46 protein-coding genes and 3 tRNA genes (1 of these 49 running past the window's edge) are annotated in these 57,671 nt (G+C 73.3%); 10 read left to right on the top strand and 39 right to left on the bottom strand.

Annotation, left to right across the window (positions count from 1 at the left end; all coding sequences use genetic code 11):
• Nucleotides 1–141 precede the first annotated feature (141 nt).
• Complete coding sequence (gene lepA / locus ABZ495_RS23560; protein WP_352289110.1) at nt 142–2,010, bottom strand: translation elongation factor 4; 1,869 nt, start codon at nt 2,008–2,010, stop codon at nt 142–144.
• Nucleotides 2,011–2,331: 321 nt separating this feature from the next.
• Here lepA and ABZ495_RS23565 point away from each other — a divergent pair, with 321 nt between their 5' ends.
• The 3 genes from ABZ495_RS23565 (at nt 2,332) to ABZ495_RS23575 (ending at nt 4,480) form a co-directional block, all read left to right on the top strand.
• Complete coding sequence (locus ABZ495_RS23565; protein ID WP_359837880.1) at nt 2,332–2,637, top strand: antibiotic biosynthesis monooxygenase; 306 nt, start codon at nt 2,332–2,334, stop codon at nt 2,635–2,637.
• A 169-nt stretch (nt 2,638–2,806) separates the two neighbouring features.
• Nucleotides 2,807–3,073, top strand: a complete 267-nt coding sequence (rpsT, locus tag ABZ495_RS23570) for a 30S ribosomal protein S20 (protein ID WP_329487599.1) — start codon at nt 2,807–2,809, stop codon at nt 3,071–3,073.
• A gap of 504 nt (nt 3,074–3,577) precedes the next feature.
• Nucleotides 3,578–4,480, top strand: coding sequence for a hypothetical protein (locus tag ABZ495_RS23575; RefSeq protein ID WP_359837882.1), 903 nt, complete (start codon nt 3,578–3,580; stop codon nt 4,478–4,480).
• Between the two features lie 145 nt (nt 4,481–4,625).
• Here the strand turns inward: ABZ495_RS23575 and holA are convergent, their stop codons facing one another.
• Nucleotides 4,626–5,627 (bottom strand): DNA polymerase III subunit delta, encoded by a 1,002-nt coding sequence (gene holA / locus ABZ495_RS23580; RefSeq protein ID WP_359837884.1) that lies wholly within the window; start codon nt 5,625–5,627, stop codon nt 4,626–4,628.
• 197 nt (nt 5,628–5,824) lie between these two features.
• Here holA and ABZ495_RS23585 point away from each other — a divergent pair, with 197 nt between their 5' ends.
• A complete protein-coding gene (locus ABZ495_RS23585; RefSeq protein WP_329487602.1) occupies nt 5,825–6,118 on the top strand; it encodes a hypothetical protein in 294 nt (97 codons plus the stop codon).
• 125 nt (nt 6,119–6,243) lie between these two features.
• Here the strand turns inward: ABZ495_RS23585 and ABZ495_RS23590 are convergent, their stop codons facing one another.
• From ABZ495_RS23590 to ABZ495_RS23625, 8 genes are all read right to left on the bottom strand, one after another.
• Entirely contained in the window at nt 6,244–8,811 is a 2,568-nt protein-coding gene (locus tag ABZ495_RS23590) for a ComEC/Rec2 family competence protein (RefSeq protein WP_359837886.1), read from the bottom strand.
• A 269-nt stretch (nt 8,812–9,080) separates the two neighbouring features.
• Nucleotides 9,081–10,088 (bottom strand): ComEA family DNA-binding protein, encoded by a 1,008-nt coding sequence (locus tag ABZ495_RS23595; protein ID WP_359837888.1) that lies wholly within the window; start codon nt 10,086–10,088, stop codon nt 9,081–9,083.
• A gap of 246 nt (nt 10,089–10,334) precedes the next feature.
• Nucleotides 10,335–11,180, bottom strand: a complete 846-nt coding sequence (locus tag ABZ495_RS23600; RefSeq protein WP_359808038.1) for a DegV family protein — start codon at nt 11,178–11,180, stop codon at nt 10,335–10,337.
• Between the two features lie 250 nt (nt 11,181–11,430).
• Nucleotides 11,431–12,222 carry a hypothetical protein gene (locus tag ABZ495_RS23605; RefSeq protein ID WP_359837890.1) on the bottom strand — a complete coding sequence of 264 codons (792 nt, stop codon included), beginning with the start codon at nt 12,220–12,222 and terminating at the stop codon, nt 11,431–11,433.
• 297 nt (nt 12,223–12,519) lie between these two features.
• Nucleotides 12,520–15,417: a leucine--tRNA ligase gene (gene leuS / locus ABZ495_RS23610; RefSeq protein ID WP_359837892.1), complete on the bottom strand. Its 2,898-nt coding sequence runs from the start codon at nt 15,415–15,417 to the stop codon at nt 12,520–12,522.
• A 208-nt stretch (nt 15,418–15,625) separates the two neighbouring features.
• Complete coding sequence (locus tag ABZ495_RS23615) at nt 15,626–17,068, bottom strand: hypothetical protein (protein ID WP_359837894.1); 1,443 nt, start codon at nt 17,066–17,068, stop codon at nt 15,626–15,628.
• Nucleotides 17,069–17,291: 223 nt separating this feature from the next.
• Nucleotides 17,292–17,364, bottom strand: a tRNA-Ala gene (locus ABZ495_RS23620).
• 101 nt (nt 17,365–17,465) lie between these two features.
• Complete coding sequence (locus ABZ495_RS23625) at nt 17,466–18,908, bottom strand: MFS transporter (RefSeq protein ID WP_352289137.1); 1,443 nt, start codon at nt 18,906–18,908, stop codon at nt 17,466–17,468.
• A 102-nt stretch (nt 18,909–19,010) separates the two neighbouring features.
• Between ABZ495_RS23625 and ABZ495_RS23630 the strand changes: the two genes are divergently transcribed.
• The gene (locus ABZ495_RS23630) at nt 19,011–19,916 is read left to right on the top strand and encodes a helix-turn-helix transcriptional regulator (protein ID WP_359808029.1); all 906 of its coding nucleotides are present in this window, start codon (nt 19,011–19,013) and stop codon (nt 19,914–19,916) included.
• A gap of 86 nt (nt 19,917–20,002) precedes the next feature.
• Here ABZ495_RS23630 and ABZ495_RS23635 read toward each other — a convergent pair.
• The 8 genes from ABZ495_RS23635 to ABZ495_RS23670 all read right to left on the bottom strand — a co-directional run bounded on the left by ABZ495_RS23635 (nt 20,003) and on the right by ABZ495_RS23670 (nt 24,768).
• Nucleotides 20,003–20,075: transfer RNA gene (locus ABZ495_RS23635), tRNA-Ala, on the bottom strand.
• A 37-nt stretch (nt 20,076–20,112) separates the two neighbouring features.
• Nucleotides 20,113–20,185: transfer RNA gene (locus tag ABZ495_RS23640), tRNA-Ala, on the bottom strand.
• Between the two features lie 179 nt (nt 20,186–20,364).
• Nucleotides 20,365–21,012 carry a histidine phosphatase family protein gene (locus ABZ495_RS23645; RefSeq protein ID WP_359808067.1) on the bottom strand — a complete coding sequence of 216 codons (648 nt, stop codon included), beginning with the start codon at nt 21,010–21,012 and terminating at the stop codon, nt 20,365–20,367.
• The gene (gene rsfS, locus ABZ495_RS23650) at nt 21,009–21,479 is read right to left on the bottom strand and encodes a ribosome silencing factor (protein WP_329492097.1); all 471 of its coding nucleotides are present in this window, start codon (nt 21,477–21,479) and stop codon (nt 21,009–21,011) included. Before rsfS ends, ABZ495_RS23645 begins: the two co-directional genes overlap by 4 nt.
• A gap of 173 nt (nt 21,480–21,652) precedes the next feature.
• The gene (locus tag ABZ495_RS23655) at nt 21,653–23,515 is read right to left on the bottom strand and encodes an LCP family protein (RefSeq protein ID WP_359837896.1); all 1,863 of its coding nucleotides are present in this window, start codon (nt 23,513–23,515) and stop codon (nt 21,653–21,655) included.
• Between the two features lie 19 nt (nt 23,516–23,534).
• Nucleotides 23,535–24,167, bottom strand: coding sequence for a nicotinate-nucleotide adenylyltransferase (gene nadD / locus ABZ495_RS23660; RefSeq protein ID WP_329487612.1), 633 nt, complete (start codon nt 24,165–24,167; stop codon nt 23,535–23,537).
• 136 nt (nt 24,168–24,303) lie between these two features.
• Nucleotides 24,304–24,462: a hypothetical protein gene (locus ABZ495_RS23665; protein ID WP_329487613.1), complete on the bottom strand. Its 159-nt coding sequence runs from the start codon at nt 24,460–24,462 to the stop codon at nt 24,304–24,306.
• Nucleotides 24,463–24,621: 159 nt separating this feature from the next.
• Nucleotides 24,622–24,768, bottom strand: coding sequence for a hypothetical protein (locus ABZ495_RS23670; RefSeq protein ID WP_329487614.1), 147 nt, complete (start codon nt 24,766–24,768; stop codon nt 24,622–24,624).
• Nucleotides 24,769–25,013: 245 nt separating this feature from the next.
• On the opposite strand from ABZ495_RS23670, the gene ABZ495_RS23675 reads away from it, so the two are divergent.
• The gene (locus ABZ495_RS23675; protein ID WP_359837898.1) at nt 25,014–26,072 is read left to right on the top strand and encodes a M48 family metallopeptidase; all 1,059 of its coding nucleotides are present in this window, start codon (nt 25,014–25,016) and stop codon (nt 26,070–26,072) included.
• Nucleotides 26,073–26,208: 136 nt separating this feature from the next.
• Here the strand turns inward: ABZ495_RS23675 and ABZ495_RS23680 are convergent, their stop codons facing one another.
• The 11 genes from ABZ495_RS23680 to ABZ495_RS23730 all read right to left on the bottom strand — a co-directional run bounded on the left by ABZ495_RS23680 (nt 26,209) and on the right by ABZ495_RS23730 (nt 41,033).
• Nucleotides 26,209–27,303 carry a hypothetical protein gene (locus ABZ495_RS23680; protein ID WP_359837900.1) on the bottom strand — a complete coding sequence of 365 codons (1,095 nt, stop codon included), beginning with the start codon at nt 27,301–27,303 and terminating at the stop codon, nt 26,209–26,211.
• A gap of 134 nt (nt 27,304–27,437) precedes the next feature.
• A complete protein-coding gene (locus ABZ495_RS23685; protein ID WP_329487617.1) occupies nt 27,438–28,031 on the bottom strand; it encodes a hypothetical protein in 594 nt (197 codons plus the stop codon).
• Nucleotides 28,032–28,131: 100 nt separating this feature from the next.
• The gene (locus ABZ495_RS23690; protein ID WP_359808022.1) at nt 28,132–29,454 is read right to left on the bottom strand and encodes a glutamate-5-semialdehyde dehydrogenase; all 1,323 of its coding nucleotides are present in this window, start codon (nt 29,452–29,454) and stop codon (nt 28,132–28,134) included.
• 109 nt (nt 29,455–29,563) lie between these two features.
• Nucleotides 29,564–30,091, bottom strand: a complete 528-nt coding sequence (locus tag ABZ495_RS23695; protein ID WP_329487619.1) for a hypothetical protein — start codon at nt 30,089–30,091, stop codon at nt 29,564–29,566.
• 118 nt (nt 30,092–30,209) lie between these two features.
• Complete coding sequence (proB, locus tag ABZ495_RS23700) at nt 30,210–31,346, bottom strand: glutamate 5-kinase (protein WP_329487620.1); 1,137 nt, start codon at nt 31,344–31,346, stop codon at nt 30,210–30,212.
• A 326-nt stretch (nt 31,347–31,672) separates the two neighbouring features.
• Nucleotides 31,673–33,151 carry a GTPase ObgE gene (gene obgE, locus ABZ495_RS23705; protein WP_359808020.1) on the bottom strand — a complete coding sequence of 493 codons (1,479 nt, stop codon included), beginning with the start codon at nt 33,149–33,151 and terminating at the stop codon, nt 31,673–31,675.
• A gap of 99 nt (nt 33,152–33,250) precedes the next feature.
• Nucleotides 33,251–33,508 (bottom strand): 50S ribosomal protein L27, encoded by a 258-nt coding sequence (rpmA, locus tag ABZ495_RS23710; RefSeq protein WP_329487622.1) that lies wholly within the window; start codon nt 33,506–33,508, stop codon nt 33,251–33,253.
• Nucleotides 33,509–33,520: 12 nt separating this feature from the next.
• A complete protein-coding gene (gene rplU / locus ABZ495_RS23715; protein ID WP_030397424.1) occupies nt 33,521–33,838 on the bottom strand; it encodes a 50S ribosomal protein L21 in 318 nt (105 codons plus the stop codon).
• Between the two features lie 223 nt (nt 33,839–34,061).
• Nucleotides 34,062–37,688, bottom strand: a complete 3,627-nt coding sequence (locus ABZ495_RS23720; protein ID WP_359837902.1) for an Rne/Rng family ribonuclease — start codon at nt 37,686–37,688, stop codon at nt 34,062–34,064.
• 396 nt (nt 37,689–38,084) lie between these two features.
• The gene (locus tag ABZ495_RS23725; RefSeq protein ID WP_359837904.1) at nt 38,085–38,885 is read right to left on the bottom strand and encodes a TIGR03936 family radical SAM-associated protein; all 801 of its coding nucleotides are present in this window, start codon (nt 38,883–38,885) and stop codon (nt 38,085–38,087) included.
• 222 nt (nt 38,886–39,107) lie between these two features.
• Complete coding sequence (locus ABZ495_RS23730; RefSeq protein WP_329487625.1) at nt 39,108–41,033, bottom strand: TIGR03960 family B12-binding radical SAM protein; 1,926 nt, start codon at nt 41,031–41,033, stop codon at nt 39,108–39,110.
• Between the two features lie 275 nt (nt 41,034–41,308).
• Here ABZ495_RS23730 and ABZ495_RS23735 point away from each other — a divergent pair, with 275 nt between their 5' ends.
• Nucleotides 41,309–42,613: a M14 family zinc carboxypeptidase gene (locus ABZ495_RS23735; RefSeq protein ID WP_329487626.1), complete on the top strand. Its 1,305-nt coding sequence runs from the start codon at nt 41,309–41,311 to the stop codon at nt 42,611–42,613.
• Nucleotides 42,614–42,689: 76 nt separating this feature from the next.
• Here ABZ495_RS23735 and rodA read toward each other — a convergent pair whose 3' ends face one another.
• From rodA to ABZ495_RS23775, 8 genes are all read right to left on the bottom strand, one after another.
• Nucleotides 42,690–43,889, bottom strand: a complete 1,200-nt coding sequence (rodA, locus tag ABZ495_RS23740; RefSeq protein WP_352289164.1) for a rod shape-determining protein RodA — start codon at nt 43,887–43,889, stop codon at nt 42,690–42,692.
• Nucleotides 43,886–46,147, bottom strand: coding sequence for a penicillin-binding protein 2 (gene mrdA / locus ABZ495_RS23745; protein WP_329487628.1), 2,262 nt, complete (start codon nt 46,145–46,147; stop codon nt 43,886–43,888). Before mrdA ends, rodA begins: the two co-directional genes overlap by 4 nt.
• 53 nt (nt 46,148–46,200) lie before the next feature.
• Nucleotides 46,201–46,842 (bottom strand): rod shape-determining protein MreD, encoded by a 642-nt coding sequence (mreD, locus tag ABZ495_RS23750; RefSeq protein ID WP_329487629.1) that lies wholly within the window; start codon nt 46,840–46,842, stop codon nt 46,201–46,203.
• A gap of 3 nt (nt 46,843–46,845) precedes the next feature.
• The gene (gene mreC, locus ABZ495_RS23755; RefSeq protein ID WP_359837906.1) at nt 46,846–47,799 is read right to left on the bottom strand and encodes a rod shape-determining protein MreC; all 954 of its coding nucleotides are present in this window, start codon (nt 47,797–47,799) and stop codon (nt 46,846–46,848) included.
• A gap of 93 nt (nt 47,800–47,892) precedes the next feature.
• A complete protein-coding gene (locus ABZ495_RS23760; RefSeq protein ID WP_305067939.1) occupies nt 47,893–48,918 on the bottom strand; it encodes a rod shape-determining protein in 1,026 nt (341 codons plus the stop codon).
• 309 nt (nt 48,919–49,227) lie between these two features.
• On the bottom strand, nt 49,228–49,641 hold the full coding sequence (ndk, locus tag ABZ495_RS23765; RefSeq protein WP_329487631.1) for a nucleoside-diphosphate kinase: 414 nt from the start codon (nt 49,639–49,641) through the stop codon (nt 49,228–49,230).
• A gap of 109 nt (nt 49,642–49,750) precedes the next feature.
• Nucleotides 49,751–50,095, bottom strand: a complete 345-nt coding sequence (locus ABZ495_RS23770) for a DUF4233 domain-containing protein (protein ID WP_329487632.1) — start codon at nt 50,093–50,095, stop codon at nt 49,751–49,753.
• A gap of 2 nt (nt 50,096–50,097) precedes the next feature.
• Nucleotides 50,098–51,489 carry a folylpolyglutamate synthase/dihydrofolate synthase family protein gene (locus ABZ495_RS23775; RefSeq protein WP_359837908.1) on the bottom strand — a complete coding sequence of 464 codons (1,392 nt, stop codon included), beginning with the start codon at nt 51,487–51,489 and terminating at the stop codon, nt 50,098–50,100.
• 174 nt (nt 51,490–51,663) lie between these two features.
• Here ABZ495_RS23775 and ABZ495_RS23780 point away from each other — a divergent pair, with 174 nt between their 5' ends.
• The 3 genes from ABZ495_RS23780 to ABZ495_RS23790 all read left to right on the top strand — a co-directional run bounded on the left by ABZ495_RS23780 (nt 51,664) and on the right by ABZ495_RS23790 (nt 56,047).
• On the top strand, nt 51,664–53,097 hold the full coding sequence (locus ABZ495_RS23780) for a glycosyltransferase family 2 protein (RefSeq protein ID WP_359837910.1): 1,434 nt from the start codon (nt 51,664–51,666) through the stop codon (nt 53,095–53,097).
• A 106-nt stretch (nt 53,098–53,203) separates the two neighbouring features.
• Nucleotides 53,204–54,346: a UDP-N-acetylglucosamine 2-epimerase (non-hydrolyzing) gene (gene wecB / locus ABZ495_RS23785; RefSeq protein ID WP_359808010.1), complete on the top strand. Its 1,143-nt coding sequence runs from the start codon at nt 53,204–53,206 to the stop codon at nt 54,344–54,346.
• 165 nt (nt 54,347–54,511) lie between these two features.
• A complete protein-coding gene (locus ABZ495_RS23790; protein ID WP_359837912.1) occupies nt 54,512–56,047 on the top strand; it encodes a glycosyl hydrolase family 18 protein in 1,536 nt (511 codons plus the stop codon).
• Nucleotides 56,048–56,075: 28 nt separating this feature from the next.
• Here ABZ495_RS23790 and ABZ495_RS23795 read toward each other — a convergent pair whose 3' ends face one another.
• A complete protein-coding gene (locus ABZ495_RS23795) occupies nt 56,076–56,603 on the bottom strand; it encodes a hypothetical protein (RefSeq protein WP_329487637.1) in 528 nt (175 codons plus the stop codon).
• A 315-nt stretch (nt 56,604–56,918) separates the two neighbouring features.
• On the bottom strand, nt 56,919–57,671 hold the final stretch of the coding sequence (locus ABZ495_RS23800; RefSeq protein WP_359811638.1) for a valine--tRNA ligase. 1,860 nt of this gene lie beyond the right edge of the window; only the last 753 of its 2,613 coding nucleotides appear in the window; its start codon lies beyond the right edge, outside the window; it ends in the stop codon at nt 56,919–56,921.

A 57,671-nucleotide genomic window follows, 5' to 3' on the forward strand; every position in this document is an offset into this window, starting at 1 on the left:
CGACCGTGCGGACAGGCCGACCGTGCGGACAGGCCGACCGTGCGGACAGGCCGACGGGCCCGGGGCGAGACGCCCCGGGCCCGTCGGGCACCGCTGCGGCCGGCCCCGTCGGGCCGGCCGGAAACACCCGGCTCGCGCCGGCTACTTCTTCTCCTTCGGCGCCTCGGCGTCGGTGGACAGCGCGGCGATGAAGGCCTCCTGCGGGACCTCCACGCGGCCGACCATCTTCATCCGCTTCTTGCCTTCCTTCTGCTTCTCCAGCAGCTTGCGCTTGCGCGAGATGTCACCGCCGTAGCACTTGGCGAGAACGTCCTTGCGGATCGCGCGGACCGTCTCACGGGCGATCACCCGGGAGCCGATGGCGGCCTGGATCGGCACCTCGAACTGCTGGCGCGGGATCAGCTTCTGCAGCTTGCCGGCCATCATCACGCCGTAGTTGTAGGCCTTGTCCTTGTGCACGATCGCGGAGAACGCGTCCACCGCGTCGCCGTGCAGCAGGATGTCGACCTTGACCAGCTGGGCGCTCTGCTCGCCGATGGGCTCGTAGTCGAAGGAGCCGTAGCCGCGGGTCTTGGACTTCAACTGGTCGAAGAAGTCGAAGACGATCTCGGCGAGCGGCAGGGTGTAGCGCAGCTCGACGCGGTCCTCGGAGAGGTAGTCCATGCCCTGGAGGTTGCCGCGACGGGCCTGGCAGAGCTCCATGATGGCGCCGACGAACTCGTTCGGCGCCAGGATGGTGCCGCGCACGACCGGCTCGTAGACCTCGGCGAGCTTCCCGGTCGGGAACTCGCTGGGGTTGGTGACGGTGTGCTCGGTGCCGTCCTCCATCACGACGCGGTAGACCACGTTCGGGGCGGTGGAGATCAGGTCGAGGTTGAACTCGCGCTCCAGGCGCTCCCGGATGATCTCCAGGTGCAGCAGGCCGAGGAAGCCGCAGCGGTAGCCGAAGCCGAGGGCGACCGAGGTCTCCGGCTCGTAGACCAGCGCGGCGTCGTTCAGGCGCAGCTTGTCGAGGGCGTCGCGCAGCAGCGGGTAGTCCGAGCCGTCCAGCGGGTACAGGCCGGAGAAGACCATCGGACGCGGGTCCTTGTAGCCGCCCAGCGCCTCGGTCGCACCCTTGTGCATCGAGGTGATGGTGTCACCGACCTTGGACTGCCGGACGTCCTTCACCCCGGTGATGATGTAGCCGACCTCGCCGACGCCCAGGCCGTCGGCGACCTTCGGCTCCGGCGAGATGACGCCGATCTCCAGCAGCTCGTGGGTCGCGCCGGTGGACATCATGGCGATGCGCTCGCGCTTGGTGAGCTGGCCGTCGACGACCCGGACGTAGGTGACCACGCCGCGGTAGGAGTCGTAGACCGAGTCGAAGATCATCGCGCGGGCCGGGGCGTCCTTGACGCCGACCGGGGCCGGGATCTTGTCGACCAGGTGGTCGAGCAGCTCCTCGACGCCGAGACCGGTCTTGGCGCTGACCTTGAGCACGTCGTCCGGGTCGCAGCCGATGATGTGCGCGATCTCGGCGGCGTACTTCTCCGGCTGGGCGGCGGGCAGGTCGATCTTGTTGAGCACCGGGACGATCGTGAGGTCGTTCTCCAGCGCCAGGTACAGGTTGGCGAGGGTCTGCGCCTCGATGCCCTGGGCGGCGTCCACCACGAGGACGGTGCCCTCGCAGGCGGCGAGGGAGCGGGACACCTCGTACGTGAAGTCCACGTGGCCCGGGGTGTCGATCATGTTGAGGATGTGCGTCGAGCCGGCGTTCGGCCCCGTCTTCGGCGCCCATGGGAGGCGGACGGCCTGCGACTTGATGGTGATGCCGCGCTCACGCTCGATGTCCATGCGGTCGAGGTACTGGGCACGCATCTGCCGCGGGTCGACCACACCGGTGATCTGGAGCATCCGGTCTGCGAGCGTCGACTTGCCGTGGTCGATGTGGGCGATGATGCAGAAGTTGCGGATCAGCGCCGGGTCGGTACGGCTGGGCTCTGGCACATTGCTGGGGGTCGCGGGCACCTTGGTCCGATTCTCCGTTGGTCCGGGGGCCGGGGGCGTCCGGGTCATCGCTGACCGGTTTCCCGGGGACCGGACAGTCGTCCGATCGAAATAGTTCTTCCCATCCTCCCACGACCGCGACGTCCGCCGCCGTTCGGTTCCACCGGGGCCGCGCCGGGGGTGCTCCGGGAGTCGGTGCGCGGGTCCGTCCGGGGTCGGTGCGCGGGTCCGTCCGGGAAGTCCGTCCGGGGCTGGTCCGCGGGCCCGTTCAAGTGCCGCCGCGGGGCCCTTGAACGGCCGTCCCTTCCCGCGGCCCGACCGGTCGGGGCAGGATGGTCGTCCATGATCCTGGAAAGCGCCCTCCTCGACGTCGTTCCCGGCCAGGAGGACGCGTTCCTCGCCGCCTTCGCGGAGGCGAAGCCGCTGATCGCGGTCCAGTCCGGCTTCCGCTCCCTCGCGCTGCGCCGCTGCCTCGACGAGGGCCGCGGCGCCAGGTTCCTGCTCCAGGTGGAATGGGAGGCGCTGGAGGACCACACGGAGGGGTTCCGCCGTTCCGCCGAGTACCAGCGGTGGCGCGAGCTGCTGCACCGCTTCTACCGGCCGTTTCCCGAGGTCGAGCACTACGGCGAGCCGGTGCTCCGGGCCTGATCCGGATCCGGCCGGTTTGGGTCGGGCGGTGCCCCCCTGGTAGCGTGGGGCGCTGCACCTGGCCCAGGCATGCCCTCTCAGCAGTCCGGCGGCCGCGCGGTGCAACTCTCCCCCAGCCTTCGGCCGGGGGGACCCCAGAACCGTTTACTGACAAGACTGAGGCTCCTTCGTGGCGAACATCAAGTCCCAGATCAAGCGCAACAAGACCAACGAGAAGGCGCGCCTGCGCAACAAGGCCGTCAAGTCCTCGCTGAAGACCGCCCTGCGCAAGGCCCGTGAGGCCGCTGCCGCCGGCGAGACCGAGAAGGCCACCGTGCTGGCCCGCGCCGCCTCCAAGGCGCTGGACAAGGCCGTCAGCAAGGGCGTCATCCACGCCAACCAGGCCGCCAACAAGAAGTCGGCCATCACCAAGCGCGTCAACGCCGTCCAGGCCTGACTCCGCCGGGGCCCACGGCCCCGACCGCCCCAGGACGGACCGGCCCTCTACCCGGTCCCCTGAGGCACGAGCTCAAGACTCGCACCGCACGCGGCCTGCGTTCGCCACGCGGGTGCGGTGCACGAAGATCCACCGGAAGTGCCCGTTGGTAGGCGCTTCCCCCGACTGCCCGCCCGGTCCCCACCGGGCGGGCAGTCGTCGTTTCGGGCCGGGGCTTCCGCTGCGGACGTTCTCGCGCGGATCCCCGTCGCCCGGCGGACCGGCTGCGGGTCCTGCGGCTGCGGCTTCTGTCGCGTTCTGTGGTCCTGCCGCTATGGTCGGTGACGGCAGCTCGGGGGGCCGCGCTCACGGAGACCGGGCCGGCGGCGGTCGCGTCCCCCTCCCGGGGGGCCACCGCGTTCCGGGTCACCGTTTCGGGGCACCGTTTCGGGCCATCGTTGCGAGTCACGGTTCCGGGGCGGCACCTTCGTGGCAGGCATCTTCGTCGACGCTCAGGGGGCACCTATGACGACGCCACCACCGCCACCACCACCACCGGCCCAGGGCGGACCGGGGTTCGGCGGCTTCCCGCAGCAGCCACCGAAGCCCGGGACGGCCCCGGGCTTCGGACCTCCGCCCGGACTGCCCGCCTCCCCCGGACTGCCCGCGTCGCCCGGACTTCCCGCCTCCCCTGGACTTCCCGCCGCTCCGGGGCCGGCCCCCTCACCCGGTACGGCTCCCGCCGGGGAGCCCGGGCCGCGCGAGGGGACGGTCAGGAGGGGCGGAAACCTGCGCCGCAACGCCGTCTGGGCGTTCGTCGGCGCCGTCCTGGCCTCGGCCGCCTGGTCCGGCGCCGTGGCCCTGGTACCGCGGATCGTCGACAGCGGCTCCCCGGCGCAGAGCCTCCACGGCTACCACGCGGTCGACAGGCTCTGCGAGTCGGGCACGCTCACCGCGTTCAAGAAGCAGTACCGCATGGTCGACGACTACCCGCTGCAGCACACCGGCCGGTCCGACTCCATGGACATCATGCGGTGCTACGCGCTGGTCAAACGGGCGGTCAGCGGGAGCGACGTCGCCGACTACGCCACCCTCGACATCCGCGCCGAACTGCACCGGGCGGTCGACTCCGCGCCCGAATTCGCCGCCACCCGAAGCTACTTCGAGCAGCAGAAGTACGAGATCACCGATGTGCCGAACCTCGGCCAGGAGGCCTACTTCGCCTACGGCGACGAGCCGACCAGCTCGGACCAGACCTTCCACGACATCAACCACTACCTACAGGTCCGGGACGGCGGGATGACGTACTCCCTGTACTGGACGGACAACTACCAGGTCGGGAAGAACACCACGCTGGACCGCGAGACCGTCCGCCGGGCGATGCTCGACGACACCCGGGACATCCTGAAGGCGATCGGCGGCTCGTAAGGGCCGGTCGTGGCGGCCCGGTCGGGAGGGTTTCCCGTGGGGCCGGTCGGGCCGGTCGGGCCGGTCGGGTCGGTCGCAGGGGCTGCTCGTGGCGGCCGGCCGTCCCGGCGGGCGGGCCCGGGTTGCCGGGGCGCCCGTGCCGGGATCAGTAGGAACGGCCCCCGGAGCCGGCGCGCGCGGCCCAGGCGACGGCCACCACGGCCCGCTCCAGCGCGAAGGCGGGGTCGTCGGAGCCGCCCTTGACGGCCGCGTCCGCCTGGGCGATCGCCGTCAGGGCCGTCGCCACGCCGTCGCCCGTCCAGCCGCGCATCTGCTGGCGGACCCGCTCGACCTTCCACGGGGGCATCCCCAGCTCGCGGGCCAGATCGGCCGGGCGCATGTTCCGCCCGGTGGTCGCCAGCCGACCGATGCTGCGGACCCCGGACGCCAGCGCGTAGGTGATACCGGTCGGCGGCTGCCCGACGGCCAGCGCCCAGCGCAACCGCTCCAGCGCCTCGGCGGCCCGGCCGGTGACCGCGAAGTCCGCCACCTCGAAGCCGGTGGCCTCGGCCCGGCCGCTGTAGTAGCGGGCCACCACCGTCTCGTCGATGGTGCCCTCGACGTCCGAGGTGAGCTGGCTGCACGCGGCCGCCAGCTCGCGGAGGTCACTGCCGAGCGCGTCCAGCAGGGCCTGGCACGCCTCCGGGGTGGCCGACCTGCCGAGCGTGCGGAACTCTCCCCGGACGAAGGCCAGCCGGTCCGACGCCTTCGCCAGCTTCGCGCAGGCGACCTCACGGCCGCCCGCCTTCCGCCCGGCGTCCAGCAGGCCCTTGCCCTTGGCGCCGCCCGCGTGCACCAGCACCACGATCACCTCGTCGGCCGGGGCCTCGATGTACGCCTTGAGCTCCTTGACGGAGTCGGCGGAAAGGTCCTGGGCGGCCCGGACGACGATCACCTTGCGCTCGGCGAACAGCGAGGGCGTGGTCAGCTCGGCGAGGCTGCCGGGCTGCAGGGTGCCGGGTGGGAGGTCCCGCACATCGGTGTCCGGGTCCGCAGCCCTCGCCGCCGCCACCACCTGGGCGACCGCGCGGTCGAGCAGCAGCTCCTCCTGGCCGACCGCGAGGGTCAGCGGGGCGAGCAGGTCGTCGGGTGCACTCTTCCTGGCCATCGCCTACCAGCATCCCATGGGGTGGGGACACTCCCACCCGGAGGAACGACCGGTGGGCGAGGGTGGGCGGGGGTGGGCGGGGGTGGGCGGGCCGGGTCCGACGGCCGGAGGGGCGGGGCCGCCGGGGGTGGGCGGGGTGGGCTTGACCAGTGGGGGGTGTACTCCGACGCGGGAGGCGCTCCCGGGAGAATGGGCCGGTGACCGAACACCTCACCACCGACCAGCCGGACGACTTCGACCCGAGCGCCCGGCAGCTCCTCGTCCTGCCCGACCGCGACGCCGCCGAGGACGCCACGGAGGAACTCAGCGCCAACCACCCCGACCTCGGCGAACTCGAAATCGTCCGGGACGCCCTCGCCGGCGAGGACGACGCCGAGGACGCCCAGTGGCTGGTGGTCGTGGAACCCCCCGAGGACGGCTGGACCGCGGAGTTGCTCCGCGCCCTGGACGCCGTCGCCGCCGAGCACGAGGGGTGGCGCGAGGAGGGCTGATCCGTCGGCCCCGCCATGTCCTCCGGGGCCCGCCCCACCCCCCACCCCCACCCCCGCTCCCCCTCCCCCTCCTCCCCGCCCTCTCCACCTCCTCCCTGTGGAGAGGGCGGGTTGAGCGAGAGGGCTCACCCCGGCGGGCCGCGCGGCCCACCGGCCGGGTGCCGACCGCGCGACGCGGCCGCAGCGTGGCGGGTCTGCCCGCCGTGCGGGTGCACGGACGCCCCCAGACGAGCCGGGGTGTCGCCCGTCACCGCGATGTCCCCAGCGGTATCGGTGCGCAATACCGTGGCACCGAGGGCACGCAGCCGCTCCACCGTCCGCACGGACGGATGCCCGTACGGATTCCCCTCGCCACACGAGATCAACGCCAGCCTGGGCCTCAACGCGGCCGCGAGCTCCCAGTCCTGGTGCGCCGACCCGTGGTGGGCCACCTTCAGCACATCCACCCGGACACCACGGCCCCACCGCGCCGACAGCGCGGCCTGCGCGGGCGGTTCGAGATCGCCCAACAGAGCCAGCCGCACACCGTCCGCCACCGTCACCAGCAGCACCACACTCGCGTTGTTGGCCCCGGCAGCCTCCGCCGGAAGCACGGCATCGGGCCACACCACCTCCCATGACAGCCCCGGTCCGGCCGACCGGCGCTCGCCTGTCCGCGCGCGCACCAGTGGCACTCCGGCCGCAGCCGCCCACCCCGACACCCGGGCGGCCTCGCCCGGCGGCTCACCCAGGACCGTCCCCTCGATCGCGCCCACCGAACGCCCCCGCAACACCCCGGGCACACCCTCCACGTGGTCCGCGTGGAAGTGCGTCACCACCAGCAACGGCACCCGGGTGACCCCGAGGTCGCGCAGACAGCGGTCCGCCGCACGCGGATCCGGCCCGGCGTCCACCACCACCGCGCTCCCCGGCGCCACGCCGCCAGCGGTGACCGGCAGCACCACCATGTCCCCCTGACCCACGTCGCACATGACCAGCCGCCAGCCCGGTGGCGGCCAGCCGGTCGCGAGCCGGGTGAGCAGGGGCGGCCGCACCAGCACGGCCAGCAGGACCAGGAGGAGCAGGCCCGCCACCAGCGGCCGGGCCCAGCCGCCCCTGACGCGCAGACCGACCGCTGCGGCGCGTCCGGGTGCCAGGAGAGGAACCGTCCAGCACACCGCCACCGTCGCCAGGGCCAGCGTCACCGTGCCGAGCAGCCCGCCGGGCCAGGAGATCTGAGCACCCGGCAGCTCCGCCCCATGCCGGGCCACCGCCGCGAGCCAGCCCACCGGGAGCCCGGCCGGCTCCGCGAGCAGCCGGGCCAGGGCCGGCGAGAGCGGCTCCAGGACGAGCACCGCGAAGCCGAGCAGAGTCGCCGGAGCCACCGCCAGCTCGGCCAGCAGGTTGCACGGCACCGCGACCAGGCTGATGTGTCCGGACAGCACGACCGTCACGGGCGCGCAGAGCGCCTGGGCCGCTGCCGTCGCGGCGACGGCGCCCGCCAGGTGGTGCGGCCAGCCCCGCGCCCGCAGGCGCTGCGCCCAGTGCGGGCCGACCACCAGCAGACCGGTGGTGGCGAGCACGGAGAGCAGGAAGCCGAACGACCGGGCGAGGTAAGGGTCGAGGAGCACCAGGAGCAACGCCGTACCGGCCAGGGCGGGCACCGCCTGCCGGGGTCGGCCGGTGGCGAGCGCGAGCAGTCCGATCAGCCCCGTACCGGCGGCCCGCAACACGCTGGGTTCCGGTCGGCAGACGGTCACGAACGCCAGCGTGACGACTGTGCCGAGCAGCGCGGTGGTGCGCAGCGGGATACCGAACGCGGCGGCCAGGCCACGTCGTTCGGCTGTACCGGCACGACTGGGGGCACCGAGCAGGACACCCAGCACGATCGCGAGATTGGCCCCGCTGACCGCGACCAGATGCGCCATGTCGGTGGCCCGGAAGGCGTCCAGGAGGTCCCCGGGCAGGCGTGAGGTGTCACCGACCACCAAGGCCGGGAGCAACCCCCTTGCGTCCGGCGGCAGATCGTCACTTGCCGTCCGCAGCCCCGCCCGCAACCGGCCGGCGACCCGTTGCGGCAGGCTGGGCGGCGCGAGCTCCCGTGGCGGCCCGTGAGCGATCAACAGCGCGGCCGACTCCTCGTCGTAGCCCTCCCCCGCCGGGCGGACGTCCGCTTCCACGGCGACACGGGCCGACGGGAGCAGCCGTTGCCACGCGCCGATCTCCGGCCCTCGCGCCATCACCGTCACCGGCGTCCGCGTCCTGGTCACCGTCTCGGTGCCGACCGGCGGGCCGCCCGCGCCGTCGCCCGGGGCCGGAGCCGCCGGCTCGAAGCCCGCCGGGACGGTGACCCGCTCCACCACCGCGTCCACGGTGAGGACGGTCTGCCCGGCAGCCGTTCCCCTGGTGCGGGAGGTGTGGGCTCTCGGGTCGGCGGTGATGGTCAGTTCGACGCCCACCTCCGGCGCGGCGGCGCCGGCCCGGGCCAGCCCGGGCAGCGGCCCCCGGTGGAGGTCGGCGGTGTGCAGCAGGGTCGCGGCGGCGGCCGCCGCACCGGTGAGCAGCACGGCGGCCAGCGTCATGGCGGCGCCGCGACGCCGCCGCACTCCCGGGCGGGCGAGCAGGAGGACGGCGAACAGGACGGCCGTGCCGGCGGCCGAGGACAGCAGGAGGCCGTGTCCGGGGCCCAGCCCGAGAACACCCGCCGTGACCACCCAGGCCGCGACGGCGGGGAGGAGCAGGCGAAGATCGCCGGGAGGCCGGCGCGGCCCGACGGCGTCTGTGGTGGCAGTGGCGGCGATGACGGCACCTCCTTCCGGGGAGTGACCGACGGGTCGATGGGCGCCGGGTCGATGGGCAGACGGGTCGACGGGAGGACAGGTCGATGGGCTGACGGGTCGCACGGCTCCGTGCGTCGGCCGAGCCGGAAGCAGGAGCACCGACCGGAAGCGTCATCGGGCGGGTGCGGGCGGGTGCGGGCGGGTCAGAGCGTGAGCATCGGTCTGAGCTCCGCATAGGTGCGTTCGCCGATGCCGCTGACCTGCCGGAGCTGGTCGAGTGAGCGGAACGATCCGTGCGACGCGCGGAAGGCGATGATGCGCTGTGCCAGCGTCGGACCGACGCCCGGGAGCGTGTCGAGCTGTTCGAGGGTGGCGTGGTTCAGACTGACCGGCTGTTTCGGCACGGCGCCCGTGGCCGGCCCGCCCACGGCCTGCGCCGCACCGTCCGGTTCGCCGACGAGGATCTGCTCACCATCCGTCAGCACCCGGGCCAGGTTGAGGCCCTTGGTCTCCGTCTCGGGCAGCGGTCCGCCGGCCACGCGCAACGCGTCCGCCACCCGGGAGCCGCCGGGCAGCGTGTGGACACCGGGTGCGTGCACCCGCCCCCCGATGTCGACCACGACGACAGTGCGCGCCTCAGCGTCTCCCGGAGCTGCTGGGACGGGGCCGGCGGAGGCCTCCGGTGTGCTCGGGGGCGATGCCCCCGGCTCGGCCGGCGCGACCGCCGGCGCTGGCACCGCCACCGCCGGCACCGCGACCGGCTGGGGCCGCGCCAGCCAGAAGTGCTGAACGCCGTAGCCCACGGCGAGCAGCAGCAGGACGACCAGCCCCGACACGGCCCGCCGGTCGAGCATCACCGCAGGACCGAAGCGAAACCGCGCGCGACCCGGGTCGGCAGACCCGTCATCGTCGGACGGCACACCGTAAGGCGGCACACCGTCAAACCCCGCGCCATCAGCGGGTCCATCGACCGCCGCATTCGGCACGCCACCCGACCCGCCGCCCGACCCGGCCCCGAGGGGCGAGCCCCTGGGCGGCCCGGTGGCCGACGGCTCCGCCGCACCGGCGGCTCCCCCGGCCACCCTCGCGGCCGATTCCTCGGCGGCCCCTTCAGCGCCTCCCCCGGCCGCTGGCAGCAGCGCTGCCAGCCGACGCCGCGCCGTCTCCCCGACCCGCTGGCGCTTCACCGCGCCGATGTTCATGCTCGTCATGCGGAGCACGCTAGGAGCCGTCCGCCGTCGATGGGAGAATCGGCGAAACCCTGTGGAAAACCCCGGGGTTGTGGACAACTCATGTCACTCGCACGAGTGATCAGCAGTTGTCGGAGTTGACTTCCCGCCTGGCAGAGGTCCTCACGAGGCCCGTCTCAGCCCCCGTCCGGAGGACTCTTCACGCACCGCGGCTTCACGCCCCTCAGGGTTCACCACCCCGGCTTCACCACCCCGGCTTCACGGGCCTCAGCGCGGCGAGACCACCACTGCCAGCAGCCCCGGTCCGACATGCGCACCGATCACCGCGCCCACCTCGCCCACGTACAGGTCGCGCAGCCCGGGAATCCGCCCCCGCAGCCGCTCCGCGAGCGGCTCGACCCGCTCCTCCGCCGCCAGGTGGTGGACGGCGATGTCGACCTCCCGCTCCCCCGCCTGCTCGACCGCGATCTCCTCCAGCCGCGCGATCGCCCGCGACGCCGTCCGGACCTTCTCCAGCGGCTCGATCCGCCCGCCGTCCAGGTGCAGCAGCGGCTTCACCGCCAGCGCCGACCCGAGCAGCGCCCGGGCCGCCCCGATCCGGCCGCCCCGACGCAGGTGCTCCAGGGTGTCCACGTAGAAGAATCCGCTGGTCACCGCCGTCCGCGCGGTCACAGCGGCGACCACCTCGTCCAGTTCCCGCCCCGCCTCGATCGCCTCGGCCGCCGCCAGTACGCCGTATCCGAGGGCCATGCCGACCAGCCGGCTGTCCACCACACGCACCGGGACGGGCGCCTCGGCGGCCGCCAGCCGGGCCGCCTCCGCCGTCCCGGACAGCTCGGCGGAGATGTGCACCGAGACGATGCCCTTCGCGCCGGCCTCGGCGGCGGCCCGGTAGGCGGCGGCGAAGGCCTCGGGGCTCGGCCGGGAGGTCGTCACCCGCTGCTTGCCGCGCAGCGCCTCGGCGACGTCCTTGGGCGAGATCTCCACGCCCTCGGCGAGGACGGTGTCACCGACCGCGACGCTCAGCGGCACCACCGCGATCTCGTGACGGTCGACGGCCTGCTGGGGCAGATAAGCCGTGGAATCGGTGACAAGTGCGAGGTCGGCGGGCATGAGGCGGAGGTTACTCCGCGTCCGGCCAGGAGGACAGCGCCCGAACCGGGCCTGCCCCGGCCCGCCTGCCCGCCGTCCGGCCCCGGCCCCGGCGCCGGAACCGGGCGGAGCGCCGGGCGGCCCCGGCACCGGCACCGGGCGGGCGCCAGGGACAGCCGGTCGGTGCGCCGGGCACGGCGACCCCACCCGAGCCGTCCGGGAGGATCGAGTCTTCCGGGATGTGGCGGGGCCGGCGGAGCGGGACGTCCGGTCAGCCCGCCGTCGGCCCGGCCGACGGCTTCCGCAGCCGGTCCGCCAGCCGCGACAGCGGGTCGTTCAGCCCCAGCAGTTCCTCGGCGCTCGGACGCCCCTTCCCGTCCGTCAGCCCGGCCCGACCCGCCGCCGCCCCGCCAGCACCAGCACCAGCCCCAGCACCAGCCGACCCACCGGAACCGACGCCCGAACCGACGCCCGCCCCCGTACCCGACCCGGAATCCGACCCCGCCCCCGAGTGGTCCCAGTGCCGCAGCGCCCCCGCCTCGCTCTCGCACTCCTGGCTGAGCCGCCGGAGCTCGTCGTCGGCGAAGCGGTGCATCCGGTCCTGGGCCGCCCAGCGCATGGTCTCGGCGGAGTGGGTGATCCGTTCGGCGCGCTCCCGCAGCTCGGGCAGCTTGGCCGCGATCCGGCCCGGGTCCGGCTCGCGCTCCAGGATCCGCAGCTCAGCGTCCAGCTCGGCCGCGTGGGTGTCCAGCCGCCGCAGCAGGGCGAGTGCCTCACCGAGCTGGCCGTCCTGCACCAGACCGCTCTCCAGGACCTGGCGCGTGCCGTCCAGGGAGGTCCGCAGCCCCAGCCGGACGGCGGAGATCTGGCCCTGCGGGCCGGGCTTGGCGTAGGTCTTCGCCTTGAGGGTCACGTTCTCGACCGCGCGCCGGGCGTTGGCCTCGTGCCGCTCCACCTTCGTGGCGACCGCCCTCGCCGCCTTGACGGTCCCGACCACCACCAGCACCAGCATCGCGAGGCCGAAGAGCAGGGCCAGACCGACCATCACGCCGAGCGCGTCCATCACGAGCCACCTTCCGTCCGCCGAACCGGCCCCCACCGGGCCCAACGCGGGCCGGCCCACCGTGGGTTCCACGGTAGCCGCCCGACCCGTGCCGGGGGCAGGTCGAACGGGCCCGGGCTCCGGAGATCAGGGACAGATGGGGGATCTCCCCGAGGCGGGCCCGGCCTCGGGCAACGCATCCCGCCCCCACCTGCCTCCACCCACACCCGGCGGACCACCGCCCCGGGAACGCCGAAGGGCGGGCGCCCCGAAGGACACCCGCCCCGGCCGTCAACGACCCACGGCGACCACCGGCAGTCAGCCGGTGACGATGTTCACCAGCTTCGGCGCCCGCGCGATCACCTTGCGCACCGGCGCGTCCCCGATCGCCGCGACGACGGCCGGATCGGCCAGCGCCAGCGCCTCCAGCTCGGCGTCGGAGATCGACGGCACGACCTCCAGCCGGGCCTTGACCTTGCCCTTGATCTGCACGACGCAGGTGACCGCCTCGTCCACCACGTACGCCGGGTCGGCGACGGGGTAGTCGGTGTGGGCCAGCGAGTCGCCGTGGCCCAGTCGGCGCCACAGCTCCTCCGCGATGTGCGGGGCCAGCGGGGCGACCAGCAGGACCAGCCGCTCGGCGACCGGTCGCGGCGTGGAGCCGCGCTTCACCAGGAAGTTGTTCAGCTCGATCGCCTTGGCCACGGCCGTGTTGAAGCGCAGCGCGGCCATGTCGCCGCGGATGCCGTCGATGGCCTTGTGCAGCGCGCGCAGCGTCGCCTCGTCCGGCTCCTCGTCGGTGACGACCAGCTCGCCGGTGGCCTCGGAGACGATGTTGCGCCACAGCCGCTGCAGGAAGCGGTACGAGCCGACCACCGCGCGGGTGTCCCACGGGCGGGAGACGTCCAGCGGGCCCATCGACATCTCGTACAGGCGCAGCGTGTCGGCGCCGTACTCGTCGGCGATCTCGTCCGGGGCGACGGCGTTCTTCAGGGACTTGCCCATCTTGCCGGCCTCGCGCTTGACCGGCTCGCCCTGCCAGAAGTAGCCGCCGTCGCGCTCCTCGACCTCGGTGGCGGGCACCGGGAAGCCGCGCTCGTCGCGGTAGACGTCGGCGGTGATCATGCCCTGGTTGAACAGCTTGTGGAACGGCTCGACCGAGGAGACGTGGCCCAGGTCGTGCAGGACCTTGTGCCAGAACCGCGCGTACAGCAGGTGCAGCACGGCGTGCTCGGCACCGCCGACGTACAGGTCGGCGCCGCCGCCGGGCTTCTCGGCGGTCGGGCCCAGCCAGTACTGCTCGTTGGCCGGGTCGACGACCCGCGCGCCGTTCGACGGGTCGATGTAGCGCAGCTCGTACCAGCAGGAACCGGCCCAGTTGGGCATGGTGTTGGTCTCGCGGCGGTACTTCTTCGGCCCGTCGCCCAGGTCCAGCTCGACGTTGACCCAGTCCTCGTTGCGCGACAGCGGCGTCTTCGGGGAGGAGGTCGAGTCGAACGGGTCGTAGGTGTGCGGCGAGTAGTCGTCCACCTCGGGGACCTCGACCGGCAGCATCGACTCGGGCAGCGCGTGCATCACGCCGTCCTCGTCGTAGACGATCGGGAAGGGCTCGCCCCAGTACCGCTGGCGGCTGAACAGCCAGTCGCGCAGGCGGTAGTTGACGGTGCCCTCGCCGATGCCGCGCTCGGCCAGCCAGGCGGTGACGGCGGCCTTGCCGTCGGCGACGCTCAGACCGTCCAGCGAGATGCCGTTCTCGGTGCCCTCGGCGTGGGCCGAGTTGACGATGACGGAGTCGTACGTGCTGAAGGCGTCGTCCCAGGTGTGCGGGTCCTCGTCGCGGCCGTCGGTCGGCTTGACGACGCAGCGCATCGGCAGCTCGAAGGCGCGGGCGAACGCGAAGTCGCGGTGGTCGTGGGCCGGGACGGCCATGATCGCGCCGGTGCCGTAGCCCATCAGCACGTAGTCGGCGACGAAGACCGGGACGGGCTCGCCGCTGACCGGGTTGACCGCGTAGGCGCCGGTGAAGACACCGGTCTTGACCTTGGCCTCGACCTGGCGCTCCACGTCGGACTTGGCGGCGGCACTCGCGCGGTAGGCGGCGACGGCCTCGGCCGGGGTGGCGGCGCCGCCGGTCCACTCGTCACGGGTGCCGGCGGGCCAGGCGGCCGGCACGATCGAGTCGACCAGGTCGTGCTCGGGGGCCAGCACCATGTAGGTGGCGCCGAACAGGGTGTCGGGGCGGGTGGTGAAGACGGTGATCTTCCGGTCGCCGGGGGCCGCGAAGTCGACCCGGGCGCCTTCCGAGCGGCCGATCCAGTTGCGCTGCTGCAGCTTGATGGCCTCGGGCCAGTCCAGCAGGTCCAGGTCGGAGATCAGCCGGTCCGAGTAGGCGGTGATCCGCATCATCCACTGGCGCAGGTTCGACTTGAACACCGGGAAGTTGCCGCGCTCGGAGCGGCCGTCCGCGGTGACCTCCTCGTTGGCCAGCACGGTGCCCAGCCCGGGGCACCAGTTGACCGGCACCTCCTTGGAGTACGCCAGCCGGTAGTCGCCCAGCAGTTCGTCGCGCTCGGCGGCGGACAGCTCCGACCACGCGCGGCCGCCGGGGACCTCGCGCGAGCCGTCCGCGAAGCCGGCGATCAGCTCGGCGATCGGGCGGGCCCGGCCGGCCTCCTCGTCGTACCAGGAGTTGAAGATCTGCAGGAAGATCCACTGGGTCCAGCGGTAGTACTCCGGGTCGATCGTGGAGATCGAGCGGCGCGGGTCGTGGCCCAGGCCCAGCCGGCGCAGCTGCTGGCGCATGTTGGCGATGTTGGCCTCGGTGGAGACCCGCGGGTGGGTACCGGTCTGCACCGCGTACTGCTCGGCGGGCAGGCCGAACGCGTCGTAGCCCAGCGTGTGCAGCACGTTGTGGCCGGTCATCCGCTGGTAGCGGGCGAAGACGTCGGTGGCGATGTAGCCCAGCGGGTGGCCGACGTGCAGGCCCGCGCCGGAGGGGTACGGGAACATGTCCATGATGAAGCTGTGCGGCTTCGCGGAGACGTCCCCGGCGCTCGGGTCGGCCAGGTCACCGGCCGGGTTGGGGGCGCTGAACGTGCCCTCCTTCTCCCAGATGTCCTGCCAGCGGGACTCGATCTCCGCTGCCAGGGTGGCGCTGTACCGGAACGGCTCGGTCGCGGCCTCGGCCGCGCCGGAAGCAGGGGTCGTCTCGCTCATGGTCCTTCAGGCTCCATCGATGTCAGTGGGCGAACCGGGCACAGGGCCGGGCGCGGCACGAAAGGCGGCGGAAAACAAAAAAGCCCCTCGCAGGAGGGGGTGCCACGCCGACTCCGGCACCCGCCCTGGGGCGCGGCCGGTCCTGGTCAGCGCGGCCGGCTAAGGAGCAGGCGCACGGTTCGCATGGGCTCAGGGTACCGCAAGGGGCTCAGGCCTCCTCCGGAGATATCGACCGCGAGGCCGCGTCGAAGTCGCGCAGCGCGCGGGCCACCCGTTCGGACTGCATGCCCGCGGCCAGGGCGCGTGCCCGCTCGGCCGTGTCGGCGGCCTCCCGGAGGGAGCCGGTGCGGCGCTGGGAGTCCGCCAGCCGGACCATCAGCAGGGCCCTGGCCCGCGCGCGGCCGGGGCCGAGCCCGGCCACCGCCTCGGTGAGCAGGGCCTGGGCGCCGCGGTGGTCGCCGAGGAACAGGTGGCCCTCCCCCACCATCCCCGCGAGGTCCGCCCGGGCCTGCGCCACATCCGGCCCGGCACCCGCGCCGGAAGCCGCACCTTGCCCCGCACAAGCACAAGCAGACGCACCGGCACCAGTGCCGGCACCGGCACCGGCACTGGCAGAAGCACCCGCACCGGCACCCGCACCGGCAGAAGCACCCGCACCCGCCGCGGCGTCCAGCTCCGCGAACGCCCGCCCGGCCACCGCCGCCAGCTCCTCCGGCTCGCCGCGCCGCCCGTACGCCCGGGCCATCCGGCCGAGCTGCAGGGCCCGGTCGACCGGCCCGAGCGCGTCACCCGCCGTCTCCAGCACCCCGGCGAGCACGGTGACCGCGTCCAGCCCGCGCCCTCCCCCGCCCTGGGTGGCCAGCACCACCAGGCAGCCCACCACGCCCACCCCGAGCCGCAGGTCCCCGCTGAGGTGGGCGGCGCGCAGCGCGGCCACGAACGCCCGCTGGGCGGCCGCCTCGTGCCCCAGGTCGTACGCGGCCCAGCCCGCCAGCCGGGCCAGCCGACTGGCCGTGCCGTACAGCACGCGGCCCAACTCCTCGTCGTAACCGCCGAGTTCCAGCAGCTTCGCGACCATGGCCAGCTCGGCCCGGGTCGGCCCGAGCACCAGGCCGCCGCCGCAGGCCCGCTCCAGCCGCAGCTTGCTCCGGTAGGAGAGCCGGAGCTCCCCGACCAGCGCGGGGTCGATCCGCAGCGCGCCCTCCCCGCCGCCGACCGGGGGCGGGGCGGTGCCCAGCCGGCCGGCGGCCTGGTCGAGGTCGGCGCCGCGGAACAGGTCGGTGAGACGGACCGGGCCGGCGTCGGTGGCCGCCTCGCGCAACGCGGTCTGGGCGGTGTCGGCCGTCCAGGGGTCGGTGAGCAGCCGCGGCGAGAGGATCTTGGCCCCCCGGTTGCCGCCCATCCGGCCCCAGAGCTGCTCGTAGGTGACGGCGATGCCGAGGGCGCGGCCGAGCACCTCGCAGACCGTCTGGTCGTGCGGGCTTCGCGGGACCATGCCCCGGTCGCGCCACTTGTACGGGGCGGTGGAGCTGATCGCCAGGCCGGGCGGCAGGGTGAGGTTCACCTCGCGGGCCAGGCGCTCCGGGTTCCAGCCGAGCTGGTGCAGTATCCGGGCCAGCTCCTCGTTGCGCCTGCGCTCCAGATCGGCCATGGGACGACGGTAGCGGTCCGGCGGGGCCGGCTGCCGAGCCGTTCGGAAAACCCCGGACCGCCGGGGCCGCGAGCGCCCCCGAACCCGACGGAGGGATCCCGGGCCGCGAGAACGCACCCCGGACGCCGCGGAAAGCACCCCGGGCGCCCCGGAAACGCGGCCGGCGCGCCCCGGAAAACACCGAGGGCCGCCTCCCGGAACGGGAGACGGCCCTCGACTGCTGTGGAGCTACGGGGAATTGAACCCCGGACCTCTTGCATGCCATGCAAGCGCTCTACCAACTGAGCTACAGCCCCTTGACCTGCTGCGTCACCGGAGGTTTCCTTCGGTTTCCCTCGGCGACATCGACTACTTTACACGGTCGAAGGGGTGCTCCACGAATCCGTTACCGGAGGTACTACCCGGCCGTCGGGCGGGCGCGGGCGGCGAAGGCCGCGCCGACGCCGACCAGGCCCGCGATCGCGGCGGTGGTCACCAGCAGGGCGTGTCCGGAGTCCCGGGCCGCCGCCGGCAGCGAGACCCCGCCGAGGAAGACCGAGCCCAGCACCGCGACCCCGACCACCTGGCCGAGCTGTACGACCGTCACCATCACCCCGCTGGCGTCCGCCGCGTCGGCCGGGGCGACGCCGCCCAGCGCCCGGGCGAACAGCGGCGAGTACGTGCAGCCGGCCACGAGGCCCAGCCCGGTCATCAGCAGCAGCGCCACCGGGCCGATCTCCGCGCCGCCGCCGAGCAGCAGCCCGAGCAGCAGATAGCCGGGGACGAGCAGCCCGGCGCCGAGCAGCGGCAGGACGCCGTGCAGCCGGGCGGGCAGCCGGTGCCAGTGCAGGCTGGAGAACCCGAAGCCGAGCGCCATCGGCGCCGAGCAGAGGCCGGCCCGCAGCGCGCTGTGCCCGAGGCCGGACTGCTGGTGCAGCGCGAAGGCGAACAGGAAGCCCGCGAAGGCGGCCATGATCATGAAGATCGCGCCCGCCGCCGGTCGCAGCGTGGCCGTCCGCAGCACCCGGCCGCTGATCAGCGGCTGTCCGCCGCGCCGGGCGATCCGCCGCTCGACCACCGCGAACAGGGCGAACAGGACGGCGCTGGCGGCGAGCATCGCCCAGCCCCAGACGGGCCAGCCCAGTTCGTGGCCGAGCACCAGCGGCACCACCAGCAGCCCGAGGGCCGCGCCGAGCACCACCAGGCCGGGGAGGTCGAACCCGCGCCCGCGGTCGCCCGGCAGGCTCGGCAGCAGCCGGGCGCCGGCCGCCAGCAGGGCCAGCCCGATCGGCACGTTGACCAGGAAGACCGGGCGCCAGCCCGTCCCGAACAGGTCGGCGCTGACCAGGACTCCGCCGAGCACCTGGCCGACCGCCAGACCGCCGGCCAGCACGGCCGAGTAGAGGCCGAGCGCCCTGGTCCGGGCGGCGCCGGTGAAGGTGCGCTGCAGCAGGCTCATGACCTGCGGCACCATCAGCGCCGAGCCGGCGCCCTGGAGCAGCCGGAAGGCGATCAGCCAGCCGGTGGCCGGTGCCAGCCCGCAGGCCAGCGAGGCGAGGGTGAAGGCGGCCAGGCCCAGCTGGAACAGCCGGCTGTAGCCGTAGCGGGCGCCCAGCCGGGCCCCGGTGATGAGCAGCACCGCGTAGGCGATGGTGTAGCCGGCGATCACGAGTTGGAGGGCCGCGCCCGAGGCGTGCAGGTCGGTGCGGATGGTCGGCACCGCGACGTTGACGATGGAGACGTCCAGGATGGCCATGAACTGGCCGCAGAGCAGGAGGGTGAGGAGCAGCCCGGGCCTGGTGGCCGGGCCGCCGGTGGTGGTGGCGCCGGCCGCACCGGGCCGGATCTGAAGGTCCGTCATGGGCCCAGCCTGCGGCGCGTCCGGTACTGGTGGTTAGAGCCTGCCGATCCTGGTACTGGCAGCACCTGTCTCGGCCGCCCGGTCTGCGGCACGATGGCGGGTATGACCGTCCTGGACGACCGCACCGCCACCCCCGTCGGACCGCGCCGGCAGGACCGCCGCCGCACCGAGCTGGCCGGCTACCTCAAGGCCTGCCGCGCCCGGGTCACCCCCGAGGAGGTCGGCCTGCCGCCGGGGCTGCGCCGCCGCACGCCGGGGCTGCGCCGGGAGGAGGTGGCGCAGCTCTCCGGGGTCGGCGTCACCTGGTACACCTGGCTGGAGCAGGGGCGGCCGATCAACGCCAGCGAGCAGGTGCTGGCGGCGGTGGCCCGGACGCTGCGGCTGGACGACACCGAACGGGAGCACCTGTTCCGGCTCGCCGGGGTGTCCGCGAGCCCGAGCAGCCGGCCCGAGCCCCCCGTCCTCGACCCGTCCACCCAGGCCATCCTGGACGCCCTCGCGCCGCTGCCGGCCGCGGTCTCGAACACCCGGTTCGACGTGCTGATGTACAACCGGTCGTACGAGTCGCTGTTCGGGACGAACCGGAACGTGACGCCCAGCGGGCGGTTCAACAGCATCTGGTGCACGCTGCTCATGCCGCCGTGCTGCAACCCGTTCCTGAACCGCGCGGAGGCGCTGCCGCGGATGGTGGCGGTGCTGCGGGCCGCGTACGGCAAACACGTCGGCGAGCCGGTCTGGGAGCAGCACGTGCAGGGGCTGTCGGCGAAGAGCGAGCTGTTCCGGGACCTCTGGGCCCGGCAGGAGGTGGCACCGCCGGAGACGTCGCTGCGGGTGTTCCGGCACCCGCAGGTCGGGGTGCTGCGGCTGAACGCCTCGTACCTGACGCTGCCCGGGGTGCCCGAGACCTACGTGGTGGTCTACCTCCCGGACGGGGACGGGGACCGTGAGCGGATCGAGGAGCTCGCCGCGCTGCCGCCCGGCGGCTGGCTGAACAGCTGCCACTCCTGAACGGGCGGGGCCCGGCGCGCTGGCGTCCGGGGCCCGGGGAACGCCGAAGGCCGCCACCCGGTGGGTGACGGCCTTCTCGCGGTCTGTGGAGCTACGGGGAATTGAACCCCGGACCTCTTGCATGCCATGCAAGCGCTCTACCAACTGAGCTACAGCCCCGCGACACGCACGGCCCTCGCGGACCGCAGGTGCGGAGTGGAGCTACGGGGAATTGAACCCCGGACCTCTTGCATGCCATGCAAGCGCTCTACCAACTGAGCTACAGCCCCGCACTCACCGGATTTCCCGCTTCCCTTCCGGGCCGCGTTTCTTCCGTGCGAACGAGGAAGACTCTAACCGGTCAGGCCCGGAACTGCGAAATCCGTCCCCGCGCGGTGCCGGCGAACGGCGGGGGCGCGGCTCGACCGTCGCCGATCGGCCGTCGCCACCGGTCAGGTGCCGTCGCCGGTCAGGTGTCGTCGCCGATCACCGGCTGCGGGAGGGTGCCCGCGTTGTGCTCCAGCAGGCGCCAGCCGCGCGCGCCGCGGCCCAGCACGGACCAGCAGCAGTTGGACAGGCCGCCGAAGCACTCCCAGAGCTCCGGCTCCAGTCCGAGCAGCCGCCCGAGCATGGTGCGGATGGTGCCGCCGTGGCTGACGACCACCAGCGTGCCGTCCTCCGGCAGCTTGCCGACCGCGTCCAGCACCACCGGCACCGAACGGTCGGCGACCTCGGTGGAGAGTTCTCCGCCGCCGCGCCGGACGGGCTCGCCCTGCGCCCAGGCCTCGTACTCCTCCGGGAACCGGGCCCGGATCTCCGCGTTGGTCAGCCCCTGCCAGGAGCCGGCGTAGGTCTCGCGCAGCCCCTCGTGGTGCTGCACGTCCAGGCCGGTGATCACGGCCAGCTCGTCGGCGGTCCGCCGGGCGCGCTGGAGGTCCGAGGAGATCAGCAGGTCGGGGCGCAGGCCGGAGAGCAGCCGGGCCGCCCGCTGGGCCTGCAGGACGCCCTGGCCGGTCAGCTCGATGTCCGTGCTGCCCTGGAACCGCGATTCGAGGTTCCAGGAGGTCTGGCCGTGCCGCCAGAAGACGATGCGCGGGCCCCGCGCCTCCCGGCTCAGCTGTAGTCCTCGGCGCCGAAGTTGTCGGCCGGGGCGGCCTCGGCCGGGGCGAGGGCGTTGCCGGCCTCGTCGGTGTGCGCGTCGGGGCGGTTGCGCGAGGCCAGCGCGTCGGCCGGCAGCGGCAGCTCGGGGCAGTCCTTCCAGAGCCGGTCCAGGGAGTAGAAGGAGCGCTCCTCGGAGTGCTGGACGTGCACCACGATGTCCAGGTAGTCGAGCAGGATCCAGCGGCCGTCGCGCTCGCCCTCCCGGCGCACCGGCTTGATGTCCAGCTGCTCGCGCAGCTTGTCCTCGATCTCCTCGGCGATGGACTTGACCTGGCGGTCGTTGTTCGCGGAGGCGATCAGGAACGCGTCGGTGATCGACAGCACGTCGCTGACGTCGAACGCGATGATGTTGTGCGCCAGCTTGTCGGCCGCCGCCTGGGCGGCGACGTTGATGATTTCCTGGCTGTGCTCGGTGGCGGTCACGATGTTCTTCCGGCTCGGCGGCTTGGGGGCGATGCCCGGCACGGGGCCGGGCATCGCCTTCCAGGATCTCACGCCGCCCAGGTGGCCCAGGAACCGTTTACCGGCCCGCGCCCGCCGCGGCCCCGCCCCGAGCCCCCACGACCCTGCGTGGAGGACGCGGGGCCGCCGCCGCCCTACGGGGTCTTCGGCGGCTGGTAGTCCTTGCCGAGGACGACCACCAGGTCGGCGTTCTGCGCGTCGGTGACCTTCTTCGCCGCCGTCTCCGGCAGGTTGAGGCTCAGCGCCAGGGACTTCGCCGCGGCCTGCCGGGCGTCGTCGGTGTAGCGGATCTCACTGGCGGCCTGGGCCGCGGTCTTCGTCCCGCCGGGGATGAAGGTGAGGCCCGCGTTCACCACCTGGACCTGCGCGGCGGCGGCCGCCTGGTCGTTGCCGGTGGCGTCCTGGATCGAGACCCGGGCCGGGGTGTCGGCCGAGGTGGCGGACTTCACCGTGCCGCCCAGCACGTCCTTGACCTGCTGGCCGGCGGCGGCCTCGTCCAGCGAGCCGTCCGGCTTCACGGTCAGCACCGTGGTCCCGAGGTGGCCGTCCTTCGCCTGCTGGGCGAGCTGGACCAGCACGCCGGCCAGGGCGTCCTCGGGCAGCGACGGGTCGAGCACCGCGTTCATCCGGTGCACGTCGTCCTTGGCGTCCTTGAACTCGGTCGGCATGGTCCGCACCACCGCGTCCATCACCTGCCCGAACCGGGCCAGTTGGGCGTCACGGCCCTCGCCGGCCCCCTGCAGGGTGGCGTAGGCGACCGCGGCCTTCCCGCTCAGCAGGGTGTTCTTGCCCGCGGCGGCGAGCAGCTTGCCGTCCGGCTTGCCGCCCTCGTGGGTCTCGGCGTTGGTGTCCACCCGGACCCCGCCGAGCTGGGCGACCAGCAGTTCCAGGTACGGCGTGTCGAGCCGCCAGGTGCCGGCCACCGGGGCGCCCAGCACGGTGGCCAGGGCGTCCCGGGTGGCGGACGGACCGACGCTGTCCATCGCCTGGCCGACCGTGGTGACCGGCGGGTCGCCCGGGCCGGGCAGGCGCAGCGTGTCCGGGAGCAGCAGCACGGTGCCCTTGTGCCCCGAGGCGTCGTTGACCAGCAGCGCGCTGGAGACCTTGCCCTGGAGGTCCCGCAGGTGCACCACGTTGACCTGGCGCGGGCCCGCGGCGGTCGCCGCGCTCTGCTTGTCGCCGGTGAACCAGAGGTAGCCGCCGGTGCCGGCCGCGGCGAGGGCCAGCACCACGCCGACGCCGACCAGCCGGTTGCGGAGCTTGCGGCGGCGCTCGGCGCGCACCTCGCTGCGCGACTCGGCGAACTTCAGCCAGTCGATGACGTCCTCGGTCTCCTCCGCCTCCTCGTCGACGAAGGTGAACTCACCGGTGGGGTAGTCGCCCGTGGGCGTCTTGCCGACGCCGCCGGCGGCCTTGGCCGCGCGGCTTCCGCCGACCTGCTCGGACGGCGCCGCGGGCCGGGCCGGCGCCGCCTCGGCGGGGGCCGGCCGGGGCGTCCGGGGTCGCGGCGGCGCCGGGGCGGCCCGCTCGGCCACCGGCTCGGTGACGACCGGCTGCGGCGCGGTCGCGTACTGCTGGTCGTAGCCGCCCTGCTGGTCGTACCCGCCGCCCTGCCGCGGCTGCTGCTGCTGCTCGTACGGCTGGTACCCCTGCTGGTACTGCCCCTGGTAGGCCCCGGGCTGCTGGTACGCCTGGACGCCGCCCTGCTGCGGCTGCCCGTACGGGTCGTACTGGTCGTACTGGTCGTACTGCTGCTGGTCGTACCCGCCGCCCTGCTGCGGCTGCTGCTGCTCGTACGGCTGGTACGCCTGCTGGTACTGGTCCTGGCCCTGCCCCTGGTAGGCGGTGTACTGGTCCTGCCCGTAGGGCTGCGCCGGCGGGACCGGCTGCCCGTACTGGTCGTACTGCTGCTCGTAGCCGCCCTGTTGCTGGGGCGGGTACTGCTGCTGGTACTGCCCGGTGGACCAGTCGTCCTGCTGTCCCCTGCGATCGGTCATCCGTCGGCCCCTCCGGGGATCAGGTCCGGTGCGGCGCGTAGAGCGCCCGCTTGTCGATGTAGCGGACCACGCCGTCCGGGACGAGGTACCAGACCGGTTCGCCCTTGGCGACCCGGTTGCGGCAGTCCGTGGAGGAGATGGCCAGCGCCGGGACCTCCACCAGGGAGACCCCGCCCACCGGAAGTCCGGCGTCCGACAGAGTGTGCCCCGGCCGGGTGCAGCCGATGAAGTGGGCGAGCGAGAAGAGCTCCTCGGAGTCCCGCCAGGAGAGGATCTGCGCGAGCGCGTCGGCGCCGGTGATGAAGAAGAGGTCGGCGTCCGGGTGGAGCGCGCGCAGGTCGCGCAGGGTGTCGACGGTGTAGGTCGGGCCCTCGCGGTCGATGTCGATCCGGCTGACCGAGAACTGCGGGTTCTCCGCCGTGGCGATGACCGTCATCAGGTAGCGGTCCTCGGCCGGCGTCACCAGGCGGTCGGTCTTCTGCCACGGCTGTCCGGTCGGCACGAAGATCACCTCATCGAGGTGGAACGCGCTCGCCACCTCGCTGGCGGCGACCAGGTGCCCGTGGTGGATCGGGTCGAAGGTGCCGCCCATCACACCGAGCCGCTTCTTCACCGGTTCCGGTCCGCCGGGATTCCCGGCCTGCTCTCCCATGGCGCCACACCTTACGCGACGCCCGTGACGGGGCGGGAACGACCGGGTGGCGGCCGCCGGGAGGACGCGTGAGGGAGCGGCCGGCGCTCCCGCCGGACGCTCCCCGAGCCGCCCCGGCGGGGGCTCGGTGCCCCGCTCAGCGGTCCCGGTTGAAGCGCGTGGTGACGTAGAGCAGCAGCAGCAGGATGAACAGCGCGGCGCCACCCGTCAGGTACGGGTTGAGGCTGTCGTGATTGCCCCCCTCGCCCTCGGAGGCGAGCAGGTTCAGGACGGGGAGTGCGGCGGCAGTGCTCATGGTCGGCGGACCTTCTCGGCTCGGATGACGGACCAGGGTGTGCGGGCCGGTGAGGGCCCGCCTGTCATCGTACGGGTGCCGACACGGCAACCGCTCGGCGGCCCACCGCGTCTGATCCGGCGTGAGCCGGGCGCCCGGCGGAGCCCGGCGGGAGGGTGCTCAGTTGTTGCGGCCGGCCCGCAGCAGGACCCACGCCAGCAGGCCGACGCCGACGAAGGAGGCCACCACGATGATCCGCAGGAAGAGCCCCGGGCCGTTCTCCGTGGAGATCGGGCCGGCCAGGCTGACAAGGGCGGAGGTGGACATCTGCGGGCTCCTCGGACTGCTCGGTACCGCGGCCAGGTCTGGTCTCGGCTCTCCAGGGCATTCAGGGTAAACCGGCCTCACACCCGCGACGGCCACCGCCCCCTGCGGCGCCGTTCGCGCCGCGTAGGGTGAGCCCGGGGACGAGTACGCAACCACGGACGTTGCACAGACAGTCGTTGCAGGCGAAGACCAGCGGGGGCCGGCCAGCTGCCGGGGCCGCCGTCGACCAGGAGGGTACTCACACCATGACCGATACGACCTCGAAGACCCCGAGCCGGCGCCGCCAGCGCTTCCCGGAGATCTCCACCCGCGCCTGGGAGCACCCGGCGGACCGCTCCGCGCTCGTCGCGCTGCGCAAGCTGACCGGCTTCGACGACATCCTGAAGAAGCTCGCCGGGCTGGTCTCCGAGCGCTCGATCCGGCTGATGTTCCTGGCCACCGCGGTGAAGACGTCCGAGCGGCAGTTCCCCGAGCTGCACGGGATGGTGCGCGACGCCGCGTACGTGCTGGACCTGGAGAAGGTCCCGGACCTCTACGTCTCCCAGGACCCGACGGTCAACGCCTACTGCATCGGCATCGACACCCCGATCATCGTGGTGACCAGCGGCCTGGTCGAGCTCCTGGACGAGGAGGAGCTGCGCTCCGTCATCGGCCACGAGGTCGGCCACGCGATGTCCGGCCACGCGGTCTACCGGACGATGCTGCTGATCCTCACCAACATCGCCGCCCGGATCGCCTGGGTGCCGCTCGGCAACCTCGCGATCATGGCGATCGTGACGGCCCTCAAGGAGTGGTTCCGCAAGGCCGAGCTCTCCAGCGACCGGGCCGGCCTGCTCGCCGGACAGGACCTCCAGGCCTCCATGCGGGCCCTGATGAAGCTGGCCGGCGGCCACAACCTGGCCGAGATGAACGTCGACGCCTTCCTGGAGCAGGCCGAGGAGTACGACAGGGCCGGGGACCTGCGCGACGGCGTGCTCAAGCTGCTGCAGGTGCTGCCGCAGAGCCACCCGTTCGCGGTGGTGCGGGTCGCCAAGCTGAAGAAGTGGGCGGAGAGCGAGGAGTACCGCTCGATCCTGGCCGGCGCCTACCCGCGCCGCTCCGACGACGGCGACACCTCGGTCGGCGAGCAGTGGAAGGCCGCGGCCGACCACTACACGACCTCGGTGAAGGAGAGCAAGGACCCGCTGATGGGCCTGATCCGCGACGTCGCCGGCGGCGCCGCCACCGTCGGCGGCAAGCTCCGCGACACCTTCACCGGCGCCACCCGCGCCAACGGCTCCTCGACGCCGCGCGACGAGGACTGATCCCGCGACGGCTCCCGACGGCTCCCGGCTTCCCGCCGGGGGCCGTCGGCGTCCCCGGCCCCGGCACCCGCTGTTGCCCCCGCGGCGGCCCCGGTGTGCCCGAGCGGCCGGCCGCGACGGGGCCCGCCGCCGGACGTCAGCTGCCCGCCAGGACCCCGCAGACCTGCCAGGCCGGACGGGCGTGGTTGCCCGGATCGATCGGCTGCACGCCCTCCGGCGGCTGCGCACCCTCCGTCGGCTGCGCACCGGTCACGGCGCCGTCCGCCCCCGCCAGCAGCGGCCGGACGTACCCGGCCAGCGAGCCGGCGCAGGGCGCCGGCCCGGCCTGGAGCACCGAGTCCACCAGCCGCAGCTGGGCGGAGGCCAGGTCGATCCGGTCGAACTGGAAGGTCAGCTGCCGCCGGACGGTCTCCAGCGTCACCGGTGCGCCGCTCGGGGCCCCGGCGGGCTTGAGCGCGTAGACGAAGGTGTGGTCGGTGGTGATCTGCAGGGTGGTGCTGTCCGCCTCGTCGATCCGCATCGCTCCGGCCACCTTCACGCTGTCGGCGGCCAGCGCGACCTGCGCCGGGTCGAACCGGACCACCCACCCGGTCAGCGCGTGGTGGCGGTCGTCGACGGGGTGCGCCGCACTGGCGTCGAACTGGGCCTGCTCGCCGGGCGTCACGAAGGCCCGCACATCGGCGGTCGACCCCTGGACCAGGGCCGTCGGCGCCAGCGAGGACGCCACCAGATAGCGCTGGACGGTGTCGAGCGCCTTGGTGACCTCGATCTTGCTGAAGTGCGCGGTGGCCGCCCCGGCGGGCGTCCCCAGACCGATGGCACCGTCCCCGTAGCCGGGCGGCAGCGCGGCGAACGGGGCGGCCGGGTCGGCGACCGGCCGCACGGCCGACACCGGGCTCAACGCCACCAGGCTGACGGTCAGTTGGCTGCCCTCGGGGCGGGAGGTCTGCCGGTTCGGCGTACTGATGCCGAAGTACACGGCGGCCGCGAAGGCCAGCAGGATCAACAGCAGCAGCGCGAGCGCCTGCCGCGGCACGGTGCCCAGCGGACCGAGCCGCACCCGCGGGCGGGTGGCCCGGCCGAACGAGCCCGCCAGCCGCTCCCGGGCGGAGAGCTCCTGGATCCGGGCAGCACGGACGAAGGATTCGTCGAAGACGACGGACCGGTACTCGTCATCGCTTCCGGAACCACCGTCGGGCGCACCCTCCGGAGGCTCTCGCGGGTCACCCATGACACCAGGGTAAGCCGCATCCGCGCCCCGCCACGAGGGTGTTCACCCAGATTCCCGGGAGCGCTCCGTGACCGGAGGCCCGGCGCGCGAACGCACCCCGGCGCACTCCGGCGCAGCGTCCGCGAGCCAGTGCCTCAGCCCGCCGGCGCGGTGACCACGAGCGACGGTTCGGCCGGCGTCGGCGCCGGATCGACACCCGCGCTGCTGCTCCCCGAGTCGGGCCGCCGGGGCGTACCGCCACCGGAGCCGCCCACACCCTGGTAGACCGCCGCGACCGCCACCGCGACCAGGCTCACGCCCATGATCACGGCGAGCACCCAGGCCACCGGCCGGTGCCAGCGCTGCTGGGCGACATAGCGCCCGCGCCGCGACCGGACCGGGTCGTAGACACTGTCCCGCCCCCAGCGCCCGGCCCGGCGCCCGACCACCCGGCCGGGGCCCGACCACGGATCGGGGTAGAGGCGGTCGTCGTCCAGTCCGCTCGGGTAGGGGCGCAGCTCCAGCGGCACCCCGTCCCCCACGGGAACGTCATAGCCCCAGCCCGGTACCACCGCGTCCGGCTCGAACCGGGCCTCGGCGGCGGCGAGCTGCCGCTCCTTGGCTGTCGGCTCGTGCACGGCGGCGGACCGGACGAAGGCCTCATCGAAGACCACGGTGGCGAACTCGTCGTCCGCACCACCGTGGTCGGCGCCGTCGGGGTACGGCAAGCCCCCCACATCGTCAGCCACGGATTCAGCGTATTACCGGTCGGGCGTTTTGTCTGTGGCTCCTCGCACTTGGTCCGTCACCCGTGTGACGCGGACCGCCCGCCGGGGGCTCCCGGCCGGCTCAGCCGGCGTCGGCCGCCCCGCCCACGGTCTGCGTCGCCTCGCCCCGGACATGCCCGTCACCAGTGACGATGTACTTGGTGCTGGTCAGCTCCGGCAGGCCCATCGGGCCGCGGGCGTGCAGCTTCTGGGTCGAGATGCCGATCTCGGCGCCGAAGCCGAACTCACCGCCGTCGGTGAACCGCGTCGAGGCGTTGACGGCCACCGTCGTCGCGTCGACCAACTGGGTGAAACGGCGGGCCGCGGCCTGCGAGGTGGTCACGATCGCCTCGGTGTGGCCGGAGGACCAGCGGCGGATGTGCGCGACGGCGGCCTCCAGCGAGGGCACCACGGCCGCCGCCAGGTCGTGGGAGAGGTACTCGGTCTCCCAGTCCGCCTCGGTGGCCGGCACCACGGTCGCCGCCGAGCCCTCCGCGGCCTTGAGGACCGCGTCGTCGCCGTGCACCGTCACCCCGGCCTGGGCCAGGGCCGCCAGCGCGAGCGGCAGGAAGGCCCCCGCGACGTCCTGGTGGACGAGCAGGGTCTCGGCCGAGTTGCAGACGCTGACCCGCTGCGCCTTCGAGTTCAGCAGGATGCCGACGGCCATCGCCAGGTCCGTCTCGGCGTCCACGTAGACGTGGCAGTTGCCCGTCCCCGTCTCGATCACCGGCACGGTCGAGCCCTCGACCACGGTACGGATCAGCGAGGCCCCGCCGCGCGGGATCAGCACGTCCACCAGGCCCCGGGCGCGCATCAGCTCCTGGACGGAGTCCCGGCTCTCGCCCGGGACGAGCTGGATCACGTCGGCGGGCAGGCCCGCCGAGACGACGGCGTCGCGCAGCACCGCGATCAGCGCGGTGTTGGAGCGGTAGGCCGAGGCCGAACCGCGCAGCAGTACCGCGTTGCCGGACTTCAGGCAGAGTGCGGCGGCGTCCACGGTGACGTTCGGACGGGCCTCGTAGATGATGCCGACCACGCCGAGCGGGACGCGGACCTGCCGCACGTCCAGGCCGTTGGGCAGGGTGTAGCCGCGCACCACCTCGCCGACCGGGTCGGGCAGGCCGGCCACGTCGCGGACGTCCGAGGCGATCGCGGCGATCCGCTCGTCGGTGAGGGTCAGGCGGTCGATCACCGACTCGGCGGTACCCGCCTCACGGGCCCGGGCGACGTCCTCGGCGTTGGCGGCGGTGATCTCGGCGCTCCGGGCCACCAGGGCGTCCGCGATCGCCGACAGCGCGGCGTCCTTCGCCCGGCGCGGGAGCGGGGCGAGCACGGCGGCGGCCTCCCGGGCTCGGCGCGCTACGGCGAGGACGGGGCTGTCGGCGGTGGCGAGGTCGCTGGTCATGCGCCAAGGGTAGCGAGTGCGCCGCCCCCGCCCACCGGGCATTTCGCCCGGTGAGACATGGGTGCCCGGCAAGGCCCGCACGTGCCGTGCCCCGGGCACGGCACGTGCGTCAGTACGGGTGCACCCCGCCCGGATGGGGCGGCGGGCCGCCGAAGCCCTCGGCGACGCGCTTGTGGTACGTCGCCCGGTCGACCACCTCCAGCCCGACGATCTCCCACGGCGGCAGGTTCGCGGTCACCTTGTGCTCGCCCCAGAGCCGCAGCGCGATCGCCGCCGCGTCGTGCAGGTCCCGGGCCTGCTCCCAGTAGCGGATCTCCGCGTGGTCGGCCGCGTAGCGGGCGGTCAGGAAGAACGAGTGGTCGTGCGCCAGCCGCTCCAGGCCCGCCCGCAACGCGGACAGCGGGGTGGTCTGCCCCGCCACGCTCAGCACCACGTGCCAGAGCCGGGCCTGTTCGGGCACCGTGGGCGGCTCCCCCTCGTCCCGGCGGTCCGGCCGGACCCCGCGTAGCGCGCCGGGCTCCTGCGGCGGCGGACCGGCCGGCCCGGCCGGGGTGTCCGCCCCGCGCCCGCCGTCGATGCTGGTCAGCCGCCGGCCCGCCGTTCCTCCGGTCAGCGCTGCCTCGCGCCTGCGTTCCACCGGCGGCCTCCTGTTCGGCGATCTCGTGTCGTCGTACCCGCCGGCCCCGGTCCGGCGCGTACGGCTGCGCCCCCTCGCCCGCGGCAAGGCCCGCACCGCCGCCGCGCCCGCGGACCGGTCAGCCCCGCAGGACGACCAGGTCGTCGCGGTGGACGACCTCGCGCTCGTACGCGGCACCGAACTCCTGGGCCAGGTCTCGGGTGGACCGGCCGAGCAGCCGGGGCAGCTCCCTCGCATCAAAGTTGACCAGTCCGCGCGCCACGATGTGGCCGTTTTCGCCAAGAAGGTCCACCGGATCACCCGCGGCGAACTCCCCGTCGACCTTGGTGACCCCGGCGGGCAGCAGCGAGGCGCCCCCCGAGACGACCGCCGCGACGGCCCCCTCGTCCAGGTGGAGGGCGCCGCGCGGGCTGCTCGCGTGCGCCAGCCAGAGCAGCCGGTCGGAGGAGCGGCTGCCGGTGCGCAGGAAGAGCGTGCCGGTGGGCCGGCCGGCCAGCGCGTCGGCGGCCCGGCTGGCGGCGGTGAGCACCACGGGGATGCCCGCGCCGGTGGCGATCCGGGCCGCCTCCACCTTGGTGACCATGCCGCCGGTACCGACCCCGGCCTTGCCCGCGCTGCCGATCGAGACGCCGTCCAGGTCGTGCGGCCCGGCCACCTGGGCGATCCGGCTGGTGCCGGGGCGGCTCGGGTCGCCGTCGTAGAGCCCGTCCACGTCGGAGAGCAGCACCAGCAGGTCGGCCCGGACCAGGTGGGCGACCAGCGCGGCCAGCCGGTCGTTGTCACCGAACTTGATTTCGGCGGTGGCGACGGTGTCGTTCTCGTTGACGATCGGCATCGCGCCCATCGCCAGCAACTGGTCCAGCGTCCGGTAGGCGTTGCGGTAGTGGGCGCGCCGGCTGGCGTCCTCGGCGGTCAGCAGCACCTGGCCGACCCGGATGCCGTAGCGGGCGAAGGAGGCGGTGTAGCGGGCGACCAGCAGGCCCTGGCCGACGCTCGCGGCGGCCTGCTGGCGGGCGAGGTCCTTGGGCCGGCGGTCCAGTCCCAGCGGGGCCAGGCCGGCCGCGATGGCACCGGAGGAGACCAGGACCACCTCGGGGGCGTCCGGGCCGCTGCGCACCTTGGCGAGCGCGTCCACCAGGGCGTCGACCCGGTCGGCGTCCAGGCCGCCGGCCGCCGTGGTGAGAGAGGAGGAACCGACCTTGACGACGATCCGTCGTGCGGTCAGGACCTCCTGCCGCAGTGAGTCCTCGCTCATCTCGCTGTACGCCCTTCCGGTGTGGTGCGGGTACGGCGGGCCCGGGCCCGGCCGTCACCCCCGCAATCTACGCGATCGGCGCAGCCCGTCCGCAGGGCATTTCACCGGCTGGACCGCGCCCCTCCCCGGTCACCGGCCGGCCCGGACCGGTCGCGGGACGCCGGGCGGACCGCACCCGCCCGGCGGGCCCCGTCCCGCCCCCGGGCCGGGGGCGGTCCCGCCAAGTCCGGCTCCCGCCAAGCGAAGTGACGTTCATCAACGCACCGCGGCCCCGCCTCCGGGAGGGAGGCGGGGCCGCGGCACTGCACGGGTCGGACCGGCCGGTCCTACTCCTCGTCGTCGTCGCCCTCGACGGCGGCCTGGCGGCCACTGGAGAGCGCCTCGAAGGCGAGGAACTCGGACTCGGCCGCGTCGCGGTTCTTCAGCTTGTCGCGGCGGCGGTCGACCGCCGGACGCGGGCTCTCCAGGCGGTGGTCCTCACCGCGGCGGCCGAGCATCTCGGCGCCGGCGGCCATGGTCGGCTCCCAGTCGAAGACGACCGCGTTGTCCTCCGCGCCGATGATGACGGTGTCGCCCTCGTGGGCGCCGACCTTCCAGAGCTTGTCCTCCACGCCGAGGCGGGCCAGCCGGTCGGCGAGGTAGCCGACGGCCTCGTCGTTGGAGAAGTCCGTCTGGCGGACCCAGCGCTCCGGCTTGACACCGCGGATGCGGAAGGCGCCGTCCTCCTCGGTGATGGTGAAGCCCGCGTCGTCCACGGCGGTGGGCCGCAGCACGATCCGGGTGGACTCCTCCAGCGGCTTGGCGGCGCGGGCCTCGGCGACGATCTGCGCCATCGCGAAGTTCAGCTCGCGCAGGCCCTTGCGGGAGGCGGCGGACACCTCGAACACGCGGTAGCCGCGCTCCTCCAGCGAGGCCCGGGTGAGGTCGGCGATGTCCTGGCCGTCCGGGACGTCGACCTTGTTGAGCGCGACCAGTCGCGGCCGGTCCTCCAGGCCGCCGTACTGCGCCAGCTCGGCCTCGATGGTCTCCAGGTCGGTCAGCGGGTCGCGGCCGGGCTCCAGGGTCGCGCAGTCGAGCACGTGGACCAGCGCCGAGCAGCGCTCGACGTGCCGCAGGAACTCCAGGCCGAGGCCGCGGCCCTGGCTGGCGCCCGGGATCAGGCCGGGGACGTCGGCGACGGTGTAGACGAAGTCGCCGGCGGTCACCACGCCGAGGTTGGGGACCAGGGTGGTGAACGGGTAGTCCGCGATCTTCGGCTTGGCGGCGGAGATCACCGAGATCAGCGAGGACTTGCCGGCGCTCGGGTAGCCCACCAGGGCCACGTCGGCGACGGACTTGAGCTCCATGACGATGTCACGGGCCTCACCCGGCTCGCCGAGCAGCGCGAAGCCGGGCGCCTTGCGGCGGGACGAGGCCAGCGCCGCGTTGCCCAGGCCGCCCCGGCCGCCGGCGGCGACGACGAAGCTGGTGCCGTGGCCGACCAGGTCGGCGAGGACGTTGCCCTGCCGGTCCATCACGACGGTGCCGTCCGGCACCGGCAGGACGAGGTCGTGGCCCTCGGCGCCGGTCCGGTTGCCGCCCGCGCCGGGCTTGCCGTTGGTCGCCTTGCGCTTGGGCGAGTGGTGGTACTCCAGCAGGGTGGTGATCTGCGCGTCCACGGTGAGGATGACGCTGCCGCCCTGACCGCCGTTGCCGCCGTCGGGGCCTCCCAGCGGCTTGAACTTCTCCCGGTGAACGGAGGCGCAGCCGTGGCCCCCGTTACCCGCGGCGACGTACAGCTCGACGCGGTCCACGAAGGTGGTCATGGTTGTGCCTCCAGTGCGAAGAAAGTGTTGCCTGCTTCTCAAGCATGAAGGGTGGACCGGATCATTCCGGCCCACCCTTCATTGTGAGTCTTGTCGGACTCAGGCCTCGACGGCCACGATGTTGACGACCTTGCGGCCGCGACGGGTGCCGAACTGCACCGCACCGGCGGACAGCGCGAACAGGGTGTCGTCGCCACCACGGCCGACGTTGGCGCCCGGGTGGAAGTGGGTGCCACGCTGGCGGACGATGATCTCGCCGGCGGAGACGACCTGGCCGCCGAAGCGCTTCACGCCGAGGCGCTGGGCGTTCGAGTCACGGCCGTTCCGGGTAGAGCTTGCGCCCTTCTTGTGTGCCATCTCGCTATCCCCTTACTTGCTGACGGAGTCGATGCTCGTGATCCGCACAGCAGTGTGCTGCTGGCGGTGACCCTGGCGGCGACGGTAACCGGTCTTGTTCTTGTAGCGCAGGATGACGATCTTGTCGCCCTTGGTCTGGTCGACCACCTCGGCGTGAGCCTTCACGCCGGCCAGCACCCACGGGTCGGAGGTGACAGCTTCACCATCGACGACCAGGATGGTGGAGAGCTCCACCGAGTCACCCGGCTTGGCCTCGATACGGTCGATCTCCAGCACGTCGCCGACGGCGACCTTGTGCTGGCGGCCGCCTGCGCGAACGATCGCGTACATGCGGTACCCACTTTCCTAACTCGGTCGGAGCTCCAGATGCCAGCCACCTGGGTACGGACACAGGGGCCTCTCCCCGACTCCTCTGACGAGGGGCCCGGAAGGTGATGTGTTCGGGAGCGACGGCGTAGACACGCCGAGGGTCAAGAATACGGACCGGCCCCCTCGGGGGCAAACCGGGCCGTCCCGGTCCGGGGCGGGCGCGAGCCCGCCCCGGACCGACGCACTACTCGGCTGCCGAATCACCCTCGGCGGCCGCGGCCTTCTTGGCCGCCGCGCTCGTCCGCTTGGTGGCGGTCTTGCGGGCGGTGGTCTTCTTCGCGGCGGCCGCCGTGGTGGTGGTCTTCTTGGCGGCCGTCTTCTTCGCGGTGGTCTTGCGGGCGGCCCGCTTCTTCGGGGCCGGCGCCTCCTCGGCGGGCTCCTCGGCCGGGGCGGCCTCGGCGGCGGGCTCCGGCGTACCGGTCTCCGCGGCCGCCTCGGGCTCCGTCGCGACCGGCTCGGCCGCGGCCGGCGCCTCGACGGGTGCCTCGACGGCCTCCGCCACCGGCTCGGCCGGGGCCTCGGCGGGCGTCTCGACGGCCGCGAAGGCCGCCTGCAGCGCCGCGTCGGCACGGGCCTGCAGCACCACGATCTCGGCCTCGGCGGGCGCCCCGGCCGGAGCCGTCGCCTTGCGCACCGCCCGGCGGCGGGTGCGGCCGGCCGGCGCCGCCGTGGCGGCGGGGATCTCGACCAGACTCGGCTGGGCCGTCTCCTCGACGACCACCGGCTCGGTCACCGGCTCGGTCACCGGCTCGGTCACCGGCTGGGCCACCGGCTCGACGACGGCCTCGGCCTCGACCTCGGCCACCGGCACGTCGATCGCGAGCTGCCCCTCGACCTCCTCGTGCTCCGGAGCCTCGATGTCGGCCTCGATCACGGTCTGCGCCTCGTCCTGGGCGCCGCCGCCCTTGCCCCGGCGCCGGCGCTTGCCGCCACCCGGGGCCGGCTCGCCCGCCGCGACGGCGTGGCCGCCACCGGTGTGGACGTGGCTGCTCGGCTGCTCCATGTGGACGATCACGCCGCGCCCGTTGCAGTGGACGCACGGCTCGGAGAAGGACTCCAGCAGGCCCTGGCCGACCCGCTTGCGGGTCATCTGGACCAGGCCCAGCGAGGTGACCTCGGCCACCTGGTGCTTGGTCCGGTCCCGGCCCAGGCACTCCAGCAGACGGCGCAGCACCAGGTCCCGGTTGGACTCCAGCACCATGTCGATGAAGTCGATCACGATGATGCCGCCGAGGTCGCGCAGCCGCAGCTGGCGCACGATCTCCTCGGCCGCCTCGATGTTGTTGCGGGTGACGGTCTCTTCGAGGTTGCCGCCCTGACCGACGAACTTGCCGGTGTTGACGTCGATGACGACCATCGCCTCGGTGCGGTCGATCACCAGCGAACCGCCGCTGGGCAGCCAGACCTTGCGGTCCAGCGCCTTCATCAGCTGCTCGTCGATCCGGTAGGTCGCGAACACGTCGACCTCGGAGGTCCACCGCTGCAGGCGCTCGGCCAGGTCGGGGGCCACGTTGGAGACGTAGTCGTGGATGGTGTTCCACGCCTCGGTGCCGGAGACGATGACCTTGGTGAAGTCCTCGTTGAAGATGTCGCGGACGACCCGGACGGTCATGTCCGGCTCGCCGTAGAGCAGCGCGGGGGCGTTGCCGGTCGCGGCCTTCTTCTGGATCTCCTCCCACTGCTGCTGGAGGCGCTGGACGTCACGGGTCAGCTCGTCCTCGGAGGCGCCCTCGGCGGCGGTGCGCACGATGACGCCCGCGTCGTCCGGGACGATCTTCTTGAGGATCTGCTTCAGACGGGCCCGCTCGTTCTCGGGCAGCTTGCGCGAGATGCCGGTCATCGAGCCCTCGGGCACGTAGACCAGGTAGCGGCCGGGCAGCGAGATCTGGCTGGTCAGGCGGGCGCCCTTGTGGCCGATCGGGTCCTTGGAGACCTGCACCAGGACGGACTGGCCGGACTTCAGCACCGACTCGATCCGGCGCGGGCCACCGTGGCCGCCCAGCGAGCCGAAGTTCACCTCACCGGCGTACAGCACCGCGTTGCGGCCCTTGCCGATGTCGACGAAGGCGGCCTCCATCGACGGCAGCACGTTCTGGACCTTGCCCAGGTAGACGTTGCCGACGTACGAGGTGGCCTGCTCCTTGTTGACGTAGTGCTCGACCAGCACGCCGTCCTCGAGGACCCCGATCTGGGTGCGCTGGCCGTTCTGGCGCACCACCATGACGCGCTCGACCGACTCGCGACGGGCCAGGAACTCGGCCTCGGTGATGATCGGCACCCGGCGGCGGCCCAGCTCGCGGCCCTCACGGCGGCGCTGCTTCTTGGCCTCCAGGCGGGTGGAGCCCTTGATGGACTGCACCTCGTCCGGGTCGAACGACGGCTCGGTGGAGCGGCGGCGCGGCTCGCGCACCTTCACCACCGTGCGGACGCCGTCCTCGGTGGTCTCGGCCGCCTCGCCGGCACCGGCCTCGCCACTGCGACGGCGGCGACGACGGCGACGACGGGACGAGGCCAGGCCGACCGACAGGTCGTCGTCGTCCTCGCCGTCCTCGTCCTCGGCCTCGGCCTCGGCGGCCGGCTCCTGGACGGGCTGCTCGGTCTCGGCCGTCTCGGCCTCGAAGTCCTCGGCCTCGCCACGACGGCGGCGGCGACCGCCCCGGCGGCGACGGCGGGACGGACGACCGTCCTCCCACTCGTCCTCGGCCTCGGGACCGGCGGCGGGCGCCTCGACGGCGGCCGGGGCCGCGACCGGGGCGGGCGGCGCGACCGGGGCCTCGACCACGGGGGCGGCGGGCGCCACCGGAGCGGCGGCGGCGGCCGACCTGCGGCGGTTCGGGGTCTGCACCCGCACCTGGGTGCGGGTACGGCGACGGCGGCCGACGCCGCTGTACTCGTACTCGTCCTCCTCCGTGCTCTTCACGGCGGGGGCCTCGGCCGGAGCCGGGGTCTCGGCCGGGGCGGCCGCGGCGGGGGCGGCGGCGGCCGGGGCCGACGGCGCGGTGTAGGGGGCCGGCTCCTGGAAGACGGGGGCCTGGAAGATCGCGGTGGACGGGCGGACCGCACGGCGGCGCACCCGGTGGGTCGGCTCGGCCTCGGCGACCGGCGCGGGGGCCGGGGCGGGCTCCGGCTCGGCGGCGGGCGCGACGGCCTCGGCCTCCTCGGCGGGCTCCTCCTCCGCGGCGGGCTCCTCGACCGGGGCCTCCTCGACGACCGGCGCGGCCTCGGCCACGCGGCGGCGACGGGGGCGGCGGGCGGGGGCCGCGGGGACCTCCTCGACCGGCGCGGCCTCGGCGACGGGCGCCTCGGCGGGTGCGGCCTCGACCGGGGTCTCGACGGGTGCGTCGGCCGCGGCGGGCGCGCTCACCGGCGCCTCGGCCCGCTTGCGGGTCCGGCGGGCCCTGGCGGGCTTCTCGGCCACGGGCTCGGCGGCCGGCTCGGCGGCCGGCGCCTTCGCGGCGGGGGCCTCGGCGGCGGGCGCCTCGGCCTCGGCCGGCGTGACGACGATCGGGGTGGCCTCCGGCGCCCCGGCGGGCGCCTCGGCCCGCTTGCGGGTCCGGCGGGCCCGGACCGGCTTCTCGGCGGCCGGCTCGGTGGCCGGCGCCTCCACGGCGGGGGCCTCGGCGGCGGGCGCCTCGGTCGCGATGACCGTCTCGGCGCCGTCGGCGGCCGCGCCCTGCGGGGTGCCCGCGGGGCGGGACACCGCACGGCGGCGGCGGCGCGGCGGTGCGCCGGTCGTGCCGTCGCCGGTGGCGGCGGTGTTCTCGTTCGGTTCCGTCGCCGCGTTCTGCTGCGGATCGGTGTTATCGAGCATGCGGGTGGATCTCCCGTCAGGCCCCCGGGCTCCGTATCCGGGCACGGCAGGGCACCCGTGGCCGGCCGGCATCACGAGGATGCTCGGGCCGGACCCTTTCCTGGTGCCGCCGTGCGGACGCGAGGCCGCACAGGGGCTCGTAGTCTCGCTCGGCGCCCCGCACGCGGCGGGGTGTCGAAAGTCTTCTGGTCTGCCCAGTCTTCTGAGGTTTTCCCAAGCTGCGCCGTTCCCCAACCCCGGGTGGCTCCCGGACGGGGACCTCGGGCCCACCGACCATCCGGGTCGGCGGGCCGCAAGAGGCCGGCCTGTGCTTCGACGACGCTCGCTCCCCTGGGGAGCCGCGGGGGCCTGGAGGACCAACGGGTCCAGTGAGGCACTGGACCAGGCCTCCGCCCGCTAGGCGGACGCGGTTGCGCGCGGCTCGTCGGCGGCCACAGGGCCGACCGGAGCCGCGGCGCGGTCGAGCGCCAGCGGGTCGGTCACCGTGCCGGTCTCCTCGTCGAGCGGCCCCTGCGCCAGCCTGGTCACCTCTGCGGGGACCGGCGGCGCCAGGTCAGCCGTCGCACGGAGACCGGACAATACGTCGTCGGGTCGTACGGCTGGTGTGGCGTGTCGTACTACCAGGCGCAGTATCGCACAGGCACGGCCGGTCCGAACATCGCGGGCCCCTTCGCCCTCCGTGTCCGCACCGCCGTCGACCTGCGGCGAGAGGATTTCCAGCGCCGCGACCGCGCCGCGCGCGTCGAAGACGCGCACGCCGTTCTTGGTGCGGCGTTCGACCTCGACCCGCTCCTCGGCGAGGAAGGCGGCGGCCGCGCGGGACGCCTCCGGCCCGGTGACACCGTCCAGCCGGACCTGCCATTCGGAGGCTTCCAGACGCTCGACGAAGTTCGGCGTCCGGACTTCGACCGCGTCGATGATGTCGAGGCCCTTCGGCAGCGACTCGTCCAGCTGCGCGCGCAGCTCCTCGGGGTCGCGGTGGGCCGCCAGGCCGATCTCCAGGTACTCCGCCTCGCTGGCCACCCCGGTGGGGGCCGCGTTGGCGTAGGACACCTTCGGGTGCGGTGTGAAGCCGGCCGAGTAGGCCATCGGCACGGCCGACCGGCGCAGGGCGCGCTCGAAGGCGCGCTGGAAGTCGCGGTGGCTGGTGAAGCGGAGCCGGCCGCGCTTGGTGTAGCGGAGACGGATCCGCTGCACCGTCGGCGCGGGCGGCGGACCGTCGGGCGTACGGCGTGCCAGAGTCGCTCAGTCCTTAGTCAGTTGTCCCCGTCCGGCGTGACACGATCGCGCCACTCTCCGGACTCTGTCACCCAAAGGGTACGCGCCCGCGCGCCACCTTCGCTCCGCCCCTGGTCAGCCCGGATGCGCGAAACCCCGGCCGGAGCGCCCGGCCGGGGTCCCGCGATGGCGTGCGCCGCCCTACTTGACGACCGTCAGCGGCAGGAGCTTCTTGCCCGTCGGGCCGATCTGGATGGCCGTGTCCATCTGGGGACAGACACCGCAGTCGAAGCACGGGGTCCAGCGGCAGTCGTCGACCTCGACCTCTTCGAGGGCGTCCTGCCAGTCCTCCCAGAGCCAGTCCTTGTCGAGGCCGCTGTCCAGGTGGTCCCAGGGCAGCACCTCCTCGTAGGTGCGCTCGCGGGTGGTGTACCAGTCGACGTCGACGCCGGTGCCGGCCAGGCCCTTCTCGGCCGAGGCCATCCAGCGGTCGTAGGAGAAGTGCTCGCGCCAGCCGTCGAAACGGCCGCCGTCCTCGTAGACCGCCCGGATGACGGCGCCGATCCGGCGGTCACCCCGGGAGAGCAGGCCCTCGACGATGCCGGGCTTGCCGTCGTGGTAGCGGTAGCCGATGTTCTTGCCGTACTTGCGGTCGCCGCGGATCGAGTCGCGCAGCTTGGCCAGCCGGGCGTCGGTGTCCTCGGCGGACAGCTGCGGGGCCCACTGGAACGGGGTGTGCGGCTTGGGCACGAATCCGCCGATCGAGACGGTGCAGCGGATGTCGTTCTGGCCGGTGACCTCGCGCCCCTTCTGGATGACGTTCTTCGCCATCTCACCGATCTGGAGGACGTCCTCGTCGGTCTCGGTGGGCAGGCCGCACATGAAGTACAGCTTCACCTGGCGCCAGCCGTTGCCGTACGCGGTGGAGACGGTGCGGATGAGGTCCTCCTCCGACACCATCTTGTTGATCACCTTGCGCATGCGCTCACTGCCGCCCTCGGGGGCGAAGGTGAGGCCCGAGCGGCGGCCGTTGCGGCTGAGCTCGTTGGCGAGGTCGATGTTGAAGGCGTCGACCCGGGTGGACGGCAGCGACAGACCGATCTTGTCCTCGGTGTAGCGGTCGGCCAGGCCCTTGGCGATGTCACCGATCTCGGTGTGGTCGGCGCTGGACAGCGACAGCAGGCCGACCTCCTCGAACCCGGTGGCCTTCAGCCCGCGCTCCACCATCTCGCCGATGCCGGTGATGCTTCGCTCCCGCACGGGGCGCGTGATCATGCCGGCCTGGCAGAAGCGGCAGCCGCGGGTGCAGCCGCGGAAGATCTCGACGGACATCCGCTCGTGCACGGTCTCGGCGAGCGGGACGAGCGGCTGCTTGGGGTAGGGCCACTCGTCGAGGTCCATCACGGTGTGCTTGGAGACCCGCCACGGCACGCCCGGCGCGTTCGGCACCACTCGGGCGATCCGGCCGTCGGCCAGGTACTCCACGTCGTAGAACCGGGGGACGTACACGCCGCCGGTGCGCGCCAGGCGCAGCAGCAGCTCGTCGCGCCCGCCCGGGCGGCCCTCGGCCTTCCAGCCGCGGACCAGCTCGGTGATGTCCAGGACGGCCTGCTCGCCGTCGCCCACCACCGCGCAGTCGATGAAGTCGGCGATCGGCTCGGGGTTGAACGCGGCGTGGCCGCCGGCCAGCACGATCGGGTCGTCCACCGTCCGGTCGCGGGCCTCCAGCGGGATGCCGGCCAGGTCGAGCGCGGTCAGCATGTTGGTGTAGCCGAGCTCGGTGGAGAACGAGAGCCCGAACACGTCGAAGGCCTTGACCGGCCGGTGCGCGTCCACGGTGAACTGCGGGACGTCGTGCTCGCGCATGAGCGCTTCGAGGTCCGGCCAGACGCTGTAGGTGCGCTCGGCGAGCACGCCCTCGCGCTCGTTGAGCACCTCGTAGAGGATCATGACGCCCTGGTTGGGCAGGCCGACCTCGTAGGCGTCGGGGTACATCAGCGCCCAGCGGACGTCGCAGGCGTCCCAGTCCTTGACGGTCGAGTTGAGCTCGCCGCCGACGTACTGGATCGGCTTCTGGACGTGCGGGAGGAGGGCCTCCAGGCGTGGGAAGACCGATTCGACAGTCATGTACTAGGAACCCTTACGACGTTGAATGGTGTCGCTGGCATCGGACCCGGTGGGGTGGTGCGCGACGGCTGGGAGGGGTGACCCTCAAGGGTAGCCGAATCCCGGGACGCTCCGGCCGGCCGCGGGCCTGGGCCGGCCCCGAGCGGGGGTCGAATCGGCTGTTGACAGCCCCGGACGGCCCATGCGGTACTGGCAGGGCTCCGCCGGGAGGCCCTGCACGCCATCGGGACAAGGAAGTTGACCATGCACGACGGCACCGACACCGGCCTCCTGACATGACCGACACCGGCCGGCGGGTGCCCCAGTGCCACCCCGCGCCCGAGCAGGCCGACCGCTACCTCACGGTGGCCCGCGCCGAGGCGGCGGCCCGCCGGCTCGCCCGCCGCCATCCGGGCCGCTGCCGGCTGCGGGAGGTGGGCCGCTCCCGGGCCGGGCACCCGCTGCTGCTGCTCTCCGTGGACGCGGGCCCGGACGCCGTCCTGGTGGTCGGCGGCCCGCACCCCAACGAGCCGGTCGGCGTCAGCAGCGCCCTGCGGCTGGCCGAGCGGCTGCTGGACCACCCGCCCCGGCCGGGCGTCTCCTGGCACATCCTGCCCTGCCTGGACCCGGACGGCGCCGCGTTCAACGCCGGCTGGCTGGACGGCCCGCTCACCATGCGCCGCCACTACGAGCACTTCTTCCGGCCCTCCTTCGAGGAGCAGCCCGAGCTGCTGCCGCCCGCCGGCGCCGACCGCGCGCCGATGCCGGAGAGCCTGGCGCTGACCGGTCTGATCGACGAGCTGCGGCCGTTCCTGCAGTGCTCCCTGCACGGCGTGGACTTCGGCGGCGCCTTCGTGCAGCTCACCGGGCCCGTCCCGGGCCTGTCCGAGCGCTTCGGCCGCTCGGCGGCGCGCGGCGCCGTCCCGCTGGACGTCGACTCGTACGACGCGGTCGGCTGGGCCAGCCCCGCCCCCGGGACGTACCTGATGCCCGCGCCCGGCGGCTCCGGCCTGTCCCGGGCGCTCCCGGACGAGCCCGAGCTGTCCACCTGGTCGTACGCCGGCCGCCACGGCGGGGTGACGGCCGTCCTGGAGGTGCCGATGTGGGCCGTCGACGCGGTGGGGGACGGCCGCCGGCACCCGGCCGTCCGGCAGGCGGTCGGGACCGCCGCCCGGGTGCTGCGGGACCGCGCCGAGGAGCTGTCCGGCCTGCTCGTGCACGTCCCGCCGCACGCCCGCCGGGCCTACGGCCCGATGGTGCGCGCCGTGGAGTTCACGCTGGCGGTCTGCTCGCCGGTCGCCGACGAGTGGCTGGAGCAGTGGTGCGCCCAGCCGCTCACCGTCTCCCGGGTGACCACCGCCGGGCTCGCCGCCGCGCGGATCCCGCTGCGGGTGGCCTCGGTGCTGCTGCGCCTGCTGGCGGACACCGGGGGTCCGGCCGTGGACGCCGCCCGCGAGCGGGCGCTGGGGATCGTCACCGAGAGCCTGGACCAGTTGCGCCACCGCTTCGGCGCCCGCTGGGTGCCGGTGGAGGTCCAGACCGCCCACCAGACCCGCGCGGTGCTCGCCGCGGCCGCCTGCCTGCGCGGCCGGAGCCGGTAGCGGCGGGCCGCCCGCACGGCGGCGGGGCCGGTCCGGAGGGTGACCCCGGACCGGCCCCGCCGGTGCGTCCGTGCGCTCAGGCCGCTATCGGCCGCTGGCTCTGCACCGCCTGCAGCAGTCCGATCGCCACCCAGGTCGAGAACATCGACGACCCTCCGTAGGAGACGAACGGCAGCGGGATGCCGGCCACCGGCATGATGCCCAGGCACATCCCTATGTTCTCGAAGCCCTGGAAGGCGAACCAGGCGACCACTCCGGCGGCCACGATGGTGCCGTACAGGTCGGTGGCGTGCCGGGCGATCCGGCAGGCCCGCCAGAGCACCACGCCGAGCAGCACGATGATGGCCATCGCCCCGAGGAAGCCCAGCTCCTCGCCGGCCACCGTGAAGACGAAGTCGGTCTGCTGCTCCGGCACGAACTGCCCGGTGGTCTGCGTCCCGTGGAACAGGCCCTTGCCGGTGAGCCCGCCCGAGCCGATCGCGATCCGGGCCTGGGCGGTGTTGTAGCCCACTCCGGACGGGTCCAGCGCCGGGTTGGCGAAGGCCGCGAAGCGGTCGATCTGGTACTTGCTCAGCACCCCGAGCTTCCAGATCGCCACGCAGCCGCCGACGCCGGCCAGGATCAGCCCGAACACCCAGCGGTTGGCCGCGCCGGAGGCGAGCAGGATGCCCAGCACGATGACGGCCATGACCATCACCGACCCGGCGTCCGGCATCAGCATCACGATCGCCATCGGCACGGTGGCCCAGACCAGTCCGCGGAAGACCGCCCGGTGCGAGGGGAACTCCCGCTCCCCCGCGTCCACCTGGTCGGACAGCACCACGGCCATCGCCAGCACGATCGCCAGCTTGGCGAACTCGGCCGGCTGGACGGAGAAGCCGCCGCCGAGCTGGATCCAGGAGTGCTGGCCGTTGATGGTCGAGCCGAGCGGGCTCAGCGTGGCCACCAGCAGCAGGATCACCGCGACGTACAGGAACGGCACCACCGTGCGGAACCGCCGGCTCCCTATCCCTATCACCACCGCGCACAGCACCAGTCCGATCACCACGTTGGTGAGGTGCCGGAACAGGAAGTACTGCGGATCGCCGTGGGTGAGCGAGTCCCGCCCCCGGGTGGCGGACCAGACCAGCAGCGAGCTGCCCAGCGACAGCACCATCGCGGCCAGCAGCAGTATCCAGTCGATCCGCCAGAGCGGGGAGTCCTTGGCGAGGGCCTTCGAGACCCCGCTGCGCTGCGGGGCGAGCCGCAGCTGGCGGTACGAGCCGTAGGAGGTCATGTCCGGCTCCTTCCGGTGCTCCGGTTGGGCTCGACGGCGGCGGCGTCCACCGCGGCGAGCGCGATCGGCGGGCCGGCCGGCGGTGCCGGGTCCAGGAAGACCCGCGGCGAGCCGCCGGTCACACCCGGGTCCCCGGCGGCGGCGGTGAAGCCGGCCGGCTTGATGATGGCGGTGCCGTCCGCGTTGAACTTCGGCAGCTCGGCCTGCGGCTTGGGCAGCAGTGCCTTGCCGTTGTCGATGTTGCCCTTGTCGTCGACGCCGTAGAGCGACTGGTAGATCCGTCGGATCGCGTCGCCGGAGCCGCCGGAGCCGGTGCCGCCCTGGCTTATCGTCATCACGACCGCGTAGTCGCCGCTGTAGGTGGTCAGCCACGAGGTGGTCTGCTTGCCCTCGACCTCGGCGGTGCCGGTCTTGGCGTGCAGTTCGATCTTGCCCTGCGGCCAGCCGGCGCCGGTGAACTTCCAGGCGGCGGTACCGCTGGTGACGACGCCCGCGGTGGCCTGGTCGATGTAGCTCAGCAGCTTCTGGTCGCCGGGGAACTTGGCGTCCTCGTGCGGGGCGATCTCGCGGACGAGCTCCCCGCCCGGGCTTATCACCGCCTTGGCGACGGTCGGCCGGTAGAAGGTGCCGCCGTTGGCGAGCGCCGAGTAGATCCGGGCCATCTGGATCGGGGTGACGAGGGTGTCGCCCTGGCCGATCGCGAAGTTGACCGAGTCACCGGCGCGCATCTGGTAGCCGTCGACGCAGTTCTCCCGGGCGATCTGGTCGGAGAAGGTGTTGCCGCCCTTCTCCGCCTGCCGGCACCAGGCGTCCTTGTTGTTGTCGTAGAAGGACTGCTTCCACTGCCGGTCCGGCACCCGGCCGGTGACCTCGCTGGGCAGGTCGATGCCGGTCTTGGCGCCGAGGCCGAACTGGTGGGCGGTCTTGAAGAACCAGTCGGCGGTCTCCTTCTTCGGCTTGATGCCGCCGTCCTTCATCCACTGGTCGTAGGCCAGCCCGTAGAAGACGGTGTCGCAGGAGACTTCGAGCGCCTTCTCCAGCGTGATCGAGCCGAAGCTCTCGCTCTCGAAGTTCTTGAACTCACGGCCGCCGATGGTCATGCTCTTCGGGCACGGGTACGTCCCGTCCAGCGAGTAGCCGGCCTGCACGGCGGCGGTGGTGGAGATGACCTTGAAGGTCGAGCCGGGCGCGGACTGACCCTGTATGGCCCGGTTCAGCAGCGGGAAGTTGGAGTCCTTGCTGGTCAGTGCCTGGTAGTCCTTGCCGGAGATACCGCCCTGCCAGAGGTTGGGGTCGTACGTCGGCGCGCTGGCCATCGCCACGATCCGCCCGGTGTGCACGTCCATGACGACCGCGGCGCCGGAGTCGGCCTCGTAGTTGCGGTTGGTCACCTTGTCGAAGGTCTTCCTGGCGTCGTTCATCGCCTGCGCCAGGTTGTCCTCGACGACCTTCTGCACCCGGGCGTCGATGCTGGTCACCAGGTTGTTGCCGGTCTGCGGCTCGACGATGCCGGCGTTGCCGATCACCCGGCCGAGGTTGTCCACCTCCAGCTTGGTGATCCCGGCCGTCCCGCGCAGGTCGCGGTCGTACACCGACTCCAGGCCGGCGCGGCCGATCTGGTCGGCCGGCAGGTAGCGGTCCAGGCCGGTCTTGTCGGCGGTCTTGCTGACCTCCTCGTCCGTCACCGGCGAGAGGTAGCCGAGCACCTGGGCCATGTTGGCGCCCTCGACGCCGGTGTAGTGGCGCACGGCGGTGGGCTGCGCGGTCACCCCGGGGAAGTCCTCGCGGCGCTCCATCATCTGCAGCGCCTGCTGGGTGGTCGCCTCCTTGGTGACCGGGATCGGCTGGTACGGCGAGCCGTTCCAGCACGGCTGCGGCGTCTTGGCGTCACAGAGCCGGACCTTCTCCTGGACGTCCTTGGCCGGCATGCCGAGCACCTCGGCGAGCCGGCCCAGCACCGCCTTGCCGCCGTCCTTCTGCTGGAGCAGCGAGGTGCGGCTCACCGAGACCACCAGCCGGGTCTCGTTGCCGGCCAGGATGCGGCCCGAGGCGTCGAGGATCTCGCCGCGCACGGCGGGTTCGACGACCTCGCGGATGTGGTTGCCGGTCGCCTTGGCGGTGTAGACGCTGGCGTTGCGGATCTGCAGGTACCAGAGCCGGCCACCGAGGGTGGCGAGCAGCGACAGCACCAGGATCTGCAGTACCACCAGACGGATCGTCACCCGCCGGGTACGGCCGGTCTCGGGGATGTTGCTCACGTCTCGTGCGCTCCAGAGTGCGGGGTTCCGGGGTTCATGGGCGGGGGCGGGGGCTACGGCCGCTTGGCGAAGCCGAGCGAGCGCCGCTTCTTGTAGCCCGGCCCGGACGAGGTCTCACGGGTCGTCCGGTAGCGGGCGAGCGTGCCCAGCCCGGGGCCGCCCTCGTCGTCACCGGCCGCGGCGGCCACCGGGTCGCGCCCGAAGCGGCGGCCGATCAGCATCACCGCCGGGACGACGAACGGCGCCAGCAGCAGGTCGTACAGCAGGGCGGTGAGCACCAGGCTGCCGAGGCCGACGTGGCGGGCGGCGGTGTCGCCGACCAGGGCGCCGACCATCGCGTACAGCAGGGTGGAGGCGACCGCCGCGGCGGCCACCACCAGCAGCGCGCTGGAGACCGAGCGCTGCCGGCCGTGGTCGGGGCGCAGCAGTCCGGCGGCGTAGCCCATCAGGCAGAGCACCAGCGCGTAGCGGCCGATCGCGTGGTCGGACGGCGGCGCGAGGTCGGCCAGCAGGCCGGCGGCGAAGCCCACCAGGCAGCCGCCGGTCGGCCCGTAGACCATCGCCAGGCCGACCACCACGAGGAGCAGTATGTCCGGTGTGGCGCCCGGGAGTTGGAGCCTGCCGAAGACGCTGACCTGAAGGATCAGGCCGAGCAGGACGAGGACGGCGGTGACGGGGACGCGGGCGAGGCGCATGGTTCAGTTCCCCCCAGTGGTCTTGGCGGGCGGGGCGGCGGCGGCCGGGACGGCGGGCGCGGCCGGGGCCGGTGCCGCCGCCTGGCCCTGGGCGGCCGGGGCCGGCGGCAGGACGGCGTCGCGCGGGTCGGTGCGCGGCGGCACGACCACCACGCCGACCAGGTCGAGCCGGGTGAACTGGACGAAGGGCTCGACCAGGATCGTCTTGGTCAGCTGGCCCGGGGTCGCCTCGACCTGGACCACCTTGCCGACCGGGACTCCGGGCACGAACGGGCGGCCGCTCTGCGAGCCGAAGGTGACCAGCCGGTCGCCCTCCTTCACCTGGGCCTTGCCGTTCAGCAGGGAGACCTTCATCGCGCTGGTGCCGCCGCCGGAGGCGAAGCCGATCTCCCCGGTGCCCTCCAGCCGGGCCCCGGCGCTGAAGCCCGGGTCGGAGGCGAGCAGGACGGTGGAGGTGGTCGGGGCGACGGTGGTGATCCGGCCGACCAGGCCCTGGCCGTTGATCACCGTCATGTCCCGGGTGAGGCCGTCGTCACCGCCGGCGTCGATGGTGATGGTCCAGGAGAAGCCCTGCGCCGGCCCGATCGCGATCACCTGGGCGGCCTTGACGGTGTACCCGCCGGAGCCGGCGGTGCGCAGCAGGTCGTCGAGTTGCTTGGTGCGTCCGCCGGCCATGTCGGAGGAGGCCAGCTTCTGGCGTAGCTCGGTGTTCTCGCGGGCCAGCTGGTCGGTGCGGCCGCTGTGGCCGGTGGCGTCGCGGAAGGCGCGGACGGTGTCGCCCACCGGGTCGACCACCGTGGCGGCGCCGCGCTCGACCGGGCCGAGGACGCCTGCGGCGGCGCGCCGGGCGCCGCCGAGCGGCGAACTCTCGCCGCCCTTGATGTCCACGGTGATCAGCGCGAAGGCGACGGCCACCAGCAGGATGAGCAGCAGCCGGCTCTCTCGTGTGTCCCTCACGGTGCTGGTACTGCCCCTTCGTACCTGGCCGCCCACCCGGGCTGTGGGCCCGGGCGGGGGCCGTTCAGTTGACTACAAGGTCTGACGTCTCTGCTAACGGCGCGGCTGGGCGTCGAGTACCTGCTGGAGGGCCTCGAACTCCTCGACGCACTTGCCGGAGCCGAGCGCCACGGAGTCCAGCGGGTTCTCGGCGATGTGGATCGGCATGCCGGTCTCGCGGCGCAGCCGCTCGTCCAGGCCGCGCAGCAGGGCGCCGCCGCCGGTGAGCACGATGCCGCGGTCCATGACGTCGCCGGCGAGCTCGGGCGGGCACTGGTCGAGGGTGGTCTTGACCGCGTCGATGATCGAGTTGACCGGCTCGTCGATGGCCTCGCGGACCTCGGCCGCCGAGATGACGACGGTCTTGGGCAGGCCGCTGACCAGGTCGCGGCCGCGGATCTCGGCGTGCTCGTCCTTCTCGCCCTCCAGCGCGAAGGCGGAGCCGATGCTCATCTTGATCTGCTCGGCGCTGCGCTCGCCCAGGAGGAGCGAGTACTCCTTCTTGATGTGCTGGACGATCGCGTTGTCCAGCTCGTCGCCGGCCACCCGGATCGACTGCGCGGTGACGATGCCGCCGAGCGAGATCACGGCCACCTCGGTGGTGCCGCCGCCGATGTCGACCACCATGTTGCCGGTGGCCTCGTGGACCGGCAGGCCGGCGCCGATCGCGGCCGCCATCGGCTCCTCGATGATGTGCACCTGGCGCGCGCCGGCCTGCGAGGAGGCCTCGATCACGGCGCGGCGCTCGACCCCGGTGATGCCCGAGGGAACGCAGACCACGACGCGGGGGCGGGCCAGGTAGCGGCGGCGGTGGATCTTGAGGATGAAGTAGCGGAGCATCCGCTCGGTGATCTCGAAGTCGGCGATCACGCCGTCCTTGAGCGGGCGGATGGCGACGATGTTGCCGGGCGTGCGGCCGATCATCTTCTTGGCCTCGGCGCCGACCGCCAGGATGCCGCCGGTGTTGGTGTTGACCGCGACCACGGACGGCTCGTTGAGCACGATCCCCTTGCCCCTGACGTACACCAGCGTGTTGGCGGTTCCGAGGTCGATCGCCAGATCGCGGCCGATGAACGACAGGTTGGTTGCCATGGGGTGTAGGTGCCTTCCCGGGCTCGGAGTCATTGCGGGGGGTGGACGAGGGAGCACGCCCACGGCTTGGGCGAAGACGAGCTGACCAGCCGTACCGGGCCCATGAGTCGCGTCCATCGTAGTCACGCCCGCCAGTACGGACGTCGACGTGGGGCATACCGTCCATTGTCCGGAGCGTGATCGCTTCTCCGAGCATTGGGACGCCGTGTCGGCGTCCCCAGTTCCCTATTTCACGATAAGAATGCCCCGGCCGGGCCAATGGTCCCGACCGGGGCACCCGAAGGTCCTGGGTGGTTCTCAGGCGTGCGTCGGGAAGAAGATCTTGATCTCGCGCTCGGCGGACTCCGTGGAGTCGGAGGCGTGGATCAGGTTCTCCCGGGTGATCGTCGCGTAGTCGCCGCGGATGGTGCCGGCACCGGCCTCCAGCGGGTTGGTCGCACCGGCCAGCATCCGGATGCCGGGGACGACCTCCTCGCCCTCGACGATCAGCGCGATCGACGGACCGGAGGTCATGAACTCCAGCAGCGGCTCGTAGAACGGGCGGCCGACGTGCTCCGCGTAGTGCTGCTCCAGCGTCGCCCGGTCGAAGGTCCGCAGCTCGACGGCGGCGAGCCGCCAGCCGGCCTTGCGCTCGATGCGGCTGATGATCTCGCCGGCCAGGCCGCGCTTGACGGCGTCGGGCTTGAGCAGGACGAGAGTGCGCTGGGACACGGTGCGTCTCCTGGGAATTCGGTTCGGCGCGCACCCGGTTCGCGGTGCGGAGTGCGACTACCGCAGAGGTTACCTTGCGTGAGCAGCGGGCCTTGGGCGAGCCCGGGCCCTATGCCGCCGGGACCGCGCCGGCCGCGCGGGCGGCCTTGAACTCGTCGATCTTCCGGCCGTAGTGCACCGAGCACCACCAGAGTCCGGCGAAGACCACGCCCAGGCCGAACATGGTCGGCAGGATGAAGCCGCTGGCGATCAGGCCGAGCTGGAGCACCCAGCCGATCGCGACCGCGCCGGGGCGGGTGATCATGCCGCAGAGCAGCACGCACAGCGCCATCGCGATGCCCGTCACGGTCCAGACGGTGGCGGTCGGCACGTCGGACAGCTGCATGGCCACCAGCCCGGCGAAGAGCGCCAGCAGCGCCTCGCCGATCAGCGTCGAGGAACAGAGCGTCCTCATCGTCACTTCCTCCCGAGCAGCAGGCGGGCCTCGCCCACCGTGATGACCGAACCGGTGACCAGTACCCCGGCGCCGCCGAGGTCCCCGTCCTCCTCGGCGAGGGTGACGGCGGCGGCGATGGCGTCGTCGAGCCGGGGCTCGACCTGGACGCGGTCCTCGCCGAAGACCTCGACGGCGAGCGCGGCCAGCGCGTCCGCGTCCATCGCGCGGTGGGTGGAGTTCTGGGTGATGACGACCTCGGCCAGGATCGGCTCGAAGGCCTCCAGCAGGCCGGCCACGTCCTTGTCGCCGCTGGTGCCGATCACGCCGACGAGCCGGGTGAAGCCGAAGGACTCGCCGATCGCGGCCACCGTGGCGTGCGCGCCGTCCGGGTTGTGCGCGGCGTCCAGGACGATGGTCGGGCTGCGGCGGACGACCTCCAGGCGGCCCGGCGAGGCGACGCCGGAGAACGCCTGCCGCACCTTGTCCGCGTCCAGCTGCCCGCCGCGCGCGCCGCCGACACCGAAGAAGGCCTCGACCGCCGCGAGCGCGAGCGCCGCGTTCTGCGCCTGGTGGGCGCCGTGCAGCGGGAGGAAGACGTCCGTGTACTCCTCGCCGCCGAGCCCGCGCAGCGTCACCAGCTGGCCCCCGATGGCGACCTCACGGCGGATCACCCCGAACTCCATGCCCTCGCGGGCCACCGTCGCGTCCACCTCGACGGCGCGCCGCAGGATGTTCTGGGCGGCGTCCAGCTGCTGCTGGGCGACGACCGCGATGGAGCCCGGCTTGATGATCCCGGACTTCTCGACCGCGATCTCGCCGGTGGTCTCGCCCAGCTTGTCGGTGTGGTCCAGCGAGATCGGGGCGATCACCGCGACGGCGGCGTCGATCACGTTGGTGGCGTCCCAGGAGCCGCCCATGCCGACCTCGATCACGCCGACGTCCACCGGGGCGTCGGCGAAGGCCGCGTAGGCCATGCCGGTCAGCACCTCGAAGAAGGACATCGCGACCGGCTCGCGCTCGTCGACCATCCGGACGTAGGGCTCGATGTCCCGGTAGACCTCGACGAACCGCTCGGGGGTGATCGGGGCGCCGTCCAGGCTGACCCGCTCGGTGACGGACTCCACGTGCGGGCTGGTGTAGCGGCCGGTGCGCAGCTCGAAGGTGTTGAGCAGCTGCTCGACCATCCGCGCGGTGGAGGTCTTGCCGTTGGTGCCGGTGATGTGGATCGAGGGGAAGGACCGCTGGGGCTGGCCCAGGATGTCCATCAGCGCCTCGATCCGGTCGAGCGAGGGCTCCAGCTTGTTCTCAGGCCAGCGCTTGGAGAGTTCCACCTCGACGTCGCGCAGGGCGTCGCCGGAGCCGTCGTCGGCGGGGCGGAGGGTGTACGGGTTCGGGTCGGCCTTGTCGCTCACGAGCACAGTCTACGGAGCGGCGTCGCGCGCTCCCGACGGGGTGAGAACCACCACTTTGCCCTGACTTTCCGATTCACCCGATTTACTATTGATTCAGCGAGTTCAGACGGCAATGAAGCATCGATTCGCACCCCAGGGAGACGCATCACCTTTGATCACCAGGAGGACAGTCCCATGCCCGACGCCCTGCGCGAGTCGTTCCTGGTCCATCGGAGCGGTGTCGTCCAGCTCGCCGAGCTGCTGTCGCTGGTGCTCCTCGCCTACATGGTCCTGGTGTTCGGCCGCTTCCTCCTCTACTGGGCCGGCTCCCGGCACGCCTTCCGGCACGACCGGCCCGCCGAGCCGGGCGATCCGGCCGCCTTCCAGTGGCACCTGCTGATCCCCTGCCGGGACGAGGAGGCCGTCGTCACCCAGACCCTCGCCGGACTGCGCGCCGCCGCCCCCGAGGCGCACCTGTGGGTGATCGACGACGACAGCGAGGACCGCACCCGCAAGCTGGTCCTGGCCGCCGCGGAGCGGGACGACCGGATCCACCTCGTCCAGCGCCGCCGTCCGCACGCGCGGATCGGCAAGGGCGCCGCGCTCAACGCCGCCTACCGGAGCGTCGACGCCTGGCTGCCCGAGGACGCCGACCGCGCCCGGGTGATCATCGGCGTCGTCGACGCCGACGGCGAGCTGGAGCCGGGCACCCTGGGCCTGGTCTGCTCCGACCACGCGCTGGCCCGCCCCGACACCGGCGCCGTGCAGATCGGCGTCCGGATGCGCAACGCGGACGACGAACGGCCGCTGCCCGGCCGCGGCCGGACCGCCAACGCGCTGGCCCGCGCGCTGGTCCGGATGCAGGACGTCGAGTTCCAGGCCAACAACGCCGGCATGCAGCTGCTGCGCCGGCGCACCGGCAGCGTCGGTCTCGGCGGAAACGGCCAGTTCGTCCGGCTCACCGCGCTGGACTCGCTCACCGCCGACGAAGGCCGCGAGGGCCGCCCCTGGCCGGAGCGGGCCCTCCTGGAGGACTACGAGTCCGGTCTCGAACTGCGGCTGGCCGGGTGGCGGTTGACACACGTGACGGAGGCCCGGGTGTCCCAGGAGGGGCTGGTCTCGCTCCGCCGCTTCCTCACCCAGCGCACCCGGTGGGCCCAGGGCAACATGCAGTGCCTGCGCTACACCGGGCGGGTGCTGCGCTCGCCGCACTACCCCTGGGCCGGCAAGGCCGAGGTGCTGTACACCTTCCTGCAGCCGGTGGTCTGCGTGCTGCTGGTGGTGCTCACCCCGCTGTCGCTCGGGATCACGGCCGCCGGACTGGCGCTGTTCCCCGAGGACACCGTCGACTTCCAGGCCCGGTTCGGGCCGCTGATGGCCGCCGCCTTCGTGATCGCGACGCTGCCGATGGTGCTCTGGGGCTTCGCCTACCGCCGGCGCGTGCACCCCGACCGGAGCCGGCTCACCGGCCTGCTCTGGGGCGTCCTGGTCTGGCTCTACGCCTACCACCTGTTCCTGGTCGCCGCCCGGGCCGCCGTCCGCCTACTGCTCGGCCGCAACGGCTGGGCCAAGACCAGGCGCAACGCCGAGAAGGTCGCGGTGGGCGCCCCCACCGCCCTCGAAGCCTGAGCCGCGCCGGCTCCGCCCTCCACCCGCTTGCGCCTCGACGTCCTCGACACCCTCGATGCCCGCAGGCGATCCCGCCGTCCCGCCCAGACCCGTCCGGAGTTCCACCGTGTCCCCGTGCCTTCCCCCGCTGCCGCCCGCCAGTGTCGCCGTCGTCCTCGGCACCCGCCCCGAGCTGGTCAAGCTCGCCCCGCTGATCCACGAGCTCGGCGCCGCGACCCGGCTGGTGCACACCGGCCAGCACTGGGACGAGGCGCTGTCCGGCCGCTTCCTGCGCGACCTCGACCTGCCCCGGCCGGAGCTGCTGACCGGGGTCGGCGGCCGCCCGCGGGCCGGCCAGATCGCCCAGTCGCTCGGCCAGCTGGACGCCGCCTTCGCCGAGGACCGGCCCGCCGCCGTCGTCGTCCAGGGCGACACCAACGCCACCCTGGCCGGCGCGCTGGCCGCCAACGCCCGGGAGATCCCGCTGGTGCACGTCGAGGCCGGGCTGCGCAGCTTCGACCGGGCGATGCCCGAGGAGCACAACCGGGTGATGGTCGACCACGTCTCCGACCTGCTCTGCGCCGCCACCGCGGAGAACGCGGCCAACCTGCGCGCCGAGTCGCTGGACGAGGAACGGATCACCGTCACCGGCAACACCGTCGTCGAGGTGGTCCACCGCCGGCTGCCCGACCGGGCCGCCCGGGCCGCGCTGCTGGCCGCGCACGGGCTGGAGCCGGACGGCTACGTCCTGGCCACCGTGCACCGGCCGGAGAACACCGACAGCGCCGAGGCCCTGGGCGCCGTCCTCGCCGAACTGGACCGGATCGCCCGGGCCGGCACCCCCGTCCTGTTCCCGATGCACCCGCGGACCGCGGCCGCCGTCGAGCGGTTCGCGCTGGACGGCCTGCTGGAGCGGATCGCCGTGACCGCGCCGGTCGGGTACGCGGAGTTCCTGGGCCTGGCCCGGCACGCGGCACTGCTGGTCTCCGACTCCGGCGGGGTCCAGGAGGAGTGCACCGTACTCGGCCGCCCGCTGCTGGTGGTGCGCCGCTCCACCGAACGCCCGGAGGCCGTCGACGCGGGGTTCGCCGCCCTGGTCGCCCCCGGCGAGGAGCTCGGCGGGCTGGCCCGGACCTGGCTGGCCGACACCCCCGAGCGGCTCGCCCGGCTGGCGGCCACCCCGAGCCCGTACGGCGACGGCCTGGCCTCCGCCCGGATCGCCCGGCTCACGGCAGGGCTCGCCGCGCGGTCGGAGCCCGCCGCCGCCTGACGCCCGGACAGGCACTCTTGACAGCCGGATTGGTCTACTCCACCTTGTGAGGGCAAGTCTCCTCCCCCGACAGGGACTTGAGATGTCGGTAGCTCCCGCACCAGCGACAGCCGGACGGCTCTCCCCCACGTGAGCCGACGGTCTCCCCCCACAGGAGATGGAGTCATGCCACCTGCCCGACACCGGCGCGCCCGCGTCGTCCACACCCTGCTCGCCGGCGCCTCGGCGATCGCCCTGGGCCTGAGCGGCCTGGTCGTCGCCACCAGCGCCTCCGGCGCGGCGACCGCCGACGTCGACGTGATCGACAACGGCGGCTTCGAGGCCGCCGACCACCTCGGCCACTGGACCTGTCCGTCCGGCGCCGCCGCGGACACCGCCACCGTCCACTCCGGCTCGTACGCGCTGCGCGCCACCCCGGGCTCGGGCGACACCGGCGAGTGCACCCAGACCGTCACCGTGAAGCCCTCGTCCACGTACGCCCTGAGCGCCTGGGTGCAGGGCTCCTACGTCTACCTCGGCGCCCGCGGCACCGGCGGCACGGACCCCGGCACCTGGACCAACTCGGCGGGCTGGTCCAAGCTCTCCACCACCTTCACCACCGGGGCCGCCACCACCAGCGTCACGGTCTACCTGCACGGCTGGTACGGCCAGCCCTCCTACCTGGCCGACGACGTCTCACTGATCGGGCCGGGCGACCCGAAGCCCACCCCGACCGGGACCGCGACCCCCACCGCGACGCCGACCACGACCCCGACCCCGACCCAGACGCCCACCGGGACGCCGACGGTCACGCCGACCCGGCCGGGGCTGCCCAAGCACCTGCTCACCGGCTACTGGCAGAACTTCGACAACACCGCCACGGTGCAGCGGATCAGCGACGTCCCGGCCGCGTACGACATCATCGCGGTCTCCTTCGCGGACGCCACCGGCACACCCGGGGGCCTGAGCTTCACCCTGGACCCGGCCCTGTCGGCCAAGCTCGGCGGCTACACCGACGCGCAGTTCAAGGCCGACATCGCGGCCAAGAAGGCGGCCGGCAAGAAGGTGGTGCTCTCGATCGGCGGCCAGAACGGCACCGTCTCGGTGAACAGCTCCGCCTCGGCCACCACCTTCGCCAACACCGCCTGGGCCCTGATGCAGAGCTACGGCTTCGACGGGATCGACATCGACCTGGAGAACGGCGTCAGCGCCACCTACATGGGCCAGGCCCTGCACGCGCTGGCGGCGAAGGCGGGCAGCGGGTTCGTCCTCACCATGGCGCCGCAGACCATCGACATGCAGTCGACCGGGATGGAGTACTTCAAGCTGGCGCTGAACGTGAAGGACATCCTCACCATCGTCAACATGCAGTACTACAACTCCGGCGCGATGCTCGGCTGCGACGGGCAGGTGTACTCGCAGGGCAGCGTCAACTTCCTGACCGCGCTCGCCTGCATCCAGCTCAAGGGCGGACTGCGGCCCGACCAGGTCGGGCTCGGGGTGCCCGCCTCCACCAGCGCGGCGGGCGGCGGGTACGTCAGCCCGTCCGTGGTGAACAACGCCCTGGACTGCCTGGCCGCCGGCACCAACTGCGGGAGCTTCAAGCCCGACACCAAGTGGCCCGGCATCGGCGGGGCGATGACCTGGTCGACCAACTGGGACGCCAAGGCCGGCGGCGGCATCGCCGGCACCGTCGGCTCGCACCTGCACGCGATGCCGTAGGCGCGGCCCCGTGGACCCGGGCCGGGCCTCAGACCCCGGCCCGGGCCTCCGGGATCTCGGGGCACGGGCCGCAGTGCCGGCGCCGCAGTTCGGCGGTGATCTCGGCCAGCTCCCCCTCGGGCAGCAGCGGCAGCATCATGGCGACGCCCTGGAGCAGGCCGCCGAGCAGGAAGGTGGTGTCGGCGGTGGCGGCCACCAGGCCGCGCACCTCGGTCACCTCGCCCGCCGCCACCGCCTCGATCAGGCGGGCCGCGTCGGCGGTGTCCTCGTCCACCGCCACCGCACCGCAGTCGGCCGGGGCCCGGCGGGCCATCGCGTGCAGCACCCGGTCGCCCACCTCGGGCGCGTACGCCTTGCGGACCGCCTCGGCGGCGATCCAGGCCAGCAGGGTGGTCACCTCGCGCTCCGCGTGCTCCTCGAAGAGCCGGTCCAGCGCGTGGTCGAAGGCGAGCTGGTTCCCGTGCCGGAACGCGAGCAGCAGCGTCGCCGCCCTGCCCTTGGCCTCCTGGACCGCTTCCACCGGCAGTTCGTCGGCCAACTTCTCGGTCACCATCACGCCATGCCCTCCCGTCGGTCGTCGGCTGGCGAAACTCCGTCACACCGTACACAGCCGACCTGCAAACTTCCGCGAACCCGCGCGGGCAAGACCGGAATGAATTCGGGCGGAATAGGACTTCACCCGGTCCATGATGAATATTCGCCGGAACAGAGCAATGGCACTGGGCTATTAGAGGGCCCCTTTCATCGTTCGGCCGGAGCGGCCGGCCGGAGCGCTCCCGCCGCCCAGGCCGGCGCCCGGCCGAAAGCCCGCGCGAACGCCGAGGGGCCGCACTCCGCGTCGGCGGAGTGCGGCCCCTGGTGAGCCGGCCGGTCAGGCCTGCGGCAGCGCCGCGAGCTGAGCGGTGATCCGGACGATGTCGGCCTCGGCGGCCTCCTGACGGGTCCGGATCTTGGCGACCACGTCGTCCGGCGCCTTGGCGAGGAACGCCTGGTTGCCGAGCTTGCCGGCCGTCTGGGCCTTCTCCTTCTCGGCGGCCGCGAGGTCCTTGGCGAGGCGCTTGCGCTCCGCCGCGACATCGATGGTGCCGGAGAGGTCCAGCAGCACGGTCGCGCCCGCGACCGGGAGCGAGGCAGTGGCCGAGAAGCCCTCCTCGGGAGCGGTCAGCCGCAGCAGCGAGCGGATCGCGTCCTCGTGGACGGCCAGCACGGTACCGGCCACCTCCAGCCGGGCCGGGACCCGCTGACCCGGCTTCAGGCCCTGGTCGGTGCGGAAGCGCCGGACCTCGGTCACCACCTGCCGGAGCGTGGCGATCTCGGCCTCGGCCGCCGCGTCGCGGTAGCCGCTGTCCGCCGGCCAGTCGGCGATGACCACCGACTCGGCGCCGGTGAGCGTCGTCCACAGGGTCTCGGTGACGAACGGGACGATCGGGTGGAGCAGCCGCAGCGTGACGTCCAGGACCTCGCCGAGCACCCGGCGCGCGGCGTCGGCCTGCGGGCCGCCCTTGGCGAGGGTGGTCTTGGAGAGCTCGACGTACCAGTCGAAGACCTCGTCCCAGGCGAAGTGGTAGAGCGCCTCGGACAGCTTGGAGAACTGGTAGTCCTCGTAGAGCGCGTCCACCTCGGC

This window comes from Kitasatospora sp. NPDC005748 (assembly GCF_040630735.1).
In the GTDB taxonomy this organism is placed as follows: domain Bacteria; phylum Actinomycetota; class Actinomycetes; order Streptomycetales; family Streptomycetaceae; genus Kitasatospora.

Bases quoted from the DNA above. Each gene is read 5' to 3' on its own strand.
- ABZ495_RS23565 (WP_359837880.1), top strand. From the start codon at position 2,332: ATGATCCTGGAAAGCGCCCTCCTCGACGTCGTTCCCGGCCAGGAGGAC.
- ABZ495_RS23575 (WP_359837882.1), top strand. From the start codon at position 3,578: ATGACGACGCCACCACCGCCACCACCACCACCGGCCCAGGGCGGACCG.
- holA (WP_359837884.1), bottom strand. From the start codon at position 5,627: ATGGCCAGGAAGAGTGCACCCGACGACCTGCTCGCCCCGCTGACCCTC.
- ABZ495_RS23595 (WP_359837888.1), bottom strand. From the start codon at position 10,088: ATGACGAGCATGAACATCGGCGCGGTGAAGCGCCAGCGGGTCGGGGAG.
- ABZ495_RS23600 (WP_359808038.1), bottom strand. From the start codon at position 11,180: ATGCCCGCCGACCTCGCACTTGTCACCGATTCCACGGCTTATCTGCCC.
- ABZ495_RS23605 (WP_359837890.1), bottom strand. From the start codon at position 12,222: ATGGACGCGCTCGGCGTGATGGTCGGTCTGGCCCTGCTCTTCGGCCTC.
- leuS (WP_359837892.1), bottom strand. From the start codon at position 15,417: ATGAGCGAGACGACCCCTGCTTCCGGCGCGGCCGAGGCCGCGACCGAG.
- ABZ495_RS23615 (WP_359837894.1), bottom strand. From the start codon at position 17,068: ATGGCCGATCTGGAGCGCAGGCGCAACGAGGAGCTGGCCCGGATACTG.
- ABZ495_RS23625 (WP_352289137.1), bottom strand. From the start codon at position 18,908: ATGACGGACCTTCAGATCCGGCCCGGTGCGGCCGGCGCCACCACCACC.
- ABZ495_RS23630 (WP_359808029.1), top strand. From the start codon at position 19,011: ATGACCGTCCTGGACGACCGCACCGCCACCCCCGTCGGACCGCGCCGG.
- ABZ495_RS23655 (WP_359837896.1), bottom strand. From the start codon at position 23,515: ATGACCGATCGCAGGGGACAGCAGGACGACTGGTCCACCGGGCAGTAC.
- nadD (WP_329487612.1), bottom strand. From the start codon at position 24,167: ATGGGAGAGCAGGCCGGGAATCCCGGCGGACCGGAACCGGTGAAGAAG.
- ABZ495_RS23665 (WP_329487613.1), bottom strand. From the start codon at position 24,462: ATGAGCACTGCCGCCGCACTCCCCGTCCTGAACCTGCTCGCCTCCGAG.
- ABZ495_RS23670 (WP_329487614.1), bottom strand. From the start codon at position 24,768: ATGTCCACCTCCGCCCTTGTCAGCCTGGCCGGCCCGATCTCCACGGAG.
- ABZ495_RS23675 (WP_359837898.1), top strand. From the start codon at position 25,014: ATGACCGATACGACCTCGAAGACCCCGAGCCGGCGCCGCCAGCGCTTC.
- ABZ495_RS23680 (WP_359837900.1), bottom strand. From the start codon at position 27,303: ATGGGTGACCCGCGAGAGCCTCCGGAGGGTGCGCCCGACGGTGGTTCC.
- ABZ495_RS23690 (WP_359808022.1), bottom strand. From the start codon at position 29,454: ATGACCAGCGACCTCGCCACCGCCGACAGCCCCGTCCTCGCCGTAGCG.
- proB (WP_329487620.1), bottom strand. From the start codon at position 31,346: ATGAGCGAGGACTCACTGCGGCAGGAGGTCCTGACCGCACGACGGATC.
- obgE (WP_359808020.1), bottom strand. From the start codon at position 33,151: ATGACCACCTTCGTGGACCGCGTCGAGCTGTACGTCGCCGCGGGTAAC.
- rpmA (WP_329487622.1), bottom strand. From the start codon at position 33,508: ATGGCACACAAGAAGGGCGCAAGCTCTACCCGGAACGGCCGTGACTCG.
- rplU (WP_030397424.1), bottom strand. From the start codon at position 33,838: ATGTACGCGATCGTTCGCGCAGGCGGCCGCCAGCACAAGGTCGCCGTC.
- ABZ495_RS23720 (WP_359837902.1), bottom strand. From the start codon at position 37,688: ATGCTCGATAACACCGATCCGCAGCAGAACGCGGCGACGGAACCGAAC.
- ABZ495_RS23730 (WP_329487625.1), bottom strand. From the start codon at position 41,033: ATGACTGTCGAATCGGTCTTCCCACGCCTGGAGGCCCTCCTCCCGCAC.
- ABZ495_RS23735 (WP_329487626.1), top strand. From the start codon at position 41,309: ATGACCGACACCGGCCGGCGGGTGCCCCAGTGCCACCCCGCGCCCGAG.
- rodA (WP_352289164.1), bottom strand. From the start codon at position 43,889: ATGACCTCCTACGGCTCGTACCGCCAGCTGCGGCTCGCCCCGCAGCGC.
- mreD (WP_329487629.1), bottom strand. From the start codon at position 46,842: ATGCGCCTCGCCCGCGTCCCCGTCACCGCCGTCCTCGTCCTGCTCGGC.
- ABZ495_RS23770 (WP_329487632.1), bottom strand. From the start codon at position 50,095: ATGAGGACGCTCTGTTCCTCGACGCTGATCGGCGAGGCGCTGCTGGCG.
- ABZ495_RS23780 (WP_359837910.1), top strand. From the start codon at position 51,664: ATGCCCGACGCCCTGCGCGAGTCGTTCCTGGTCCATCGGAGCGGTGTC.
- ABZ495_RS23790 (WP_359837912.1), top strand. From the start codon at position 54,512: ATGCCACCTGCCCGACACCGGCGCGCCCGCGTCGTCCACACCCTGCTC.